Origin of the sequence: Bradyrhizobium sp. CCBAU 051011 (assembly GCF_009930815.1) — a bacterium.
In the GTDB taxonomy this organism is placed as follows: Bacteria; Pseudomonadota; Alphaproteobacteria; order Rhizobiales; family Xanthobacteraceae; genus Bradyrhizobium.
The window spans coordinates 512,800-568,471 of the sequence record NZ_CP022222.1; the positions used below are offsets into that span (position 1 = coordinate 512,800).

The window sequence follows — 55,672 nt, forward strand, 5'->3', positions numbered from 1 at the left end:
TCGCCATGGGTCGGCAGGAACCAGAGGATGTTGGCGCTTTGTTGCGTGCTCACGATCCGGACCTCCGGGCCACGTCAGAAATCTTGATTTGCTTCGGGATCAGCCCAAGCGCCAAGAAGGTGTCCGCGACCTGCTGCTGGTCGGCGACCACGCTCTCCGTGATCGGCTTGATGCCGTAGGATTGCCGCTTGAGCGCGATTTCGACGACCGGAACGGAAAGCCCGATCGCCGGCGCAAGTTGTTCGGCGACAGCATGGATGTCGCCCTTGGCCCAGTCGTCGACCTCGCTGAGCTGCGCCAATACAACATCGACGATCTTCGGGTCGCTCTCCAGGAACTTCTTTGACGAGAAATAGAACTGATAGTTCGAGACGATGCCGCTGCCGTCTGCGAGCGTACGCGCGCCGGTGGCCGCTTCGGCGGCAGCCTGGAACGGGTCCCAAATCACCCAGGCATCGACCGCGCCGCGCTCGAACGCCGCGCGGGCGTCGGCTGGCGCCAGAAACACCGGCTCGATCTCGGAATATTTGACGCCGGCCTTCTCCAGCGCCTTGACGAGCAGATAGTGAACGTTGGAGCCCTTGTTTAGCGCGATCTTCTTGCCTTTCAGATCGGCGACCGAACTCAGCATGCTGTCCTTCGGCACCAGGATCGCCTCGCCTTTCGGCGCCGGCGGCTCATAGGCGACGTACTGGATCGGCGCGCCGGCCGCCTGCGCGAAGATCGGCGGCGCTTCGCCGGTGTTGCCGAAATCGATCGCGCCGACATTGAGCGCCTCGAGCAGCGGCGGGCCGGACGGAAACTCCGTCCACACCACCTTGTAACCGGCGGACTTCAGCTTCTCCTCCAGCGTGCCCTTGCTCTTGAGCAGCACCAGCTTGCCGTACTTCTGGAAGCCGATGCGGACCACCTTGTCCTGGCCGTAGGAAGCGCCGACGGTCGCGGCGACCATGCTGATCGACAGCACGGCGCTCGCGAGCAAGCGTTGAAACAAACGCGTCATTTGTTGCGTCCTCTTGTTTGGAATTCAGCTCTGCGTATGACGCCAGACGATGTCGCGCACGGCGATCGGCTTCGGAATCAGGCCGAGCTTGTGAAAGCGATCGGCGGCCGCCTGCTGCGTCGTGACAATCTCGTCGGTCACGGGGCCGATCAGGAATGAAGCGCGGTTGGCCGCGACGGTCTGGACCTCGAGCGGCACGCCGGTGACCGCCGCGAGCGCGCTGGCGACCTCGGCGCGATTGGCCTCGGCCCAGCGCGCGGCCTCCGCCAGGCCATCGATCACCTCGCGGGTTTCCCGCACATGGGCATTCGCGAAATCGCGGTTGGCCAGATAGAACGAGTTGGTCTTGGCGACTTCATAGGCGTTGATCAGGATCCGGCCGTTCTGGCGCTTCTCGCCGATCGCGAAATACGGATCCCAGATCGCCCAGGCCTCGATGCTGCCGTTGGCGAAGGCCGGTCCGGCGTCGGGCGGCGTCAGATAGACCGGCGTGATGTCCTCATAGGTCAGTCCAGCCTTTTCCAGCGTGGCGATCACCACGTTGTGCGCGCTGCTACCCTTGGTAAATCCGACGCGCTTGCCCTTCAGGTCGGCTATGGTGCGAATGCCGGAATTGGCGGGCACGAGAATGCCCTGCCCGTTGGTGATCCGCGATCCCGCGACATAAACAATATTGGCGTTCGCAGCCTGCGCGAAGATCGGCGGCGTATCGCCGACGGCGCCGAGGTCGACGCTGCCGATGCTCATGGCTTCCAGCAACGGCGGCCCCGACGTGAACTCGATCCATTTGATGCCGATTTGCCTGCCGGCAAACCGCTTCTCGAGCACGGCCTGCTGCCGCGCGATCACCAGCACGCCGGTCTTCTGGTAGCCAATCCTGATTTCCTTGACGGTTGTTTGCGCCTCTGCTCGCGACAGCGCAGCAATTGCGCCTCCAACCGACAATCCGAGAAACTCCCGACGCTTCATTCCAAAACTCCTGACGATCATGCGCGCAATGTCGCGCGATCATGCGATGTCTGGATGATGGGATCGTCGGCTTAGACTGTCGAGCACCTGCAAAAAATAACGACGCACGTTCTGTCATTCGACAATGACACAACGCATTTATTGTTGGATGGTTGATTGCGACGGTAATTTTTCCCGCAGCACGCTCAATCGGAACCGCATCCAGCGCTTCACGGCGCTGTGACTTTGTCTATCGATCGCTACGCTGAGCGAAAGTTCGACGACACGATTCCAACACCTATCGCGGCTACTTGCTGCACAGTATTTAAGCGCCAACTACACTGCATGCGATTTCGTTTCACGACAATGAATTCGAACGAATGATTCATTGCGACGTCACAACGCAATTCAGTCAGCCATTTCATTGACTGCGCTTCGGTCGCTCGTAGGCTTTGTGCATCGCTGATTGCGCCCACGCGATGCAGCGGATGAAATGAGAAAGATCAAAACATGAGTGCAACCACACTTGAATCGCGCGCCCGTACGCGCCTTCGTCGCATCGGTGCGACCTTGTTCAGTGCGGCAATCGGCGTGGCGATTGCCGCATCCGCACTGGCCGCGGAAACAGTGACGCTCCGCGTCGGCGACCAGAAGGGCGGCAACCGTTCCCTGCTCGTAATCTCGGGCTATGCGAAGGATTTGCCCTACAAGATCGAATGGTCGGAGTTTCCTGCTGCCGCTCCGATCCTGGAAGCGTTGAACGCAGGTGCGCTCGATGTCGGCTACACCGGCGACCTCTCGTTCCTGACGGTGTACGCGGCCGGCGCCCCGATCAAGGCCATCGGCGGCACCCGCTCCGATGCCAGGACGCAGGCGATCCTCGTCCGCCAGGACTCGCCGGTCAAGTCTGTCGCCGACCTCAAAGGCAAGCGCCTCGCCGGAACGCGCGGCGGCTGGGGCCAATTCCTGATCAATGCGACGCTGGAGAAGGCCGGACACAAGGTTGAGGAAGCGACCTTCGCGCCGCTAGGGCCGGTGGACGCAAAGATCGCGCTGGTCGCCGGCTCGATCGATGCATGGGCGGTCTGGGAGCCTTACGTGTCCTATGCCACGCTCAAGGACAATGCGCGGGTTATTGCCAACGGTGAAGGCCTGACGCCGACCGTCACCTTCATCGTCGCATCCGATAGCGCCATCGCCACCAAGCGAGCGGCAGTGCAGGATCTCGTGCAGCGTCTCAACAAGGCGCGGCTATGGTCGTTGGATCATCTGCCTGAATACGCGAAGAATACCGCCGAGCTCACCAAGCTTCCCGAAGACGTGCTGTTGAGCGCCTACAAGGCGCAACGCACCAGCCCGATCGCGATCGACGAAAACATCGTCAAGGAAGTTCAGGAAGCATCCGACCGCGCCACCCGCTACGGAATTCTTGCGAAGAAGCTCGACGTCAACAAGGCGGTCGATCGCAGCTTTACGGCAGCCGCAAACTCGAATTGACAGCCCGCGCCAAGGGCGCGGCGCGATCCCTCCCATCGCGCCGCCCCAGCTCTATATCCGCCGAAGCCACTATCCCGCCGCGACCTTCTGCGTTGGCGCGACATTGATCGCGAGCTTGCCGTAACGGTCCTTGAAGGCTTCGGTATCGATCTCTTCAAGCTGGATCGCGCCGCTCATCACCCCCTTCTTCCAGGCGTCATGCTCGGGATCGTTCTGGAATTCGGGCATCACCTCTTTGGCGAACAGTTCGAGCGACTCGCAAATATGCTCATGGGTGTTCTTGCCGGCCTGGTTGAGGAGGATCACCTGGTCGATGTGGGAGGTGCGGAAGCGCCGCAACTTCTTACGGATGGTTTCCGGCGATCCGATCAGGCCGCCGCGCAGTGCCGCCTCCTGCGCCTCGGGATTGTCGCGTTTCCACTTGTTGTACTCGTCCCACATGTTGACCGTGCCGGGATCCGGCCGCTGCCGGTTCTGCGACGCACCGTAATAGCGCAACGCGAACTGGAAGAAGGTGGCGCCGTCGGCGCGGGCCCGCGCCTCCTCGTCGGTCTTGGCGCACATGAAGAACGACACCAGCGCCATGTTCGGATTGATCTCGTAGTCCGCCAGCTTCTTCAGCCGCTTGGTGATCGCGTTGTAATAGGCATGCACCCAGGCATGCGCCGCGTCCGCGCTGACAAACTGAAAGCCGAGTGCGCCAAAGCCGTTCTCGCCGGCGCGTTCGATGGTCGGCAGTTGCGAGCACGCCATCCACAGCGGCGGATGCGGCTTCTGGACCGGTTTCGGCACCACGTTGCGCAGGGGGATATCAAAATATTTGCCGTGATGCTCGGTGCCCACTTTCGTGAACATCGGGAAGATCGCCTGGACCGCTTCCTCGAACACCTCGCGCTTGGTTTCCATGTCACGGCCGAACGGCGTCAGTTCGGTGATCGAGGCGCTCTCGCCCATGCCGAATTCGCAGCGGCCATTGCTGAGGAGATCGAGCACCGCGACGCGTTCGGCGACGCGCGCGGGATGATTTGTCGTAAGCTGGAAGATGCCGTGGCCGAGCCGGATCTGTTTGGTCCGCTGGCTGGCGGCGGCGAGGAAGGACTCGGGAGCGGGCGAATGCGAGTATTCTTCGAGGAAATGATGCTCCACAACCCAGGCGTAGTCATAGCCGAGCCGGTCGGCGGTCTCGAGCTGCGTCAGCGCATTCTGGTAGAGCCGGAGTTCGTCGCCCTCCTGCCATGGGCGCGGCAGTTGCAGCTCGTAAAAGATGCCGAATTTCATGACGCCTCCCAAAACGCTTGTTGTTTTCGGGCAGTGTATTCTCGGCAAATCGCAAGTCCAGCCTTGGTAGCGAAATGGCAATTCCGCACCACGGAAGTTGTCTTGCATGGAACGCGCGAATGGTTAGCTTACGCCTATGTTGAGTCGCGGCCTTCCGCCCTTCTCTCCATCCGGACCCCATGACCACGTTCACGCCGCATCAGGATTCCGCGCTGAAGGCCGTTGCCGACTGGCTGAAGGCAAAGCCCGGCCGCAACGGCACGCCGCCCGTCTTCCGCCTGTTCGGCTATGCCGGCACCGGCAAGACCACGCTGGCGCGCCACATCGCCGAAGGCGTCGACGGCGGGGTGAAGTATGCGGCCTTTACCGGCAAGGCGGCGCTGGTGATGCGCAACAAGGGCTGCGACAACGCCTCCACCATCCATTCGCTGATCTACCGCGCCAAGGAATCCGGCGTCGAGCAGCCGAGTTTTGAGCTGTGGGACGACGCGCCGGCCTCCAAGGCCAAGCTGATCGTGATCGACGAATGTTCGATGGTCGACGCCGAGCTTGGCCGCGATCTGATGTCGTTCGATTGTCCGCTGCTCGTGCTCGGCGATCCCGCGCAGTTGCCGCCGATCCAGGGCGGCGGATTCTTCACCAATTGCGAGCCCGATGCGATGCTGACGGAAGTGCATCGCCAGGCGCAGGACGACCCGATCGTGCGGATGTCGATGGATATCCGCGAGGGCCGCGAACTCGAAATCGGCCGCCATGGCGAGAGCGAGGTGGTGCCGCGCAGCGAGCTCGACCCCGACCGCGTGATGAGCGCCGACCAGGTGCTGGTCGGCCGCAACAACACCCGCCGCGCCTACAACATGCGCGTGCGCCAGAAGCAGCACATCGAGGACCCCTTGCCGGTCGCGGGCGACAAGCTGGTGTGTCTGCGCAACAACCGCAAGAAGGGTCTGTTCAACGGCGGGCTGTGGCGCGTGAAGTCGCGCACCCAGCCGCGGTCGAAATCACAGATCTTGAGCATGCGGCTCTCGCCCGACGAAGAGTTCGGCCACAAGGTCACCAAGGTCTCGGTGCGCCAGGATTGCTTCGAAGGCGGCATTGAGGCGATGCCGTGGGAGCAACGCAAGCCTTATGACGAGTTCGACTACGGCTATGTACTGACGGTGCACAAGTCGCAGGGCTCGCAATGGGACGATGTCGTGCTGTTCGACGAGAGCTTTGCGTTTCAGGACAGCCGGGCGCGGTGGCTCTATACGGGGATTACGCGCGCGGCGAAAAGGCTGAGCGTGGTGGTGTAGACGGTATAGCCGCGTCATTGCGAGCCAACGGGTCGCGCGAACGCGCGCCCGATGACAGGCTCCGCGAAGCAATCATCCCTCCGCGCATGAGGAGAGATGGATTGCTTCGTCGCTTACGCTCCCTTGCGCAAACGCTTCGCGTTTGTCGCTCGCAATGACGCCATCAACTATCTGCCCGCCACGAAGTAAAAATCCTCCCGCCCTGGCAGCGAGCCGTACGTGAAGGGCTGCTGCGTGCGGTTGGTGGCCTTCCAGACGTCATCGCGGACGATGTCGAACAGTTTTCGCACCTCGATCCTCGGTTCCTTGATGACGCGCGCGAGCACCGTCGCGAACGGGCTGTTGGCGGCATCGCCGTCGAGCGCGGTCTCGCCGTGCTTGGCGGCGTAGACGACCATGAAGCCGGCTTCCGGCTCGATATTGGAGAAGCCGCGATTGACCAGTTTTAGCGCAATCGTGCGCTGCATGGTCTTTTCAAAGGGATTGTCGCGGCAGGCGTCGAGCATCACGAGCCGCAATTTTTTCGCACCCGCAACCGCTGCGATCACCTGTTCAAGCGCGACCGCCTGAGTTTCCGCATCACTATCGGCCTTCAGCCGGGCGTCGACCGGGATCAGGTAATTCACCCCGCCGATCTCCATGCCGTGGCCGGCATAATAGACGACGGCCCAATCCGCCTTTTCGGCCTCCTGGCCGAATTCGTGCAGCGAGGCGAAGAATTTGTCCCGGCCGAGATCGGACGCCAGCGTCACGGTGGCAAAGCCGAGTTCGCGAAAGGTCGACGCGATCAGCTTGGCATCTCGCGCCGGATTATCCAGCGGCGCCACGTTCTTGTAGGCGCCGTTGCCGACGATCAGCGCGACCTTTCGCGGCCCGGCCGGCGATGGCGGCAACGGCGAGGCCTTGCCCGCAGACGACGGCGCAGCCGTGCCCAGCAAGGCTTCCAGCCGCTCCTTGGCAATGCCGCGCGCCAGCGTGGTGTCGATGTCTTCGCGCCTTGCCGCCACGGCATTGGCGGCTGAACGATAGTCGGCACGTGCGGCAGCGAGGTTGCGGCGTTTCTCGAAAAGCTGGCCGCGGCCGACATAGGCGCGGACATAGTTCGGATTGATCTTGAGAACCTGGTTGTAATCGTTGAGCGCGGCATCGAGATTGCCCTTGCCGAGATAGGCATTGCCGCGGCTGGTCAGCGCGTAGACGTTGTTCGGTGATTTCGCCAACGCGGCGTCGCAATCGGTGAGCGCGTCGTCGAACCTGCCCATGCCGGTGTAGGTAATGCACCGGTAGGCTGGAACCTGCGAGCCGTCGGGATTGATCCTTTGGGCCTCGGCGAAATCGGCGAGCGAGGCATCGTACTGTTTCATCAATCCTTGCAGGCGGCCGCGGTTGTAATGGTGCAGGTAGCGGCTCTGATCGTTGAAGATATGCTTGACCGCCAGATTGAACTCGTCGAGCGCCCGCTGCAGCTCTCCCTTGCGCATGAAGATCAGGCCGCGGTTGTTGTAGGCACTGCCGAACGTCGGACGAAGCTGCAGGCAGAGATCGTAGTCGGCGAGCGCACGCTCGTCGTCACCCTTGTAGCTGTAGGCAATGCCGCGCGCGTTGATAATGTTGATATTCTGCGGCGCGATCTCATGCGCGGCGGTGAACGCCGCGATCGCGCCATCGTAATCGCGCTTCTTCATGAGGGAGTCGCCACGGTAGCCGAAAGCGGCTGCGCGGGAAGGACCGGTGATCTTGTCGTCGGCGATCACGCTCTCGCAGGCGGCGAGGCGCGCCACCGGTTCCGCTGTGGAATTCCGGCAGGTGTCGATATCGCCCGCCGCCCACGTAGGGCCGGCAGCGGCGAGCATGACAAGACCCAGCAACAAGGCCTGCAACATCGGCAAAACGCTCCGGCGCATTGGTCGCGGCTCGCGACCACCGGTTCATAGTGGGAAAAGGGGGCCGCAGCGGTCAAGCGCGACCAATCGCCCTGCTTAAGGCCTTGCGCAGGCATCGCTTTATTCACGAACTCGTGTGACGCGCGCCGTAACAATATCGGCCCGGAGCCGTATCTTGGGCGTCGGCGAGAATCTGAGCCGATTTGCGAAATGCCGGTCCCGCTCTAGACTGTCCCCAACCAATGCCGAAAGAGGAAACCATGTCCCCTCGCCATTTCAGCCGCCTCTCGCTGTGCGCCGCCGCCATCGGCGCGCTGGCTGTCGCAGCCTTCGCCATCGGACCGTCGCGCGCCGCGGAGGAAGCCGTGGTCATTCCGCCCCCCGCCGTCGACGTTCAGGCGACCGACGGCATCCAGACCGCGGTGATCGCCGGCGGCTGCTTCTGGGGCGTGCAGGGCGTGTATCAGCACACCGCCGGCGTGCTCAACGCGGTTTCAGGCTATTCCGGCGGCAGCAAGATGACCGCGAACTACACCATGATCGGCACCGGCACCACGGGCCATGCCGAGGCCGTCGAGATCAAGTACGACCCGAAGAAGATCAGCTATGGCAAGATCCTGCAGATCTTTTTCTCCGTCGTGCACGATCCGACCCAGTTGAACCGCCAGGGCCCCGACGTCGGCACGCAATATCGCTCGGCGATCTTCACCGCCAATGACGAGCAGAAGAAGGTGGCCGAGGCCTATATCGCCCAGCTCAACGCAGCCAAGGTCTACAAGAAGCCGATCGTGACCAAGGTCGGCCCGCTGCAGGCGTTCTATGCGGCGGAAGACTATCACCAGGATTACCTGACGCTGCACCCGAACCAGCCCTATATTGTCTTCAACGATATTCCGAAGATCGAGAACCTGAAGAAGATCTTTGCGGAGAACTACATCGAGAAGCCGACGCTGGTGAGCAGCGCGAAGGCTACCAACTGACGCCTCGTCATTGCCTGCGACAACGCGAAGCGTTTGCGCAAGGGAGCGAAGCGACGAAGCAATCCATCTTTCCCCGAGTGGGTGATGTGGGTTGCTTCGCTTTGCTCGCAATGACGATTAACCTGAAGGAGACTCCATGTCCGACACCAAAACATCCGGCAAGGTCGTCAAGAGCGAGGCCGAGTGGCGCAAGGAATTGACGCCGATGCAGTACGCCGTGCTGCGCGAGAAGGCGACCGAGCGGCCGTTCTCGGGCGAATATGAGCACGAGCACCGCAAGGGCACGTACACCTGCGCCGGCTGCGGCCAGACGCTATTCGAATCCGATGCCAAGTTCGATTCCGGCTGCGGCTGGCCGAGCTTCACCGCGCCTGCCGTGGAAAGCCATGTCGACGAGGAGCGCGATGTCAGCCACGGCATGATCCGCACTGAAGTGTTATGCTCGAAATGCGACGGCCATCTCGGCCACGTCTTCCCCGATGGCCCCGGCCCGACCGGCCTGCGTTACTGCATCAATTCGGCGGCGCTGAAGCTGCAGCCGAAATAGTTCAAGTAACGCTCGAACCTGTGTTTAGCCCCGTGCGACCAAGGACTTGTCGCGCGGGGTTTTTATTTGGTGGGACGCTTTCCGGCCTGCCCGGCGCGCAGACAAGGATGAATTTCTACATGCTCATTTCCAAACGTCTGCTGCTCGGTCTCGGGCTTGCCACCTTCATCATGGACAGCGTTGTGATCCAGCCTGCCCTCGCCGCCGACAAGGTCTCCCTGTTCAAGGTCATCACCACCAAGGACGAGATCGTGATCGGGATCAGCGAGGGCGATCTCGCCCAGATGGAGAGCCAGAATGCCGGCGGCGTTGCCAAGATGCTGGTGGCCAAGGGCTCAATGAGCGTGTGGCGATACGCGGTACGCAAGTCCGCCGGCGGTGATCTCGAACAGTCGCCGCTGCACAAGATCGGCCTGATCGCCAGCGACAGCCTTCGCGTCGAGCCCTATGCGACGCCGCTGCAGGTGCTGCCGATCGACGAGACGAAGAAGTGACTTCTTCTCTTCGCCCCTTGTGGGAGAAGGGAGGCCCCCTTTTTCGGCGGATCGGCCAACGACTCGCGGCCCGGAATATGCTTTGATCCGTGCCGCGGGAGCGTTTTTCTCGCCACCCGCGGGCCTTCGGAGCGCGCGTCATGACGCTTGGCACGATCCTCGTCATCATCCTGATCATCATCCTCCTGGGCGGCTTCTCCGGCCGCTTCAGGGGCTATGGCTATGGTTATGGCCATTCCGGCATGGGCCTCGTTGGCGTGATTTTGATCGTGCTGCTGATCCTGCTGCTGCTCGACAAAATCTGATTCCATTAAGCCATTGAAAAAACTTGATTAAATTTGTGTTCCCCGCAGCCATGCGCGGATTCATCATCACCCCCGATGGCGGACTTCAGGGGTCGCATTTTTGTCAAAGAAGCTTATATTGGGCTCTGAAATGACGTGCACGGCGCGGCCCGCCACTGTGGCCCCACCGTCATCCAATCCCCATTGCTCACACGCAAGAGCCGAAAAAGATTGAGGTCACCGTCCATGCGTCCCTTCAGCTACAACACCGCCGCCGAACTCTTTCCCGCCGCGATCCGCAAGAAGAAGCGCGCCGGGTTTGCCTATCGGCGTTTCGGCACCGCGGCGGAAGCGGTTCGCTTCGCGATCGAGGAGTTGCCGGCGGATTCGCTGAATGGCGCCTATCTGCAGGTCGAGGAAGCCCGCTTCGACCAGAGCGGCATCCGCTCGCTCTATGAAAGCGAAGCCTTCCCGCTGCCGCGCCGCCCGCGCCCGGCCGCGACCGAAGACAAGGCCGACGCGGCCTGAGTTTTTGGAAATTCAAACAGCGCGCCCTTGGAAATCAATTCCGGGGGCGTTTTTTATTGGCGCGGCTGCTTGTCGAGCCAGCGCCTGAGCATCCGCACATTGCGGACGTTGGCGCGGAACATGACGTCGAAGGCGTCGCCCGCCACCGGCACCAAGCCGACCGCGCCGTCGACCGCGACATTGGCGAGCATCCGCGCTGTAATGTGCCAGGGCGCCCCGAGCGCCCGCGCCTCGCGGACGATCCACAGCGAAATCGCCGTCGTGATGATATCGCCGACCACCGGGATCAGGCCAATCAGCCCGTCGATGCCGTAGCGGAAATTGGTGCCGGGCACGATGAAGGCGACGTCCAGAAGCTTTGCGATGGCGTCGAGCCGCGCGATCCGCTGCTCGCGCGTCAGTTCGCCGAACGGATTGGCGGCGGAATGACCGAAATCGAACCGCAATCCCTCGAACTGCGTGTGCAGGTTCGCTTCGGGAAGTTCGCGTCCCTCCTGGTCGATGACCGGGCCACGCCCGGCCGCACGCGTCCGGGAGGATGGCCCGGAGCGTGATCGCGGCGGCGTATAGATATCGTCGTTCGACATGGTCATCAGATGGTAACGCGTATGCGAGGTACAAGTTGCGTCAAATTATCGCTTGTCACATCGCTGATGCGCGTTCCGCCGACAACGACTGATCTCTTCGTCCCTTCGCTCGGCTCCCTACGTCGAATGCACCGGCTGCGGCGCGTCCGCGTATTTGTGCGCTAGCCAGGACGACAGCACCGCTGGCACCATGCCGACGAGCCCATAGAGCAAAAACTGCACCACGCCGGTGTCCGGCCCGCGCGAGCCATAGAGCAGCGACGATGCGGCAAAGCCGATGATGGCGACGAACAGCAGCCGCGCCACGAAAGAAATGCGCCTGACGTGATAGAGAATGTCGTCGATGGCGCCGACCATCAGCGCCGGCACGAGGCCGAACAGATAGCTGTACTGCAGCGTCTTGACGAAGGCGCCGAGAAACTTGCCGAGCTCCGACCAACTGGTGTCGGTCCAGTAACCCGATGCTACCGTGGTCGCGACCAGCATCAAGAACCCGCCGACGAGCGGGCCGATAGCCCCGAAGATCAGATAGCGTTTCATGGCGACCTCTGCGTCGAGTCGATGTGTCGAAGAAGCAAGGCTCTCCATCGGACCAACCGTGCACGTTCGAAAAACCGGACATGATCCGATGTCTCACCCGCGCTTGGCCGCGGGCAATTTCAAATCCGGTCAGGGGAGAGTCAAGGGCCGTCAGCCGGATGGAGCCAACCGTCGCGCGCCCGATAACAGGCTCCGCAAAATCCGGGACCCGTGCTCGCAGGATGAACGGATCGCTAAGCCGGTTGCTTCACTTTGCCCTTGGCGGCCGGGGCTTCCGCGGCAGTCTCGCCGCTCTTCCCAAGGATCCGGTCGGAGCCGAACCGGATCGTCCATTGCGCCACCGAGAGCAGCAGTGTCTCGTACACCGCGACGCATTGTTCGAGTTCCCGGTCCGTGGATGGCGGACAGTTGGGGCGGTTGCGGACGATCATCGTCGTGGTCGACCAGGTCAGCCGGGCGGCCTTGCACGCGACGATCAATCCGTACACCCGGTCGGGCTCGAGGAAGGGTTCGATGGCCTCGACCTTGACGTCCGCCTTCAGCGCCAGCGCAGCGACCACGTGGGTGTATTCGCCCCTCACCGCAAACCGGTTCACGATGGAATCGTTGAGCTTGCCGGTGCGATTGAGTGCAACGACCTCGTTCTGCGCCTGTGTATAGTCGATCGCCTTGCGGGCCGGACTGGCCTGTCCGGCGGTCGCTGCGGCAGAACCTTTCCGTGCGACAGGCCGCGACGCCGTCAGGAACCGGGCGCGGACCACGTCGGCCACCCGGCCAAGCAGCTCCCGCAGCAGGTTGCCGGGAATGTCCAGGCGAACGCCGAGTTTCTCCGCGAGGTTTTCATCCTTCTCCGCCCGCCCGACCAGCGTCGCATAACCGCATTCGGAAAAGCGGGCGCCCGCGTTCCGCGCCAGCGCGTTGGAGACGTTAACGTCGCCAAATCGCATCAAGGCGTCCGTCAGCGCCTCATTGAGAGTCTTCCGGTCAGAGATCGCCAGCAAATGCTGCTGGCTGCGGGTCTGGATGATCTCGAGGAGATCCTTTTCCGACAGACAGATGGAATGTCTCAGAACGGGCGCGGCGACCAGAGCGTTGTCATGAAAGGCCAGGTTGCGGATCGTCTGGCGTGGCGCCTGCTCGATGGTGCAGAGGGCCTCGCTGAGCTGTTGCAAGGTCGCGGCTTCCACCCGCCCGACCAGTTGAGCGAGGACACCATCGACGGCCCCGATCTGTGATTCACTCAGCCGATCGACACTGGACAGGAAGAGGTCGGTCACCTCCTCCAGCATTTGGGCGTCGTGCTCGGGTCCACCCTTTTCGGCGCCATTCAATTCCGCGCGCAGGTCAGACGATGCGGCAGGCATGGTTATCCCGGCTCCATCCGGATCGCCTCAGCGCACCGCAATGCTTGCTGCAGTGGCCATTCCACCGCACGGATGGCCGGCAGCTTTATGGACATATCGGCAGCGGAACGAACGAGCATGTGAGTGCCACCCGAGGCTGATTTCGGCAGCCCTTTAACCCCAACGAAAGCAATGCGGCGCGCGCGAGCAATAGCCGCTGATCGTAACTCAGTCTTCCCTAACGGGTGGTTGTTCCGAACGGCGGATTCTCCGCATTTGTACGGACTTTTGCGAAGCGGAAGGGGCTGGCCGGTCCGGCTGCTGGCAGCCGGACCGGCCAGCGCCCGCGAAGGCAAGGGGACGCGGAGATCAGGGATGGCGCGCGGCCGATCGCGCCGGTGCCCGCCTGAAGCGCCGTTCGATGAAGATGAGAACGACGAAGCAGAGAGACCCCGCGCCCGTTCCGTCTTCGGAACTCGTCGACCCGGCGAAGGCGTGGCGTCAAACGCCTCCTCGACTCACCTCCGCGCTTCGCTCGACGTGGCGCGCTCGCAACAGTCTAGAGAAGTGTTGACGCAAGCATTGCAGCTTCGCCGCATTGGCGCATAATTCGTGGTGGAGCGGCGCAGCACTTTTCGATTCGGACATTGGCAGAAATCGAGCAACCACACACGGGGCTATTCCCGTGTGAAGGATGACGTGTGCGGCAGTGCAAACCGCGTGCAGCGCCCCCAATCAACAGCGGCCAGCACCGCGCGCAACCCTTGGGGATCGGCTCAAATGACTTTCCATCATACAAGCAGAATCGCACTTCTCTTTGCCATCGCCTGCGCGGCGACGGCGCTATCCGCAGGCCCAGGCCTCGCCTTCTCGGAGGCGCAGCAGATGTGCACCGGCGACGCCATGCGGCTATGCGGCCATGAAGTCCCCAACGTCCAGCGAATCACCGCCTGCATGGTCAGGAACCGCGCCCATGTCAGCCCGGGCTGCCGCGCCGTGATGGACCGCGAAGGCGCCGCGCGGAGGCGCGCCGCCGCCGCCGAGTGAGGCGGTCGCCTCGCTCGATCCCGAATGCAAACGGCCTCAGCAGAGCATGCTGAGGCCATTTTTTATTGAACTATTACGTCAAGTCGCGCGGCGATCGATTTCCAGGAGCAACGAGATCAGCTCGGGCTTGATAGCGCCCTCACTGCCCCCAAGTCTACTCCCCCCACGTCGCGAACGCGTCATTGAACGCGCGTTCGCCGGGGGCGCCCTTTTCGATCGCGATGATGGCGCGGCGCTGGTTGACATAGACTAGTGGCACGTCGAACCAGGAACGCTCCTTCAGGAGCTGCAGATTGCGGGCGCGGTCGGAATCGACGTTGGAGAGGCCGACCAAGAAGAACCCGTCCGTGACCTTCACCGCGAGACCGGCGAGCGGCGTGCCGCGGGCCTGCTCGTTGGACTTCATCAGAATACCCGGCACGTTGCCGACGCCGCCGCCCGTAAAATCCTGCGGCAGGATGAAGGTCAGCTCCGCAGTGTGGCTCGCCGGCAGCGAGGAATCGGTGTTGCGGCGGAACGACATCGTCATCTTGAACTTGCGGTCCGGGATTTCGATGTCGGCGCGCACGGCGATATCAGGCTTCTGGTTGCCCGGCGCCTTGATCGGTTCGGTGCGCCAGATCACCGAGCCGACATACTGCTTGCCCTTGGGATCGGAGGGGTCCTCGTCATAGAGCACGACGCGCTGAGCCACCGGCGCCACGTTCTCGCTCGACGACGGCTGGCCGACGCGATCGGGAATCTTCGGGCGCGACTGGGGCGCGGCCGGATCCTTCGGCGCTTCCACCACGGACGTGGATTTGAACAGGCCGCTGACGGTCGAGACGACCTGCTTGCCCCATAGGATGCCGGCGCCCACCAGAATGAGCACGATGCCGACGGCGATTGCGCTCTTGAACGGAAACGCGGCGCCGGTGCGGGCGCGCTTGTTCGGCGGCTCGCGATCCTGCGAGAGCCGCGGGCGCTCGCGCGACGGCGGCATCGGCGGCGGCGGCGCGTAGCGGTCGGCCTCCGGCTGCGATTCGTCGTACGAATAGGGCGCGTCGGGATCGGCGCCGCGGTTTTCCATGCTCGGCTCGAGCCGGTCGAATTCCGGCGAGGGCGACGGCACGTTGGCATAGGTTTTCCGCGCGTTGCGGTTGGCTTGCGCCGCGGCGCGGCCGAGATCGTCGGCGTCCGCCGCGATGTCTCGGAAGCCGCGCATGCCCGGTGGCTGCGGCGGCATCGGCGGCGAGCCGTTATTGTCAGGACCACGGCGCGGACCGCCGCCGCGCTCGCGGGGCGGCGGTGGCGGCAGGCCGGCATCCTGCATCGGAATCTGCGGCGGACGCGGCGCACCGGGCGGCGGCGCATCGGCGCGCAGATTGCGCGGCGGGCGTTGCTCGTCCTGACCAAGCGGCGGACGGGCCTCGCGCGCGGGACCTGGCGGCCGCGGACGCGGCGTACCCGGCGGCGCGGACGAAGGCGCCCCTGCTTCCGGCGGGCGGGCATTGGCGCGGCGGAAGGCATCGCCGCCGCGCGCAGCGCCGCCACCGCCGGGCCGCGAGGCCTCGCGGGCGCGCTGGGCGGCTTCCGATTCGACCTTGCGCACGGCCTCTTCCAGCGACAGCCGCTCGCGGGTGATTTCCGATTCGGAAAGCGGCGGCTGAACGCTGCGCAACTGCGCGATCAGCGCGGTGCGAGCCCGCTCATAGAGCGCACGGCGGCTCTCGCCTGGAGCATTCGGGTCCAGGCCTGCAATAGCGCGTGCGATCAGCGGGTAATAATCAGCCATTTCTCTTCAATACTGCAGGCCCGGAAGTAACATCCCGTTAAGCCTCGAACGGGTTCTGTACCAGGATAGTATCCTCGCGTTCGGGGCTGGTGGAAAGCAATGCAATGGGACAACCCACGAGTTCCTCGACCCGACGGACATATTTGATGGCCTGGGCCGGCAGATCCGCCCAGGACCGGGCATTGGCGGTCGGCTCTTTCCAGCCCTCGATGGTCTCGTAGACCGGGACCACCCGGGCCTGGGCGCCCTCGCCCGCCGGCAGATGGTCGATCTCCTTGCCGTCCAGCATGTAGCCGGTGCAGACCTCGATGGTGTCGAAGCCGTCGAGGATATCGAGTTTGGTCAGCGCCAGACCGGTAATGCCGCAGGTGCGGACAGTCTGTCGCACCAGCGCGGCATCGAACCAGCCGCAGCGGCGCTTGCGCCCGGTGTTGACGCCGAATTCCTTGCCGCGGCGGCCGATCTCCTCGCCGATCTCGTTATTCAGCTCGGTGGGGAATGGTCCCTGGCCGACCCGGGTCGTATAGGCCTTGCAGATGCCGAGCACATAGCCGACCGCGCCCGGGCCCATGCCGGTCCCGGTCGCCGCCTGCGCCGCCACCGTGTTGGACGAGGTGACGTAGGGATAGGTGCCGTGGTCGACGTCGAGCAGCGCGCCTTGCGCGCCTTCGAACAGGATGCGCTTGCCCTCGCGGCGCTTGATGTCGAGCAGCCGCCAGACGGTTTCTGCGTAAGGCAGCAGCTTCGGCGCCAGCGCGGTGAGCTCTTTGAGGATATCGTTGCCGTTGAATTCTTCGAGGTTGAGGCCGCGGCGCAGCGCGTTGTGATGCGCCAGCAGCCGGTCGACCTTGTGCGGCAGCGCGTCGAGATCGGCGAGGTCCATCAGGCGGATGGCGCGGCGGCCGACCTTGTCTTCATAGGCCGGGCCGATGCCGCGGCGCGTGGTGCCTATCGCAGTGCCTGCGTTGGAGGATTCCCGGAGCGCATCGAGCTCACGGTGCAGCGGCAGAATCAGCGTGACGTTTTCGGCGACGCGCAAATTTTCCGGGCTGATGGCGACGCCCTGGCCCTTCAGTTTCGCGACTTCGTCGAGGAAGGCCTGCGGATCGAACACCACGCCATTGCCGATGACCGCGAGCTTGCTTGGCCGCAGTACGCCGGACGGCAGCAGCGCCAGCTTGTAGGTCTCGCCATTGATGACGAGCGTATGGCCGGCATTGTGGCCGCCCTGGAAGCGCACGACGATATCGGCCTGCTCCGACAACCAGTCGACGATCTTGCCCTTCCCTTCGTCGCCCCACTGGGCGCCGACGACGACAACATTGGCCATTTCTAAAGTGTTCCCTGCAAATCTGGTGGTCCCAACATGATCTCTCCGGAAAACCGGTATCCACTTTTCCGGATCATGCGCCCTTTAGTTTTGACGCGTTTTCTTCACGCGAACCGGTATCCACTTCGCTCGAAAACGCTATAGCTTGCCCAGCCAAAATCACGGCCGGGGCCGTTCGCATGCGGGGCACCCACCGGATAAAGGAAGCGGGTGCTCTAGGCAAGCAAGAAGGCGGTTTTAGGGGGTCCTTAGAACGGCTCCAACCCATTGATATCCCCCGAAAATTTGGGGCCGCTTGGCGACGAACGCATTAACATCCGGCAATGACGGAAGGGCCATGTCGAAAACCACCCGCGCAACGCAGGCTTTGGAAAAGCTCGGCGTCAAATTCACCCTCCATGCCTACGACTACGACCCGGATGCGGCGAGCGTCGGACTGCAGGCCGCCGAAGCGCTCGGGGTGCCGCCCTCGCGCGTGCTCAAGACGCTGATGGCCGAGGCCGACGGCAAGCCGGTCTGCGCCGTGGTGCCGTCGGATTGCGAGGTCAGCATGAAGAAGCTCGCGAGCGCCTTTGGCGCCAAGGCCGCGAAGATGATGCGGCCGGCGGATGCCGAACGGCTGACCGGCTACCATGTCGGCGGCATCTCGCCGTTCGGGCAGAAGAAGCGCGTGCCGGTCGCGATCGAAGAGGCCGCGCTCGGTCATCCAAGCGTGTTTCTCAATGGCGGCCAGCGCGGCCTGCAGATCGAGCTCGATCCGAACGACGCCGTGCGGGCGGCGGGCGCGATCGCACGGGCGCTCGTGGCGTGAGCGGCCTCGACGCCGGCCTATCGGGTGAGCTTCGGCTGCGCCTGCGCCCATAGCATCGCCTCGATGATGGCCGCGCGCAGTTTCGGGCGCTGCTCCTCATCGCATTCGATGAAGGCAAGTATGGAGTTGGCGCGAACGGCAAACTGGTGGCGCGTTTCGGCTTCGGCTTCTTCGGCCGGCATCGGCTTGTTCAAGGAATGGCCCATCATCTAGAAATTCGACCTCACGGAGAGAGGAAGCTGCCGACGTCGCAGTCGCCTTCAAAAGCCGTGGTCCCAACGATCGAACGGACGCTCAATACGAAATAACGCCAAATAACTCACTGCATGCGGCCCGAAAAACAAACACAGGTTGGGTCACATGAATCAATCGTCCTTTGATTGCATATTTGCCTGGCGGCTGGCAACCCCAAACAATGGGCAAGGCGCCCTGCATGGTCGCGATGCATCCTGCACCATTGATGAGCGCCACAAATCCGTGTCTGTGACGAGGGCCGGGCCACATTTCCGGCCCGGCGATGCCAGCCGGGCGCGGGCCGCGGCATCATGACCGGGGCACTATTCTCGAATGTCGGCTACCGAACATAGGTCGTCAGCGCCTTCAGCAAACTGGCTCGCCAACCAGCCTTACCTCTTGCTGAGCATCACCGCGCTGTGCTGGGCCGGCAACGCCATCGTCGGGCGGATGGCCGCCGGCCACATCGCGCCGGTGACGCTTTCATTCCTGCGCTGGTCGTTCGCGTTCCTGATCATCCTCCCTTTTGCCTGGAAACATCTGGCGCGCGACTGGAACGCGATCCGCGGCCGGCTCGGTATCATGATCGTACTCTCGATCACCGGCATCGGGGCGTTCAACACGCTGCAATATTGGGCGCTCGAACATACCCAGGCGCTGAACACGCTGCTGTTGCAATCGGCCGGGCCGCTGGTGGTGGCGGTGTGGTCGCTCGCGCTGCTCGGGGTGCGGCTGACGTTGGCGCAGGCCGCAGGCGTTCTGTTGTCGATGGCGGGCGTGGTCATCATCCTGATGCATGGCGACCTCACCAAACTTTCCAATATCGAATTCAACCGCGGCGACCTGATCTTCCTCGTGGCGCTCGCGATTTTCGGACTCTATTCGGTGCTGTCGCTGAAGCGCCCTGATATCCACGGCCTGTCGTTTGTCGCCTTCACCTTCGGCGCCGGCGCGGCCTGCCTGATCCCGCTGTTGATCTGGGAATTGTTTGCGCGGCCGTTGATGCAGATCCATGCGGCGAACCTGTTGACGCTCGCCTACGTCGCGCTGTTTCCCTCCACCCTCGCCTATCTCTGCTTCAATCGCGGCGTACAACTGATCGGCGCCAACCGCGCCGCACCCTTCTTTCACGTGGTGCCGGTGTTCGGAACCATCATGTCGATCATCTTTCTCGGCGAGCATCCTCAGGCGTTCCACTTCATCGGCTTTGCGCTGGTGCTGACCGGCGTGTTTGTGGCATCGCGGAAGCAGGCGGACTAGCGACGACGGACTATCGCTCCCCTCTCCCCGCTCTTCGCGGGGAGAGGTTAAGGAGACCCGCAATGACTTACGGTGGTAAATCCGCTATCTGTTGAGCCGTTTGCAAAGGCATTTTGATGCGCGTTCGCGCCACCAATCTGATGATCGGCACCCTGACCCTGGCCCTGATCGCCGGGTCGCTCAGCGCGTGGCTCGGTTATCAGAAGCTCGCCGGGGCCAAGCAGAAGGTGCCGTTCCGCGTGGTCTTCGAAGGCTCGGCTTCCGGCCTGCGCAACGGCGGCAGCGTGAATTTCGCCGGCATCCGGGTCGGCGAAGTAGTGTCGCTGCAGCTCGACCATCCGCGCCGCGTGGTCGCGCTCGCCATGATCGACGGCAACACGCCGGTAAAGAGCGACACCCAGGTCGGCCTCGAATTCCAGGGCCTGACCGGGATCGCCGCGATTTCGTTCACCGGCGGATCGGACGAGGCGGCGCCGCCGCCCAAGGGCGCGGATGGCATTCCGGAGCTGACCGCCGACCGCGACGGCACGCTCAACACCCAGGAAAAGATCCGCGTCGCGCTGCGCAACGTCGACAAGGTGATCGCCGACAATGAGGTGGCGATCAAGGATACGTTGCGGAGTTTCGAAACGTTCACTGCCTCGCTGTCAGGCGACGGCGCGAAGATCACGTCCATCATCGGCACCGCCGAGTCCAGCATCAACGCCGTCGACGGCGCGCTGACCAAGACCAAGGACTTCCTCGGCGGCCTCGCCAGCGACAAGTATGGCGGCGAGTTGCTGCCAACCGTGATCTCGATGCGCGAATTGATCGAAAGTTTCGACAAGAAATCCGGGCAGGTCCTGTCCGATGCGCGAAAGATGCTCGGCGAGGTCAGTGCCGCCATCAACAAATCGGACCCGAGACCTGCCGCTCCGCCCCGCCGCCGCTAGGCCGCCAACAAGAACCAGAAGATGGAACGCCCGTCGTGCTCGACAAATCCACCAGCTTGACTGCACCGCCCGCGACCGTGACCCGCGCCGACAGCACGGTGCCGCGGCATTTGCAAAAATATCTCGCGCTCGACGATTTCGAGGCGACCGCGCGGCGGCGGATTCCGAAATTCCTTTACGGCTATATTTCCGGCGGCGCCGAGACCGATGCCGCGATGCGCGACAACCGCAAAGCCTTCGACGAATACGGCTTTGTGCCGCGCGTGCTCAACGACGTCTCGGGGCGCGACCAGACCACGACGCTGTTCGGCAAAACCTATGCCTCGCCGTTCGGCATTCCGCCGATGGGCTCTTCGGCGCTATCAGCCTATCGCGGCGATATCGCGCTGACGCAGGCGGCGAAAGCCGAAAACGTGCCGATGATTTTAAGCGCCTCGTCGCTGATCACGCTGGAAGATGTTCGCGCTGCCAACCAGGCGGCGTGGTACCAGGCCTATCTCGCCGGCCTGCCCGAGCGCATCGAGCCGCTGGTCGATCGCGTGGCGGCGGCCGGTTACGACACCTTCGTCGTCACCGCCGACGTGCCGGTGCCGCCGAACCGCGAGAACAACATCCGCAACGGCTTTCAGGTGCCGCTCGCAATCACGCCGCGCGTGTTCTGGGATACCGTCACCCATCCGCACTGGCTGTTCGGCACCTGGGCGCGCACGCTGATCAACCACGGCATGCCGCATTTCGAGAACATGGACGCGCAGCGCGGCCCGCCGGTGCTGGCAAAGAACCTGATGCGCAACATCGGCGCCCGCGATCAGCTCGCCTGGAAGCACGTCGAGCTGATCCGCAGGAAGTGGAAGGGCAAGCTCGTGGTCAAGGGGCTGGTGTCACCGGCGGACGCTAGAATCGCGCGCGAAAGCGGCGTCGACGGCCTGATGCTCTCCAACCATGGCGGCCGCCAGCTCGACTACACGATATCAGGTCTGCGCACGCTGCCGGAAATCGCCGCCGAAGCGAAAGGCATGACCATCATGGTCGACGGCGGCATCCGCCGCGGCACTGACGTAATCAAGGCGCTTGCGCTCGGCGCACATTTCGTCTGGATCGGCCGCCCGTTCCTCTACGCAGCGATCGCCGGCGGCGAGCCCGGCGTACAGCGCGCAATCGCGCTACTGAAAGCCGAGATCGACCGTGACCTCGCGCTGCTTGGCATCCGCAAGCTCAGCGAGATCACACCGGATCTGGTGCGGAAGTTTTAGGGCTCTAATTGCGCCAACCGAAAGATTGCAGGAACGACGGTGCCTGCAACGACGGGGCCGGCAATGGCGATGTCTGGGCATTTTGCACAAGCTGGCCCTGTTGCTGGGCTCGGGCATCTTGTGCGGGCGGCTCCTGTACCCGTGCATTTCGCTCCCGCCGGAGCTTTTTTCGGGAATTGTGCACGGCCCGTATCTCTGCTCGCGCATTATGGACCGCCCGGGCGTTTCGGCGCTTTTGCACCGGCCGGGAAGATGCCCGGGGATTATCCGCAACCTGTGCCAGGGAATTTTGCACAGCCTGTGTCGGGGCATCCTGCACGGGATGCACGGGCGCGACCTGCGCCTGCGCATCTTTCTCGTCCGCCCAAGCCTGGAATTGCTTAAACAGGGCTTCAGTTACCGGCTCACTACTTTCTGTCTGACTTTGACCGGTTTCTGTCTGACTCTGACCGGCGGGTTCAGAGGCGACAGCAACTTCGTCGCGGATTGGCGCGTCCTGTACGGTCGGCAGCAAAGCTTGAGCGTCGGCTGTCGATTGAACTGTTGGCGTCGACTGATCGGTGTCAGGTTTGACCGCCGACTTGTCGATCAGTGAAGCCGTGACGTTTGCAAAAGAAGCCGTGACATCTGCAAAGAGCGTCGACAGATTTCCTACCGATAAAATTGCAATGCCGATAGCTGTCGCCGTTGCAACCAAAATACTCGCCTTGAGGACTAGCGACGAGACAGCAGCTGTGTCCCAGGCTTTCCCGATACCCTGCGCCTCAAGTTCATCGGCGAGAAAGACAGGCAAAGGCTGACCTGGACTAAAACCGTCTTTCGTCGGCATTAGGTGATGCCTCCTCTTGATGTCGTTGTCAGCGAGTACCCTCTATCGAAGTCCAAAACGCGGAGGAATCTTGACTTCACTCGGGCCGGGGAACCTACACCGTCGGTGGAACCCACAATTTACTGTCGGTGCTCGGCTTTCGGGAACTCGCGTTGCTCGCCGCAATAGGCTCCCGCAGGCGGTGCGAGGCATTTCACAAAGCCGAAGTTCCCGATCGACATGCTGGTCGTTCAGAGCGCGCTAAGCGTCGGCATGTCCCTGGTCGGCGGCGAGCTTGAAGAGACGAGCCGCCTCGCGGTCGTCTTTTTGTAGAATGTCAGCCGCGTCTTTGGCAGCGCGTCCTCGCGCTGTCCGCTTTGTCGAGTGAAGGCATCGGTTTGGTGCGAAAGCGCGACGCTCACCTCTGCCCGTCGTGGACTGAAATCTGGTCCACCGATAGGCCACCGAGGCGCGCGTGCGTCCGGCCGCCGGTCGCCATCACGAGGCCAAATACGATCTCGTCGCGCCGCGGCGCGTCCCAGATCGTCATCTCGGCGGTGCCGAAATGGCTGCGCACATAGGCCGCCTCGATATGACCGAGAGGTATCATCAGCCGTGTGCCGATCGCGCCGACGGTCTTGGCCGCGGGCACGATCGCTTTCGCCTGCGAAATCACTTCGCGGATCGCGGCGCCTCCGGCCTCGTGCCAGACCGCGCCATGCTCGAGTTCGCCGTCGCCGCCGACGATCGCGCCCTTGCCATAGGCTTCGATGGCGGCCTTGCCGCCCAGGCGCTCGCACAAGGTCCGGGCCAGTTGCCGGCCGAGATCGCGCAGGCCCGTCTGAAACGGCATCAGGTCCGGCTCATAGCGGCCGGCATAGGGATTGTTGATGACGGCAAGCGCGGTACCGATCAATAGCGGCTGCGTCCGGCGCGGGCCACGCTCGTGCCAGACTTCCTCGATCGAGACCTGCGTCTTCCTGATGTCGTACACCGTCACTGCGCGGCCTCGTCGACCACGGGGTTACGCAGCACGCCGATCTTTTCCACCTCGACCTCGACGACGTCGCCGGGCACCAGGAACATCGGCGGCTTGCGCGTAAAGCCGACGCCGGCCGGCGTGCCGGTGGCGATGACGTCGCCCGGCATGAGGTCGAATATCTCGGACGCGTAATTGATCAGCCGCGGAATCGAGAAGATCAGGAACGACGTGTCCGACTTCTGAACGGTCGTGCCATTGACGCGGGTTTCGAGCTTCAGCTTGGTCGGATCGGGCAATTCGTCCGTCGTGACCATCCAGGGCCCGAACGGCCCGGTGCCGACAAAGTTCTTGCCGGCCGCGATCTGCTGCGCGTGCCGCTGATAGTCGCGCACGCTGACATCGTTGTAGATCGAGTAGCCGGCGACATGGCCCATCGCATCGGCCTCGGAGATATGGCGGCCGGGCTTACCGATGATCACGGCCAGTTCGCCCTCCCAATCCAGATGCGTCGATACTTTGGGGCGGATGACCGGCGCGTCGTGGCCGACCTGCGAGCGCCACACCCGCAGGAAGATCGGCGGAAACGCGGTGATCTCCCGCTGCATGCCGAAGGCGACCGCCTCCTGGTGATGGTCGAGATAGTTGCGCACGGCACAGACGATCTTTTCCGGGCGCGGGATCACCGGAAGGTATGTGACGTCGGACAGTTTCAGGTCCGGCTTGAAGCCGGCCACGATATGATCGCGCTTTTCGAAATCGCCGCTTGCGATGAAGTCCTGCAGCGTGGCGTGGGGCAGCTTGGCCCCGAGGTCGACCACGCCGTCGCCGACGATCGCGCCCCAGGTCTCCCGGCCATGGTTCAGAAATGAGAGCAGCCGCATGCGACGGGTATCCTTCTCAGTTTGTCGGTTTGGATGGCTAGAATTTCGCTGAGACGTACTATTTTCGAAAATTATCCCGAATGCAATCGAAATTCGCCGCTCGAACGGCGTTCGGCTGAAATGCAGGGGGATTAGGAAGCTTTGAGGCCGGCGGCCGATCAGGTCGCGCCGATCGCGCCGGCGGCGTATTTCGCCACGTTATCGGAGGTGGTCTGGATGTGGCTGCAGATCAGGTCGCAGGCCTGATCGGCGTTGCGGCTGATAGCGACCTGCATCAGGGCGCGATGTTCGCCGGCCTTGTCGCGCGGGCGCGGCCTGAACATGGCCGACAGGTTGCGGTAGCGCTCGGCGCGGTCAAACAGCGCGTTTCGCATGGCAAGCAGCGTCGGCGATCCCGAAGCCGAGACCAGCGCCTCATGGAACTGGCGGTGCGCCAACTTCCATTCCGCATTGTTGGCATAGTCTTCCGGCGCCCGCTCCTCGATCTTCGCGAGCCGGTGAAGCGACGAAATAACCCTTATTTCCCAGTCGTCATCGCCCTTTTCGATCGAGCGGCGCAGCAGATCGACCTCAATCAGGATGCGGGCGTGCGTGAGGTCGGCGAGATCCTCCAGCGTCACCGGCGCGACCTTGTAGCCCCGCTGCTCCTCGGTCACGACCAGGCCTTCCGCCGCCAGCGAGGTCAGGGCTTCGCGCAGCGTCGTGAAGCTCGCGCCGAACGCCAGGCGGAGCGCGTCGAACTTCAGCGATTCATTGGGCTTGAGCCGGCAAGTGACGATCTCGTTCCGCAGCCGGTGGGCGATATCGGAAGCGAGCGTCTTGCCGAATTCCTTGCGTGCCTTGAGGGCCGTCGTGCTCATTGATTCTCTCGTGACAAAGCCAGACGATCCTAGACCAACAGAATCCCGTTGCAATAATTTTCGTAATGAGCAATATTTTCGAAAATACTTGCTTGGGATGAAATCGGGGGGGCCGTGCTCGCATGAAGGCTGTATTGGTGCATCGTCCGGGGGGCCCGGAGGCGCTCGACTATGTGGAGGTGCCGGTGCCGGCATTGGGCGCCCGGGACGTCCTGATCCGCGCCCAGGCCTTTGGCGTCGGCCAGCCCGACAAGCTCATCCGCAGCGGCGTCTACAAATGGATGCCGCCGTTGCCGGCCAATCCGGGCAATGACGTCGCCGGCTATGTCGACGCCGTCGGCGCTGATGTGACCGAGGTCTCCGCCGGCCAACGGGTGCTGCTCAGCGCGCGCGACCTCGCCCAGCGCGGCGGCTGCTACGCCGAGTATGTTGCAGCGCCTGCGGACGCCGTACACCTGCTGCCCGAAAACGTCGCGTTCGAGGACGCGGTTTGCCTGGCGAACTACCAGGTGGCCTGGGCGCTGCTGCACCATTGCGGCGCCGCCACGCCGCCCCGCTCCGTCCTCGTCATCGGGGCGGCCGGCGGCGTCGGAACCTCGCTGGTGCAGCTTGCAAAGATCGCCGGGATGAAGGTGATCGGAACGGTCTCGACCCCGGAGAAAGCTGCCTTCGCGCGCCGGATGGGCGCCGACGAAACCATCTTCTATCGCGACGAGGACGTCATCGCCCGCACCCGCGCGCTGACGGACGGACGCGGCGTCAGCCTGGTGCTCGATCACGTCTGCGGCCCCGAATTCTATTCCTATCTCGGCGCGCTCGATAAATGGGGCACCATCGTCTCCTACAACGCGTTTGCCGGCCTGCCGGCGGAGAACGCGATGCGCGAGATGCGAAAATATCTCGATATCTGCCCGGCGATCCGCTGCTTCTCCTTTCACATCTACGATCACGACCGCGAAGGCCGGCGCGAGATCATGCGCAAGGTGATCTCCTATCTCGCAGAGGGCGCGATCCGCCCCTCGATCTTCAAGCGCTTCAAGCTCTCGGACGTGCGCGCCGCACATGAACTGCTCGATTCCGGCGCGGCGTTCGGCAAGATCGTGATGACCCCGGATTGAGAGCAGCGCGATGCCTTCAATCCAGGCCCATACCGTTCACGAGGTCACGAGATGATTAAGGTCAAGCGGCTGCGCCACGCCACCGTTACCAGCCCCGACATCGAGGCGCAGCTCGACTACTACCAGTCGATCATCGGGCTCGGCGTCATTCAGCGCAGCGACGGCCGGATTCTGCTCGGCACCGAGTCCGACGAGTTGACGCTGGCGCTGGAGCGCGGCACAGCCTCGCAACTGACCTCCATCGCCTATGAAGTGGCACCCAATCTCGATCCCGCCGACCTGCAGAAATCGCTCGCAGACCACGGCATCAAATCGGAGATCAGGAGCGACACCGCGCCGGGAATCGCGAAGGCGCTGGTCTTCGACGATCCGGACGGGCACCGGATCGAATTGTTCTCCCGATGGGAGTTCTGCAAGGCCGTCGAACCGATCCGTGGCCTTGCCGTCGCCAAGCTTGGCCACGTCGCGCTCCACACGCCAGATCCCGAGCGGACAGCCGCATTCTTCGGCGACGTTCTCGGCTTCCGCATTTCCGACCGTATCGAGGAAAATTTCGTCTTCATGCGCTGCGGCCCCGAACATCACGCGATGAATTTTGCCCGCGGCACCGACTGCCGGCTTCATCACCTCGCCTTCGAGCTGCGCGACGCCTCGCACATGCACCAGGCCTGCGACCTGCTTGGGCGCAACCGGTTTCAGATTCTCTGGGGGCCGGTCCGGCATGGACCCGGCCACAACGTGGCGGTCTACCACCACAATCCCGATCATCATCTGATCGAGCTTTATTACAGCATGGACGTGATGCTCGACGAAGAGCTCGGCTATTTCGAACCCCGTCCCTGGCACCGCGATCGTCCGCAGCGGCCGAAGACGTGGGTGGGACTGCCGCGCGACGTCTGGGGCGTCGGCCCAGCCAAGGAGGCGACCGAATTTTCTCCGGAGATGCGCGGCGCGAAGTAATCGCGCCGCGCATCACCGGGACCGACGTTCAAAAACAAACATCAGGGATGAAACAGATGGTTCGATCGTTGAACGTCCTGCATGGACGATGGTTTGCCCTGCGCTGCTGCATCGTTGCCGCCGCGCTGAGCCTGGCCTGGCTGGCGCCTTCGATTGCGGCCGCGCAATCCTATCCCAACCGGCCGATCCGGCTGCTGCACGGCTTTGCGGCAGGCGGCGCCGCCGACACCATGGCACGCATCGTCTCCGACGGCCTTTCCAAGCGGCTGGGCCAGCCGGTGATAGTGGAAGCCAAGCCAGGCGCCGGCGGCAATCTCGCGGCAGACGCCGTCGCCAAATCCGCGCCTGATGGTTACACGATCGGCCTCGTCACGGGAGCGCACGCGATATCTGGCGCGCTCTACAAGCAGCTCGCCTATAGCCCTACCGACAGTTTCGAGATGCTGTCGACGATGGTGTATTACGCGCTGGTGATCGCGGTTCGTGCGGACTCTCAGGCCAAGACGCTTTCGGACCTGCTTGCGATGGCGAAAGCCAAGCCCGACGGGCTCAGCTACGGCTCCGTCGGCTTCGGCAGCACGCATCATCTCGCCGGCGAATTGTTGAACGTCACCGCCGGCACCAAGATGGTGCACGTTCCCTATCGCGGCGACTCCCTGACCGTCACCTCCCTGCTCGCCGGAGACGTTCCCGTGATTGTCGGGACCACCGTGCTGCTCGCCGGCCAGATCGACAGCGGCGCCATTCGCGGCCTCGCCGTGACTTCGCCCGCGCGCACCAAATTGCTGCCGAACGTGCCTTCGGTGCAGGAAGCGGGGGTCAAGGATTTCGACGTCAGAACCTGGGCGGGGCTGGTGGCTCCGAAGGGCACGCCGCCCGACATCGTGAAGCGACTGCATGCGGAGATCCAGTCGATGTTGGCCGATCCGGCGGCGAAGACGGCGCTGGAGACGGCAACCGGCGGCGAAGTCCGCGGCAGCACGCCGGAAGAGATGCGAGCGCTGATCAATGCCGAAATCGGCAAATGGACGAAAGTCATCAACGACGCTGGCATTCCGCGTATCTGAGGGGCTCCACCCGTCATTGCCTGCGACAAACGCCAAGCGTTTGCGCAAGGGAGCGAAGCGACGACTTGTCCGCCGAAGAAGAGCGAAGGCGGAAGCAATCCATCTATCCGTTATGCCGCACGATGGATTGCTTCGCGGAAGCCTGTCATCGGGCGGCGCTTCGCGCCGACCCGTTGGCTCGCAATGACGGCCGTGCCAGCAAGTAGCCGGGACGAAGCGCAATGTAATCCGGGAAGGTCGCCCCGCGGTAAAACTGTCCCGGACTGCGCTGAGCCTGTCATCGGGCGCGCATTTCGCGCGACCCGTTGGCTCCATCCGGGCCCGGATTCCCGCCCAAGGACAATCCGCAGGGCATTGTAGCATTGCGTACGCGGGACTTGTCGTGTGGCGGAAAATCCGGCCCTATCGCGCCTCGCGACCATGACCCAGCCCGCACCAGCGCCGCCGTCCTTTCGTCCCGTCCGGTGGCTGACCAACCAGCCCTATCTGCTGCTGACCCTGACTTCGCTGTTCTGGGCCGGCAACATCGTGCTGGCGCGCCACGTCGCCGGCCACGTGCCGCCGCTGACGCTGTCGTGCGTCCGCTGGATCGGCACCTTTCTGATCCTGTTGCCCTTTGCCTGGCCGCATCTGAAGCAAGACTGGCCGGTGCTCCGCGCGCATCTACCGATGATGCTGTTTTTGTCGCTGGTAGGCTTCGCCTACAACAACGCGATCTCCTACTGGGCCCTGCAATATACCGAGGCGCTGAACGCGCTTCTGATCCAGTCGGCGGGACCACTGTTCGTCGCGCTGTGGTCGCTGGCGCTGTTCGGCATCCGCCTGACGGGGGCGCAGCTTGCTGGCATCACCATCTCGCTTGTGGGCGTCCTGACCATCATCCTGCGCGGCGATTTCGGCGCGCTCGCCAATATCAGCTTCAACCGCGGCGATCTGATGTTTGCGAGCTCGCTGGTGTCGTTCGGACTGTATTCGGCGCTGATCCCGCGCCGGCCGGTGACGCATGCGCTGTCGCTGATCTCGTTCACCACCTGTTGCGGCGCGCTGATGCTGGTGCCGTTCTCGATCTGGGAGTTTTCCACCGGCGCCACATTGAAATTCGACTTCGTCTCGATGGCGACGCTGGGCTATGCCGTGATCTTTCCCTCGACGCTAGCGTACCTGTTCTTCAACCGCGGGCTGGCGCTGATCGGACCCAACCGCGCCGCGCCGTTCTTCCACCTGGTGCCGGTGTTCGGCTCGGCGATGGCGATCCTGCTGCTCGGCGAGCAGTTGCGGTTATTCCATCTGGTGGGCTATGCGCTGGTGCTGGCCGGCGTCGTGATCGCGTCTCGGCGGGCCTCGGCGAAGAAGCCCTAGCAGCCGCTGCGGCCTAGCGTCTTACCGGCTTCCACTTTGTCCCACGGCAGGTTAGCTTGCCGGCCAATTCAACATAAGAACAAATGAGGAAACGACTTTATGTTTGCGTTATTGAAACGGTACCGGCACGTCGCCGCTGTGGCTCCCCTCACGCTGGCGATGATCGCCACGGCTGCCGCGCAGGCGCCCTACCCGAACCGCAACATCACACTGGTGCTGCCGTTCGCCGCCGGCAGCGGCACCGACACCACGACGCGCATCATCTCGAAGGAGCTCGGCACCGCGCTCGGCACCGGCATCGTGATTGAAAACAAGCCGGGTGCCAACGGCTCGCTCGCGGCGAGCCAGGTCGCCCGCTCCGCGCCTGATGGCTACACGCTGATGGTGTCGACGAACACGCCGCATTCGGCAAATCCGTATCTGATGAAGAACATGACCTACGACCCGGTCAAGGATTTCACCCCGGTCGCGCGGACCGGCGACCTTCCCTTCATGCTGGTGATCCATCCTGACGTTCCGGCGAACTCGGTGGCCGAACTGATCGCGCTGGCGAAGAAGGAGCCGGGCAAATACTCCTATGCCAGCGGCAGTTCGGCGGCGATCGTCTCCGGCGCGACCTTCGCCCGTCTCGCCGGTATCGATCTGCTTCACGTTCCCTACAAGAGCTCGCCGCCCGCCTTGACCGACCTTATCGCCGGCCGCGTCTCCATGATGTTCATCGACGTTCCGACCGGCCTGCCCCACGTCAACGCCAAGGCGCTGAAGGCGCTCGCGGTCACCACCAAGCAGCGCTCGGCGTTGTTGCCAGATCTCCCGACCATGAACGACACGGTGAAGGGTTTCGACATCACTTCGTGGCAGGGCTATTTCGGCCCGGCCAATTTGCCGAAGGACGTCGTCACCAAACTGAATGCAGAAATCCGCAAGGTGGTCGAACGTCCCGACATCAAGAGCCAGCTCGCCGAGCGCGGCATGGAAGCGTTCTCCGGCACGCCGGAAGAGTTCGACGCCTTCGTGAAGGAGCAGCTCAAGGTATGGGAGAAGCTGATCACTGAAGCGGGAATCGAGAAGCAGTAGGGTGAGGAGGCGCTCTCTCCTCGTCATTGTGAGCGAAGCGAAGCAATCCATACCTCCGCACGGGGAGAGATGGATTGCTTCGTCGCTTGCTCCTCGCAATGACGGGTGAGACCTTACGCCGCCCGGACCTTGCCTAAAAACTCGTCGACCGCGCTGCGCAGCATGCCGGACTGGGTGTCGAGCTCGCGGGCGCTCGCCAGTACTTCCGACGCCGCCTTGCCTGTTGCGGCCGCGGCCGTGGTGACGCCGCCGATATGGGCCGAGATCTCGTTCGATCCGGCCGCCACCGACTGAATGTTGCGGGCGATTTCGCGGGTGGCGCCGCCCTGCTGCTCGACCGCGGTCGAGATCGAGACGGTGATCTCGCTCATCTGCGCGATGGTCTCCGAGATGCCGCCGATCGAAGCCACCGCTTCGCTGGTCGAAGCCTGCATCGCCGCAACCTGCGAGGAGATTTCTTCCGTCGCCTTCGCGGTCTGGTTGGCAAGCGCCTTCACTTCGGATGCGACCACCGCAAAGCCGCGGCCGGAATCGCCGGCGCGCGCCGCTTCGATGGTGGCGTTCAGTGCAAGCAGGTTGGTTTGCGCCGCGATCGAGTGGATCAGCTTGACCACTTCGCCGATCTTCTCCGCGCCGGTCGAGAGCGCGCCGACAGTGGCGTTGGTGCGCTGGGCGTCGTTGACCGCCTTGGTGGCGATCTCGCTGGAGCGCGCCACCTGACGCGAAATTTCCGTGACCGAGCTGGAGAGCTCTTCCGCGGCCGACGCGACCGTGCCGACATTGTCGGATGAACGCTGCGAGGCTGCGTCGACGGTCGCTGCGCGCGCGCTGGCGTCGCTGGCGGTCGCCGTCATCGACTGCGCGGTAGACTGCATGCCCGCTGCCGCTGTCGAAACCGAGCGAACGATGCCGGTGACGCTGCGTTCGAAGTCGCTGGCGATATTCGCCATCGCCGCGCGGCGCTCGGCCTCGGCGCGCGTCTGCACCTCGGCTTCCTTCTGTTCGAGCCCGCGGATGCGCACCGCGTTGTCTTTGAAGATCTGCACGGTCGCGGCCATCGCGCCGATCTCGTCGCCGCGGCCGGTGCCGGGAATTTCACCATCGAGCCGGCCCTCGGCGAGCTCCTGCATGCGGGCGCCGAGCTGGGCCAGCGGCTTCGAAATGCTGCGGCCGATCATCCAGGCGATGCTGCCCGCCACCAGCGCGATGCCGAGAATGGCAAGCCCGAGCACGAGCGCAATCGGCTTCATCTTGGTGTCGAGATCGTCGAGATAGGCGCCGGTGCCGACAAACATGTTCCAACCGGGGATCGGAACCACGTAGGAGAATTTGCGGATCAGCGCTTCCTCTCCGGGTTTGCGGAATTCGTAGCGCAGCATGAATTCGCCGTTCGCCGCGACGCCGTCGCGCAGTTCGCGCACCAGCTTGCGGCCACCGGTGTCGATATCCATGCGGTTCTGGCCGATCTGGCTGGGAACCGGCGCCAGCACGGCGACACCATCCATGGTGTAGGCGAACACGTAGCCATTGCCGTTGTCGAAGGTCAGCGTATTGCCCCGCTTGCTGAACTCGGCGATCGCCGCTTCCTTGGTCATCTGGCCCGCGGCAACCTGCTTCTGCAGGCCGAGCGCCATGTTGCGCGCCATGTCGACGATCGCTTTGGTCTGCTCGACGCGCGCATTGAGCATCTCACGCTGCATCAGATAGCCTGCGAGCACGCCGGCGGCGGAGAGACCGAGCAGGGTCACGCCCACGAGAATACCCAGCTTGGGGGTGATCTTGAGATTGGTCAGCTTCACGGGGATCTCCGGAAATAGGCGCGTGGCACGCGATTGGCCGATTGATTTGGCGCATTCTATCGTGAGACCCTTTAGCGCTTTGTTACGAAGGTCAGCGGAAATCCGCCGGGAAAGCAGTGTTTCCAATGCAAGAGCAACCGGCGATTGTAGCCTGAGCGGGTCAGGTCGCGTAAAAGGTGAAGTTGCGTCAGACAAGAACGTGGCGGCGCCCGCCGCCTCAAACCAACACCGAAGAATAAAATCGGGAGAGCAGGAAATGCCGAAATTCAGGGTGGTAACGCCGAAAGGCGCGAGCTTCACGGTCGCCGGCGGCGGCTATGACTATGAGAAGGAAGCGCTCGATCCGATCGGGGCCGAAATCATCGAGGCGCCGGCCAACGAGGCCGAATTCATCGCCGCGGCCAAGACCGCGGACGCGATCTACGCCAAGGGCATGCCGATCACGAAAGCGATCATCGACGCTCTGGAAAACTGCAAGGTGATCACGCTCGGCAGCGTCGGCGTCGACTCGGTCGACGTCAAGGCCGCCACCGCCCGCGGCATTCCCGTCACCAACATTCCCGACACCTTCATCGAGGAAGTCGCCGACCACGCCATGATGCTGCTGCTGGCAGGGTTCCGCCGGCTGGTCGAGCAGGACAAGATGGTGCGCACCGGCCGCTGGTCGGAGGGCCGGCCCGCGCTGTTGAAGATCCCGCGGCTGATGGGCCAGACGCTCGGCTTCATCTCGTTCGGCCGGGTGGCCCGCGCGGTCGCCAAGCGCGCCGCCCCCTTTGGCTTGCGCATGATGGCCTACGACCCCTTCATCCAGGAAACGCTGATGTACGACCACGGCGTGATCCCCTCGACGCTGTCGGAGGTGCTGTCGCAGTCGGATTTTGTCTCGATGCACGCGCCGGCGCGGCCCGAGGTGCACCACATGCTGACCGAGAAGCATTTCCGTCAGATGAAAAATTCTGCCGTCTTCATCAATACCGGCCGCGGCGCCACCGTGGACGAGGAAGCGCTGATCAAGGCGCTGCAGGAGGGCTGGATCGCGCACGCCGCCCTCGACGTGCTGGAGAAGGAACCGCCGTCTCACAACAACCCGCTACTCTCCATGGAAAACGTCACTCTGACCGCCCATGTGGCGTCGGCATCGGCACGTTTTGACGAGGCGCGCAAGCGGCGCGTGGGCTACGAATTGTCACTGGTCCTGCAGGGGATGTGGCCGGTAAGCTGCGTCAATCCGTCTGTGCTGCAAACGACCTCGCTCCGCCGCTGGCAACCCGTCAGCATGGACCGCGGCCCCAACAGCTAGAGACGGCGGAAAACGTTCCAAACGACGTTCACCGGCGATTCAACGCTGGGAACCAGAACAGGGAGAGACTCCATGAAGAACGACATCACCCGTCGTGAAGCATTGGCTTTGGGCGTTTCCGTCGCAGCGCTCGCCGCGACCGGTGCATCCGCGCAGACCGCATCCACCATCAAGGCCGCCGACGTTCCTGCACCGAAGCTTGCGATCGAAAAAGGCGCGTCCTTGCGCATGCTGCGCCCGGTGCGCTTCGTGCAGGCCGATGAGGACGTGTTCCGCGCCAATGCCGCCAAGTTCAGCAAGGAGACCGGCGTCGAGGTCAAGGTCGACTTCGTCGGCTGGGAAGACATCAATCAGCAGACCGCGGTGACGTCGAATTCCGGTGCCGGCCCCGACATCATCATCGGCTTCTCCGACGCACCGCACATCTACATCGACAAGCTGGTCGAGCTGACAGACGTCGCCGACTATCTCGGCAAGCGCTACGGCGGCTGGCTGCCGCTGGCCCAGAAATACGGCAAGCGCAACAAGAGCGATGCCTGGATTGGATTGCCATTCGGCGCCACTGCCGGCCCCCTGATCTACCGCAAGTCGGTGCTGCAATCGATCGGCTTCGACAAGGTTCCAGAGGACCATGCCGGAATTCTGGATCTGTGCCAGAAGCTGCACAAGGCGGGCAAGCCGGCCGGCTTTGCGCTCGGCAATGCCAAGGGCGACGGCAACGGCTTCGCCAACTGGGCGCTATGGTCGCACAACGCTTCCCTGCTCGATGAAGAGGGTAACGTCGTCATCAACAGCAAGGAGACCATCGCCGCCCTGAAGTGGGTCAAGGATATCTACCCGAGCTTCATTGCCGGCACACCGTCGTGGAACGACGTCAGCAACAACCGCGCCTATTCCTCGCAGGAAATCTCGCTGACCGCCAACGGCGTCTCGCTGTATTTCTCGCTGAAGAACGATCCGGCGACCAAGGCGATCGCCGATGACAGCGAGCATCAGTTGCTGCCGAAGGGCCTGGCCAAGGTTTCACCGATGGCCGGACTGACGCTGAACGCGATGCTGTTCAAGCACAGCCAGTATCCCAACGCCGCCAAGGCATTCCTGCAATTCATGCTGGAAAAAGACCAGTATGAGCCGTGGCTCAACGCCAACTCCGGCTACTGGTCGCAGCCGCTTGCCGCCTACGCCGAGGCCGCAGTTTGGTCCAGCGATCCCAAGGTCAAGATCTTCAAGGACACGATGCAGAGCACCTACTATGACGGCTACAAGGGTCCGATCTCGACAGCGACCGGCGCCGTCAGCGCCGATTACGTGCTGATCCAGATGTGCGCGGCCGTGGCAACCGGCGCATCGACTCCGGAGGCCGCGGCTGCGGAAGCCGAGCAGCGCGCGAAGCGGTATTTCCGGCGGCAGGGGCGCTGATGACTGACGTTGAACCGTAGATCTGGATCAACCGTCATTGCGAGCGAAGCGAAGCAATCCATAGCGCCGCACAGGAGAGATGGATTGCTTCGTCGCTTCGCTCCTCGCAATGACGACCGTGGATGAATTCAATGTCTGTAACCACCCTTCCCTCGCGCGGCATGGCGCTCCGGCAACCGGGCTGGATCGCGCGGCTGCTCGACTACAAGCCGTTCCTGATCGTGATGTGCCTTGCGCCGGCGATCGGACTGTTGACGGTGTTCCTCACCTACCCGCTCGGCCTCGGCGTTTGGCTTGCCTTCACCGACACCACGATCGGCCAGCGCGGCATCTTCATCGGACTTGAGAATTTCCAGTACCTGCTCAAGGATCCCCTGTGGTGGAACGCGGTGTTCTACAGCGTCTTCTATACTGGCGTCGCTACAATAGGGAAATTCGCGCTCGGCTTCTGGCTGGCGCTGCTGCTCAACAACCACTTCCCGCTCAAGAGCCTGTTGCGCGCCATCGTGCTGTTGCCGTGGATCGTGCCGACGGTGCTCTCCGCGCTGGCGTTCTGGTGGATCTACGATCCGCAGTTCTCGATCATCTCCTACCTCCTGGTCGACGTGCTGCATATCCGCTCGACCAACATCGACTTCCTCGGTACGCCTTGGCCGGCGCGATTCTCGCTGATCGCCGCCAATATCTGGCGCGGCATTCCCTTCGTGGCGATCTCGCTGCTGGCGGGGCTGCAAACCATCTCGCCCTCGCTCTATGAAGCGGCGATGCTGGACGGCGCCAGCGCCTGGCAGCGCTTCCGCTACATCACCTTCCCGATGATGATGCCAATCCTCGCGATCGTGATGACGTTCTCGATCATCTTCACCTTCACCGACTTCCAGCTCGTCTACGCCATCACCCGCGGCGGGCCGGTCAACTCCACGCATCTGCTCGCGACACTTGCGTTCCAGCGCGGCATCGCCGGCGGCGAGCTTGGCGAGGGCGCGGCGATCGCGGTGTCGATGATCCCGTTCCTCGTATTCGCGACGTTGTTCAGCTACTTCGGCCTCGCGCGCCGCAAATGGCAGCAGGGAGAAGCCAATGACTGACGTAACCGCCTCACCCGGCAACAGCAACATCGCCAGCGCCACGCCGGACACCATGGCGTGGGATTCCCGCGCGCGGCGGGTGATGATGATTTACCTGCCGCTGGCCTGCTTCGTGCTGATCCTGCTGTTCCCGTTCTACTGGATGGCGATCACCTCCTTCAAACCGAACGCGGAGCTTCTGAACTACAAGGAGCACAATCCGTTCTGGATCTCCTCGCCGACGCTGGCGCATATCAAGCACCTCTTGTTCAACACCGCCTATCCGACCTGGCTCAAAACCACGATGTTCGTGGCGATCGGCTCGACCTTCCTGTCGCTGTTCGCGAGCACGCTCGCGGCCTACGCGATCGAGCGCCTGCGCTTCCGCGGCAGCCCTTACGTGGGCCTCGGCATCTACCTCGCCTATCTGGTACCACCTTCGATCCTGTTCATTCCGCTCGCTACCGTGATCGTGCAGTTCGGCCTGTTCGATAGCCCGATGGCGCTGATCCTGGTGTATCCGACCTTCCTGGTGCCGTTCTGCACCTGGCTCTTGATCGGCTATTTCAAGTCGATCCCCTATGAGCTGGAGGAATGCGCGCTGGTCGACGGCGCGACAAGGCTTCAGATCCTGCGCCGGATCACGCTGCCGCTCGCGGTGCCCGGCCTGATCTCGGCTGGCATCTTCTCCTTCACGCTGTCGTGGAACGAGTTCATCTACGCGCTCGCCTTCATCCAGAGCGGCGCCAACAAGACGGTCCCGGTCGCGATCCTGACCGAACTCGTCACCGGCGACGTCTACCAATGGGGCGCGCTGATGGCGGGCTCGCTGCTCGGCTCGCTGCCGGTCGCGCTGTTCTATTCGCTGTTCGTGGATTACTACGTGTCGTCGCTGACGGGCGCGGTGAAGGAATAGTGATTAGTGGATCCCGAACGACACCGGCATGGTGAAGCTCATCGAGGCCTGCTTCATATCAGGCGGAAAGGATGGGAAGGGTTGTGCGCGGCGAAGCGTCGCGAGACTCTCCGCATCGAGCGCAGCATGGCCGGTTGATCCGACGAGTTTGCTCGCCATCACCTGACCGGTACGGCTCAGGGTGAAATTTACCCGGCCGACGCCCTGTTTGCCGGCGGCTTTGGCTTCCGGCGGATATTGCTTGAAACGCCGCAGATGGGCGAGGACGAGCTGGTTGTAGGACGCAATCGCCGCTGCTGATGCGCCGGCGCTGGCGGCCGACGCGGCCGGCGCCTGACGTTCCGCTTTCGGAGACGCTGTCGTGCGCGGCGCAGGCGGTGCCTCCGTCGGCTTCTTCGCGTCCACACGGACCACCTTTGGCTTCACCGGCGCCGGCTTTTTCTCGGGCTCGACCTTGGCAGGCTCGGGCTTTGGCGGAGTTGGCTCGGTCTTCTGCTCCGGCGGTGCGACGACTTCGGGCTTTTCCTGCGGCGGCGTCGGCGCGATCTGTTCCTGCACGGCTTCCGCCACGGCCGGCTCCGGCGGTGACGCATCCGCCTGCTGCATCACAGGCCCCGGCGCGAGATCCATCGGCGTCGGCTGCGGCGAGGCGGTAACCGGCGCCATGTCGACCATGATCGCCGGCAGCGAGACGCCGGGCACCGGCCGCTGCGTGCTCCAGTTCATCGCCAGTGCGATCAGCGCGGCATGCGCGGCTACAATTGCGAACGCCGATGCTCCCCAGCGCCGGACGGCGGCCTGGTCGGAGAGATCGTGCAGGGCGAACGCGTTCATCGCAGTTCAACTACGGCCGTCGAGGCCGACCAGCGCGATCTTCAGGTAGCCGGCGTTGCGCAACAGGTTCATCACCTCCATCAGGTCGCCATAGCTGACGGTCTTGTCTGCGCGCAGAAAGATGCGCTCGTTCTTCTCGCCCTTGGTGGCGGCATCGAGGGTCGCGGTCAGCGTATCGCGTGCGATCACGTCCTCACCGACGGCGACCGAAAGGTCCGGCTTCACGGTGACGAACACCGGCTTGTCCGGCCGCGGCGACGGCTCGACGGCGCTCGCGGGAAGATCGACGCCGAGATCGACGGTTGCGAGCGGCGCCGCGACCATAAAAATGATCAGGAGCACCAGCATCACGTCGATGAACGGCGTGACGTTGATATCATGGGCCTCGACAAGGTCGTCGCTACCGCCGCGCGCCCGACCACCAACTACGCTACCCAGTTTCGCGCCCATCGTTCACCCTCCTCGCTCACTCGGCAGCGCGCGCGAGACGAAACGAGCCGCGGTCGCCCTCGCGGCTGATCAGCAGCAGCACCATCGCCGAGGCGTCGCCGAGCAGCGCACGATGGGCCGTGATCGTGCGGGTGAGATGATTGTAGATCACGACCGCCGGGATCGCCGCGACGAGACCGAGAGCGGTCGCCAGCAGGGCTTCCGCAATCCCCGGCGCGACCACCGCAAGGTTGGTGGTCTTGGCCTCGGAAATGCCGATGAACGAATTCATGATGCCCCAGACCGTTCCGAACAAGCCGACGAACGGCGCGGTGGCGCCGATGGTCGCGAGCACACCGGTGCCGCGCGCGATCTGCCGCGACATCGCCGCCTCGACCCGCTCCAGCCGCAGCGCCACCCGTTCCTTGAGGCCGTCGTCGAAATGGCCGCCGGAGAGGCTGGCCTCGCGCGCGGCTGATAGGATGATCTGCGCCACGGCATCGCGGCCGCCGCGGCTTTCCTGCTCGGCCTTGGTGAGCACGGTGTCGGTTTCCAACATGCTGAGGCGCCGCCTGGCAGTCGACGTCTTGCGGCGGATCTCGATGGTTTTTGCCAGCCAGATCGTCCATGTCACGAGCGAGGCGAAGGCGAGCCCGACCATCACCGCCTGCACCACGACGTCCGCATTCACGAACATGTTCCAGGGCGACAGATTGCGCGGCAGCAGCGCGACGTCGGTGGCGGCGTACGCCGCGCCCGGCAAGGCGGCCACGCCGGCCGCACCACACCAACGGATCATAATTTCCAGCACGCTTCGCTGCATGATCGCCTCCCGGGCTGACAATGTGGGAATCGGCTACGCCGCGCGGGCGGGCGCGATCCTCTCGCTAAGCGCGTGAAAGCGCTCCAACTGGTCGCCGCGCAGCGCCCGCGTCTCGTCACGGCCGACGAACACCTTGAACATGATGCCGCCGTCCACATTGACGAACGCTATGAAGGCCGACGACTTGCCCATGAACGGTCGCTCGACAAAGGCGATCGCCGCGCAACGCCCGTGGCGGAGATGGCCGTGCAGCCCCTTCGGCTGCATCAGGTTGAAATAACCGCGGCCAACCTCGCCCACCGGAATGGCGCCGGTGAACTCGAAGATCGCGTCGTCGGTGTGGACGATCAGCGTCACCTCGCCCCATTGCGCGACATCGTTCATCGCGGCGCCAAATTCGCTGCCGCCGCCAATACGCACCATCGTTTCCGGCATCGCCTCGAGCACGGCACGCGCGGTAACTTTCCGCTCCCGCGCCACGTCCTCGATCACCGCGCCCGGATTCTCCGCCATATGTGCCTTGAGGTCGGCAAGCTCCGTGCTCAACATCGCACCCTCCCCGTTACGCGGCGGCGCTGGACTTGCGCTCGCTCAGGATCACCTCGAAACCTTCGAACTTGGGATGGCCGAGGTAGAGGCTTTCGCCGGTCTTGTTGTCGGCGCGGGCATGGGCGCGGCGGAACTCTTCCGATTTGGTCCAGGCTTCGAACGCGGCCTTGTCGACCCAGACCGTGTGCGACGAGTACAGCGTGTGATCCTCGGCGACGGGTCCCTTGAGCAGATGAAACTCGACGAAGCCGGCCATGTTGCTGAGATAGGACTCGCGCGTGCGCCAGACGGTCTCGAACGCCGCTTCGGAGCCGATCTTCACCTGGAACCGGTTCATTGCGATAAACATTTCAAATCTCCTTGCTGGGTTGCTGGGGTGCGCCTGGCGTACCGTTTGAGTTGGTTGGAAACATGGATGCACCGAAGCCGCGCTGGAGCATCAGCGCGGCCCGGTGCAACTTTGTTGGCTTGTCAGCTCGTCGAACTACACTCCGCCAAAATGGATCTTCAATCCGGCCTTGTAGACCCTGCCCGGTCCGGGGCTCGACCACAACACGTCGTTCTGCGTGGTGCCATCAACCGAACTGCCGGGGATGGCGTAAGGCCGATAGTATTGGTTCAAGAGATTGTCGATGGAAGCCGAGAACACAATGTCCTTGGTCGCCTTCCAGGTCAGGTACAGATTGACCAGTTCATACCCCGTCGAGGGCAGATAGCCGGCGGGCACGTCGTTGTTGGCGCCGAACGAGGACCATTGCGCGGCCAAGATCAGCCTGCGGTCGAGCAGCCGCACGCCGCCGGTGGTGGTGATCTTGCGCGGCGTGATGGTCGAAAGCCCGATATTGGTCGCGACGTTCTTGCCGCGGATCAGATGGCCGGCAACGCCGACATACCACAGCCCGGCGTCGTACATTGTCTCCGCCTCGATGCCTTCGATTCGGGCCTGCGCAATGTTCTGGTACTGATAGAACCGGTTGAACGTGCCGAAGGGCGGAACCGGAACAGGGCCAAAGGCGACGGCGTCGATGTAGTCGCTGACGTCATTGCGGAATACGTTGACCTTGCCACGGAAGCTGTCATCGGCGGTAAAGATACCGTTATATTTCAGATTGACGCCGGCCTCCTTGTTCTTGCCGACCTCCGGCCGCAGGTTCGGATTGGGCAGGAAGCAGAACAGGCCAACCGTGCCGTCCGCGCAAGTGAAGAACGCCGGACCGCCGCCCGTGGGGTGCGCACCCGAAACCAGGGTCTCCGTGATCGATGGCGCGCGATAGCCTTCAGCATAACTGACATAGGGCGTGAAACCCGCCACCGGTGTCACGCCGATGGTGATCTTCGGCGAGAACCTGTCACCACCGCCACCGGTCGCCACCGTCGGCGAATGCAGGTCGTAGCGGTCGTAACGGATCGCGCTGACGGCCTCGAACCAGGTCGAATAATTCTGCTTCAACTGCGCGAAACCGCCGGAAACGGTGCGCAGGCCACTGGGGGTGGTGATGTTGGAGTTGCCGCGGCGATCGAAGGTGCTCACGTCATCCTGAAAAGCATCGACGCCGAACGTGACCGCGTTGCGCCAATCGCCGACGTTGAACCTCGTCGTATTGTTGACGTCGATCCCGAGCGTATCGAGCACGTACCCCCGCCTGTCGCCGACGCAGCCCGAGATGTTGTTGCCGAACGTGCCGCCACAAAAGACCGTACCGGCGGTGCTGTTATGATAGGTCTTGACCTGGTCGTTGTCGGTACGATTGCCGTACAGCGACATATTCCAGTCCCATAGATTGTCGCTGGGCTTGCTGTACTTCCAGGTCAGCGTTCCCGTGTAGTTCTTGACATCGGAGGCATAGACCGACGAGCCCTGGAACAGCGCGCGCTGCGCCGGGGTCAGCACCGGCCCGCGATTGAACTGGCCGATGCTGTATTGGTAATCTTGGAAGATGCCGCCGAGCTTGATCTCGTGGCCGTCAGCGGGGCGAACGGTGACCTTCATCAGGCCGGCCGCGAGTTCGTTGCCGGAATTACCGATCTCGGTGCCGTTGCCGTCCTTGTAGTTGCCCTGGGTGCGGTACACCGCGCCGCCGAACACATCGACATCGGGAGTGGCACGGACGCCGCCGAAGATCGAGCCGAGGCCGCGAGCATCGTTGGTACCGCCGGAGCCGGTCATGTCGACACCCCAGCGCTCACCCGGGCGCACGACGTCGTCGATGTCCTTGGTGCGGAACGAGACCACGCCGCCGATCGCGCCGGAGCCGTAGATGTTCGCGGTCGGCCCGCGCACGATATCGACGCCGCCGACCAGCTCGGGCTCAAGGAAGAACGAGCCGTTGGCATTGTGGCCGGTGCGCTGATAGTTCTGCCGCGCGCCGTCGACGACGACCGCGACGCGGCCGAAATCCTGCAGGCCGCGGATATTGATGACGGTCGAAGGATCGTCGCCGCGCTCCTGGAACGAAACACCTGGTACGTTGTAGAAGATATCGGACAGACGGTTCGGCTGCAGGCCCTGGATCTGCTCCAGCGTCACCACGCTGACCGGCGCCAGCGCGTCGATCGCACGCTCCTCCGTCTTCGACGCCACGATCGTGAGGGTATCGAGCGATTGCACCGGCCCGGTCCCAATCTGCGCGCGCGCGTTCATCACGGGCGCCGCCACCTGCTGGCCCTGCAAGGGTTTCGCCGGTTTGCGTTTCGCCTGCTTCTTCTGCTCGGAGCCGCGCGCGACCGTCTCCGCTTCGAGCACCTGAGTGAACGCCGAGGTTGTTGATAACAACGCAAACGAAAATGCCGACGCGCCCAAAACCAAGGCGCGCGAATGCCTAGCCCCGAAAGCCATACTGCCCCAACCTGTTATTTGTCTCTTGGATCTGGCTGGCGGGCGTCGCGGTGATGCGCGGCTGCTTGCTGGCTACCAATTTTCGCGACCGGGCACCCCCGCACGTATCGCATTCATCTTGGTTACGCCGCGTTGCGGGAACGGTCAATAATGCCACCGGGCACTTTATATCGATTGTAAAGTGCAGCGGTTGGATTGCAGCCCCGCCCAACTGTACAAGCTTAGATCGATTGAATTTTTCGGGGCACCAAACGCGAAATGTCGACAGCAGGGGGAAGCAAGCTCGGAGAAGCCCGAACACAATCGGCAAATGCCGCTGCCGCGACGAGAACTCTCGTTGTCAACGGCAACCGGATCGATAGCCGCGAGCTGTTCGCCGCCGAGCGCGAGATCATCATCGCACATGGTGCGGAGAACTATCGCCTGCGGCTGACGTCGCAGAACAAGCTGATCCTGACCAAGTGACCGACCAGGTAAACCCGAAATGACAATTTGTCGCACACTCGCGGTGTCGGCTGCGGCGGGCTGCTTCCTGCTCGGCGGCGTGGCGCTCGCTGCCGGCATCACCGTGCATGATGCCCGCGACCGCGACGTCACCATCGGCGACTCCGGGCGGATCGTCTCGATCGGCGGCGCAATCACCGAAATTCTCTATGCGCTCGGTTTCGAGGACCGTCTCGCCGGCGTCGACTCGACCAGCCTCTATCCGGCCGCGGCGCTGCGCGACAAGCCGAATGTCGGCTACATGCGCCAGCTTTCCGCCGAGGGCGTGCTCGGTCTTAATCCTTCGCTGGTGCTTGCCGTACAGGGGTCCGGGCCGAAGGAAACCATGGATGTGCTGGACGCCGCCAAGGTGCCGCTGGTGCTGGTGCCCGAGACCTTCTCCGAACAGGGCCTGATCGAGAAGATCAAACTGGTCGGCCACGCCATGGGCGCGGACAAGCAGGCCGAATGCCTAACCGCAGCCGTCTCCGGCGACCTGGCGCAATTGCGCGAGCTGCGCGCCAAGGTGACGAAGCCCGTGCGCGTGATGTTCGTGATGTCGCTTTTGAACGGTCGCGCCATGGCCGCCGGCAAAAACACCGCGGCGAACGAGATCATCGCGCTTGCCGGCGGCGTGAACGCCATCGACGGCTATGAGGGCTACAAGCCCATCAACGACGAGGCGATCGTCGCAGCCAAGCCGGACGTCGTTCTCTCGATCCAGCGCGGCAAGGACTCGCTGAACGCCGAAGCCGTATACGTCCATCCGGGCTTTGCGCTGACCCCGGCTGCGGCCAACAAGGCCTTCATCTCGATGGAAGGCCTCTATCTGCTCGGCTTCGGGCCGCGCACGGCGGCTGCCGCGCGCGATCTCTCGATCAAGCTCTATCCGGCACTGGCGCCGCAGGCGGAGAAGTTTGCGCCGGCGGCGCTGACGGCCAACTGCCGGTCATGACGGTGTTAGCCGGAGCCAGCACGGGGCGGCGCGTCGGATATGCGTTTCGCCCTCCCGCCTCCCTTACCATCGTGTGTCTGCTCGTTGCGCTCGTCGGCACGGCACTGATCGCGCTCACCATGGGCGCTGCCGGAATTCCGCTGGCGCGACTGCCCGCCTCACTCGGCCTGTGGACGGACGCCGCGCCGGCGCCAACGCTGGCGCGCGACCAGCTTGTCGTGTGGTCGATCCGGATTCCGCGGATCGCCGCGGCGGCGATGATCGGCGCGCTGCTCGCGGCATCCGGTGCGATCATGCAAGGGCTGTTTCGAAACCCGCTCGCCGATCCCGCGCTGGTCGGCGTTTCCTCCGGCGGCGCACTGGCGGCAGCGGCGGCGATCGTGTTCACCGACAGCCAGATGGGGCAGAGCCTGCGCTTCATGCAGCATCAACTGCTGCCGATCGCGGCGTTTGTGGGTTCGCTGGCGACGACAATCATCCTCTATTCGATCGCCAGCCGCTCGGGACGGACGTCGATCGCGATTTTCCTGCTGGCAGGCATCGCGATTGCTGCCACCGCCAATGCGGGCATCGGGCTTCTGGTATTCATCGCCGACGATCGCCAGTTGCGCGATATCACCTTCTGGATGCTGGGGTCGCTGAGCGGGGCGACCTGGCCCAAGGCCGCCACGCTGGCGCCGGTGCTGGGGTGTGCGGCCATTGCCTGCTTCTGGATCGCGCGCGGGCTCGACGTGCTGGTGCTCGGCGAGGCCGAAGCGTTTCACAGCGGCGTCGACGTCGAGCGCCTGAAGCGGATCTCGATCGTGCTGGTGTCGGCGATGACCGGCGTTGCCGTCTCCGTCTGCGGCGTCATCGGCTTTGTCGGCATCGTGGTGCCGCATCTGCTGCGGCTCGTCATCGGGCCCGCGCACCGCCTGCTGCTGCCAGCTTCGATGCTGCTTGGCGCGGTGCTGCTGGTCGGCGCGGATACGATGGCCCGCACCATCGTGGCGCCCGCGGAAATGCCGATCGGTATCCTCACCGCGGCGGTCGGCGCGCCGTTCTTCTTAGGAATGCTGCTGCGTCAGCGCGGACTTGTTTCGCTGTGACCGCCCTTCTCGAAGCGCAGTCGGTCTCGATGGTGGTCGGTGGCGCCACGCTGGTCGACGGTATCGACCTTTGCATCAAGGCGGGCGAGATGGTTGCCATCGTCGGCCCCAACGGCGCCGGCAAATCGACGCTGCTCCGGATGCTGTCCGGCGACCTCTGCCCGACGCGCGGAAAGGTCAGGCTGAAGCAGCGCGACATCCGCCTCTATCCGCCGCGCCTTCTCGCGTTTCACCGCGCGATGTTGTCGCAGCACGTCAACGTCACTTTCCCGTTCACGGTCGAGGAAATCGTCCATATGGGCGCGGGCGATGCCGGCCGCGCCACCGCCCAGCCATTGGTCGACGCGGCGCTCGGCGAGGTCGGGCTAGCGCATTTCAGCCAGCGGCAATTGCCGACGCTTTCCGGCGGCGAGCAGCAGCGCGCGCATTTTGCCCGCGTCCTGGTGCAACTCGCCAGCGGCGAGGCAAAGCATGGCCCTGGCCTTCTCTTGCTGGATGAGCCGACCTCCAGCCTCGACATGCGCCACCAGGTCGATCTGGTGGAAACAGCGCGGCGGCGAGCGCAGAATGGCACGGCGGTCATCGCCGTGCTGCATGATCTCAATCTCGCCATGCGCTTCGCCGACCGGATCGTGCTGCTGCATCGCGGCCGGCTCGCCGTCGACGGCGGCCGCAGTGAAGCAATCACAGCCGAGACCATCCGCCGGATTTTTGAGGTGGACGTCACGATCGACTATACCGATCAGGGCGTGCCGTTCCTGCTGCCGCAGACGATGCGGCCGGCGGCATCGCCGTGACGACGGCATAACGCCGCAGCCTTATCCAACAGCGTCACACGCTGTTCATAAAACTGTCAGCCGGCTGTTACAGCCGCTCCGCAAGACACGGCGCATCGTCATCACAAGGAGATCCGCCATGCGCGTGTCATTGCTCTGCTCCGTCGCATCAGTCTTTCTGGCCAGTGCTGCATTCGCGCAAGGCGAAGGCGAATTTCCTGCCACGCTGAAGGGGCACACCGTGCTGCCGGCCCAATCCTTCATCGACGCACCTACCGATGCGCCCGACGATCTCAAGACCGCGGGCAAATACACCACCGGCAAGCGCGTCGATGCTGCCGGCACCGTGATGGGCAAGTCCTATGAGCGGCCGACCGGCGTCTCGCTGCCGTTCAAGGGCCAGCCGCTGCAGGGCCACTCCGGCATCAAGGTGCTGGCAGACGGCTCGTTCTGGGTGCTCACCGACAACGGCATGGGCTCGCGCTACAACTCGGCCGACTCGATGCTCTATCTCAACCGCCACAAGATCGACTGGGCCAGCGGCAAGATCGAGCGGCAGGAAACCATCTTCCTGCACGATCCCGACAAGAAGGTGCCGTTCCGCATCCTGCATGAGGACACCGCCAAGCGTTACCTCACCGGCGCCGATTTCGACACCGAAGGCTTTCAGATCGTCGGCGACACCTTCTGGATCGGCGACGAGTTCGGCCCCTACGTGCTGAAGGCCGACAAGACCGGCAAGATCCTGGCGGTGTTCGAGACCACCGCCGACGGCAAGCCGGTGCGCTCGCCGGATCACTGGTCGGTGCAGTCGCCGGCGGCGCCTGGCGCGAGCTACACCACGGTCAACCTGCGCCGCTCCAAGGGCTATGAAGGTTTTGCCGCTTCGAAGGACGGCAAATTCCTCTATGGCCTGCTCGAAGGCCCGCTGTGGGACGCCGAGAAAAAGGACGTCGAAAAGATCGATGGCAAGGAAGCCGCACGTATTCTCGAATTCGACGTCGCGGCGGAAAAATTCACCGGCCGCTTTTGGCAATATGTGTTCGAGCAGAACGGCAACGCCATCGGCGACTTCAACATGATCGACGCGTCAAGCGGCCTGATTATCGAGCGCGACAATGGCGAAGGCACCGCCGACAAGGCCTGCCCGGCCGGCCAGCGCGGCGAGAACTGCTTTCCCGATCTCGCCAAATTCAAGCGCGTCTACAAGGTCGAGCTTTCCGACGCCAATGTCGGCAAGCCGGTGCGCAAGATCGCTTATGTCGACCTGATGAAGATCCGGGATCCCGACAAGAAGGCACGCAAGCCGCTCAATGACGGCGTGCTGACGTTCCCGTTCTTCACCATCGAGAACGTCGATCGCGTCGACGAGACGCATATCATCGTCGGCAACGACAACAATCTGCCGTTCTCCTCCAGCCGCGATCCCAACAAGGCCGACGACAACGAGTTCGTGCTGCTGGAAGTGGCGGAGTTCCTGAAGGCGAAGTGAGCGCCGTCGCCGCCTCACTCCCTCTCCCCGTGAGGAACGGGGAGAGGGAGACAACCCGTTCTGCGCTACGGCAGCACTGTCCTTCGCCGGCTGAGCGCATTCGACCGCTCGATCCATTCCGGCAGTGGCGCACCATCCCGGTGCCGCCCGCCGGCGCAGGCGGCCGCCCAGGCCGCGACAGCACCGAGCAATATCGCGGTCGCTACCGAGAAGGCGAGGATGATGGTGCTGCGCCGCGACCTCGCGATCGCCGTCTTGGCGTTGGCGATCACGCTATCGACCCGCTTTTCCGCATCGGGTGCAGAAAGCCCAGTCAGCGCGCCAACCTGCTGAATGAGATAGGTACGGTCGTCGGCGCTCAAGCCGCTGTGGCTCGAGGTGGTGAGCAGGATGCGGCCGGCTTCGGCGCGCTCGGCGCTGAGATCGGTATTGGGCGCGCGACGGCCGGCGCGAAACAGCCGGTCCAGCTCATAGCTCAACAGCGGTTCGGCCGCGCTCGCCTGCGCGGAGGTGCGCATCGAGGGCGTCCGGCTGATCGTGGCCGCGCCGATCAGGGCGGCGAGAATGGCGCCCATGACGACAGCGAGCGCCCAGGAGCCGAGGCCATGCGCGCCGTCGACGTGCTCGGTTTCCTCCACCGTGGCCGCGCCGACCGGGACACGGCTATGTCCAGCGATGTAGCCGCCGAGGCCGAAGCTGAGCACGGCCTGAATGATCAGGTAAAGCCCGGACAGGATTGCCAGTGCTGCAGAAGCATCGCGCCACGTTGGCGCCGTCGACGTGACGCCGAGGCCAATGGTGACGGCGAACGTCAGCAGCACCGACGAGAGCGCCGTCGCCGCGAACGCCCCCAGCACAATCGGCGACCACTGCAGGAATCGCGGCGCGATGTCGGTGCGCGCCGCGGGCGTGACGTTTTCCATCGGTTTCTCCATGGCGCTAGCGAAGGCCGAAGAACGACAGAATCGCCAGGATCACGACAATGAGGCCGACGAGATAGATGAGACCGTGCATGGTTTCCTCCGTATGCCCTGCCTCCATTTCTCAATCGACAATCTGCCGGAATCGGCAAAGTTCCTCACGCTGACAGGAAAAAGAAGCAATCCACCGCGCGCGATTGCGGTTCAGAACCACGGAGTCCGTTCTTTTATGGGGGCGGCTCAATCCCCATATCTGGTCCATGCGAACATTTCCGAGAATACTGGCATGACAGGGCAGCTCGCCCTCTTTGCCGACGAACAGAGCTCGCCGGCAGGCCTGCAATATGTCGCCGAATTCATCGCGCCGGATCTCGAGCGCGAACTCATTGACCGCGTCGCGGCCCTGCCGCTGCAGCCGTTCCAGTTCGGCTCGTTCGAGGGCAAACGGCGGGTGGCGTCGTTCGGATTCCGTTACGATTACACGCTGCAGCGGCTGCAGCCGGCCGAGCCGATCCCAGCCTGGCTTGCACCCCTGATCGAGAAGGTCGAGGCACATGGCGGACCATCGACCCGCATCGGCCAGGTTCTCTGCACCGAATATGACACCGGCGTCGGGATCGCCTGGCATCGGGACAAGCCGCATTTTGATTGGATCTTCGGCCTGTCGCTCGGCGCCTCGTGCAAATTCCGCTTCCGCCGGCCTGCTGGGGAGAAGTGGCAGCGCTACACGCTCGAGGCAGCGCCGCGCTCGCTCTACATGATATCAGGCGAAGCTCGGCGGGTCTGGGAACACAGCATTCCGGCCGTCGAGGCACCGCGCTATTCGATCACCTTCCGGACGATGGTCGATCGAAAGACCTGACGGCCCGGGCCTGATAAACTACCGCTCGATTGAGATCTCGCAGGAGCCGATGGCAAGACGTACCGGCAGCGCCGACCTACCCCTGCATGACGGACGCGTTCCCGCCTGGCTCGGCGTGCGCATGTCCTCGCTCGGCGCCATCATCACGCAAGGCATCGTGCATCATTACGGACGCGATGAATTCCTGCGGCGGCTGTCGCATCCGTTCTGGTTTCAGTCATTCGGCGCGGTCATGGGCATGGACTGGCACTCGTCCGGCATCACCACCAGCGTCATCGGCGCGCTGAAGCGCGGACTGAAGCCGCTGGAGGGCGAGCTTGGCATCCACGTCTGCGGCGGCCGGGGACAACATTCGCGCAAGACGCCCGACGAGCTTCGCCTGCTCGGCGAACGCATTGGCTTCGATGCGCCGCAATTGGTCCGGACCAGCCGACTCGTCGCCAAGGTCGACAGCGCCGCCGTGCAGGACGGTTTCGATCTCTATCTCCACGGCTTCTTCGTCACCGACGACGGCAAATGGACCGTGGTGCAGCAGGGCATGAACGGCGACAAGCGGCAGGCGCGCCGCTACCACTGGCACTCCGAACAGCTCGAAAGTTTTGTCGACGAGCCGCACAGCGCTATCGACGGCCCGGCGCAGGGCGAGATCGTCAACCTCACCGACCGCCGGGCGGAGCGCTCGCGCGCGGCGCAGCTTGAATTGCTGGGCGAGATGGGCCCGGACCGCATCGTTAGCGAGCTCGCTGCAATGGAGGGCAAGGCACCGGCGCAGGCCGTGCTGCCTCATCTCGTGATGCCCGCGCACCATGACGTCCGATCAAGTGACGTGTTCAGTCGCCGCCTGCACGGCACGCTGGCAGCGGCGGCCGAGCGCGGGCCGGTCGATTTTCCGGAATTGCTGCTGACGCCCGGCGTCGGGCTGCGCACCGTTCGTTCGCTCGCCATGGTCGCCGAAGTCGTCCATGGCGCACCGTACCGTTTCGCCGATCCCGCCCGCTTCTCGCTGGCGCATGGCGGCAAGGACCGCCATCCCTACCCCGTACCGATCAAGGTCTACGATGAGACCATTCGCGTGCTGAAGTCGGCGGTACAGAATGCAAAACTCGGCCGCGACGAAGAGATGCAGGCCTTGAAGCGGCTCGACGACCAGTCGCGCCGGCTCGAACGTTCGGCGCAGGGGCCGTCGCTCGACACGTTCATTGCGGGCGAACGCGCCGCTTCGCCAGCGCTAGACGGCCGCTCGGTGTTTGGATGGGAAGCGGAGTTGAATGCGGCCAAGCGCAAATGAGCACGGACGCTTCCTCTCCCTCTCCCCGTGAAGAACGGGGAGAGGGAGAGACGCCGCCGCCCTACCCCGCCGGCACCATCACGACGCCCTTGTCCTTGGGCCAGCGTATCCGCCAGGCGAAGTTGATGTCCCTCACCTCGCCTGCCTTGGCCTCAAACGCCCATTCCAGCACGCCGCGCCGATCGCGCACATTGGTCGCGGACGGCGGCGTCGTGGAGGACAGCATCTCGACCTGGATCTCCTCGTTCTCGCTGACCGGCAACTGGTCCTCGATCGCGATCCGGATCGGGAAATCATGGCCGTTGCGCACCGTGGTCTTGAACGCGCGCTCATCGGTCTTCGAGGTCGTCACGATCAGCCCAGCCGATCCCTCGTTGCGCTTGAGAACGGTGCGCTCGATCTTGATCTTGTCGTCGGCGCCGAAGCCGAGCCGCACGGTCTCGTCCTTGCTGGCGGCGGCCATCTGCCCGCGGCCGACGAACACGCCGTCGCGGTAGATCGCGACCCGGCCCGGCGGCAATGGTGCGTCCTCGGTTTGCTTGAAGCTCGCTTCGACGAACGCGGTCGGATCCAGCACCGGCGCCGCGCGCACCGCTAGATCGGGCGCAATGGTCGTGCTGGAGATGCGCAGGCTTTTTGCGCCTTCGCTGGCACCGAGGCTGACGCGCCCCGGAATCTTGAACACCACCTGGAAGCCGCTGACATCGGCCACGGCCTGTTGCTCGGCCGCCCTCTCCATCACGGCCTCATCGCTCTTCCCCGCGCCAAAGCGAAACTGCCTCAGCCTGTCCATGGATGGTGCCGCCGCAGAATCCGATGCAGACGCCGCCGGACGCGGTACTTGCGGGTATTGAACGACAAGCGACTTCAGGTCGGGCGCTTTGCCGCCGCGCGCCGTGCGCACGGTGGAAACGGCGAGCGCGACATTCGACCAATCCTCGCCGGTGTTTTGCGTGATTTCGGCGCGGCGCACCAGTTCGAGCACCGGCTTGCGATCCCTGGCGCCAGTGTCGAGCCGGGCGTCGTAGAGCGGCGTCCAGCGCGCATTGCGCACCGCATAGGTCACCCGCAGCGTCGCCTTGGTGGCGGCGGCGGCCGCAAGTTCGATCCGCACCTCAAGCTTGTTCGGCGGCTTCTGCGCCTTGTCCTGTTCAAGCCGCGCGATTTCACGGTCGAGTTCGCGCTGCTTGCGCTGGGCGTCGCGGATCGCAGCATCGGCGCTGGCGATTTCGTCGCCGACCGCGGCAAAGGCCGTGCGCCATTCGGAGATCGGCCGGGCCTCACCCTTGTCGCCGATGCCGGCCGGCGAAGTATCCGCAAAACGTTCGGCGAATTTGCGCCGGGCGGCCGCCGCATCGATCGCGCCTTGCAGATTGGCGCGCTCGTCCTTCAGCGCCTCGATGCGCTTGTCGAGTTCGGGCAGGTTCACCGGCGGCGCCGCGCGCGGCGGTTTGGCATCGATCGCGCCGATCGTAAGCTTTGCGCCGGCCTCACCCTCGACCCGCAGCGAGGACGGGTCCAGCGTCAGCGGGAAATCCTTCAGAACAGCGGAATTCTCGCCGGCCAGCAGGTCGACCGTGATGAGGCGCGTGACGCTGGCGCCGTCGGGGTAGACAGTCACGGCGTCCACCGCCGAACTGGCGGCCACGTCAGCCGCGCGCGCCCCGCCGACGGCAAACGCCGTCAGCACGGCGACACTCGCCGTCAAAAAACCGTTCGCTTTCAATCTCATGGATTTCTCTCCTGAACCGTTCGCCCGATGGCGACGCGCCAGCAATGCCCATCACCCCCGGTCATGAGACGCGGCAAGCGAGAAACCGGTTCGATTGAGATTTGAGGCTTCCATGCGGCTTCGCCGCGGCAGGACCGCGGCAAAGAGTAACTCCCCCTCCGAGAGGGAAGGACCGACGCGGCCTAGAACACCAGCGCCTTTGCCTGCTTCACCTGCGGCAGCGCCTGCACCTTGCTCAGCACCTCGGCGGGTACAGGACCGTCGATCTCGACCAGCGCGATGGCGTCGCCGCCCTGCTTGGTGCGGCCGAGATGGAAGGTAGCGATGTTGATCTGGGCCGCGCCGAGCAGGCTGGCGAAGCTGCCGATGAAGCCGGGCTTGTCCTCGTTAGTGACGTAGATCATCGATTTGCCGAACTCGGCATCGACGCGGATGCCCTTGATGTCGACCAGCCGCGGCTTGCCGTCGTGATAGACGGTGCCCGACACCGAGCGTTCCTGCCGTTCGGTGGTGACGGTCACGGTGATCAGGCTTTCATAGTCGCTCTGCGCCGCGCGCACGATTTCGTCCACCACCATGCCGCGCTCCTTCGCAACAACAGGCGCGGAGACCACGTTGACCTCGCCCAGCATCGGCCGCAGCAGGCCCGACAGCACCGCCGAGGTGATCGCCTTGATCTTCATCTCGGCGACATGGCCCTCATAGGTGATCTCGGTCTTCAGGATCCCGCTCTCGGTGAGCTGGCCGGCGAACGAGCCGAGCTTTTCGGCGAGCTCGATGAACGGCTTCAGCTTCGGCGCTTCCTCCGCTGTGATCGAGGGGAAGTTCACCGCGTTCGAGATCGCGCCGGTCAAGAGATAGTCAGACATCTGCTCGGCGACCTGCAGCGCGACGTTCTCCTGCGCTTCCGTGGTGGAGGCGCCGAGATGCGGCGTGCAGATCACGTTGGGATGGCCGAACAGCACGTTCTTGGTGGCGGGCTCCTCGACGAACACGTCGAAGGCTGCGCCGGCGACATGCTTGGAATTCAGCGCGTCGAGCAGCGCCTGCTCATCGACCAGACCGCCGCGGGCGCAGTTGATGATGCGAACGCCTTTCTTCATTTTCGCAATCGCCGCCGCGTCGATGATGTTCCTGGTCTTCTCGGTCAGCGGCGTGTGCAGCGTGATGAAATCGGCACGCTTGAGCAGTTCATCGAGTTCGACCTTCTCGACGCCGATGTCCTTGGCGCGCTCGGGCGACAGGAACGGATCGAACGCGACCACCTTCATGCGCAGGCCGAGCGCGCGGTCAGCGGCGATCGTGCCGATATTGCCGCAGCCGATCACGCCCAGCGTCTTGCCGGTGATCTCGACGCCCATGAAGCGGTTCTTCTCCCACTTGCCGGCCTGGGTAGAGGCATCGGCCTGCGGAATTTCGCGCGCCAGCGCCAGCATCAGCGTGATCGCGTGTTCCGCGGTCGTGATCGAATTGCCGAACGGCGTATTCATCACGATGATGCCCTTGGCGGTGGCTGCGGGTATCTCGACATTGTCGACGCCGATGCCGGCGCGGCCGATCACCTTGAGCTTGGTCGCCTTGTCGATGATCTTCGCGGTCGCTTTCGTCGCCGAGCGGATCGCAAGGCCGTCGTAATTGCCGATGATCTCGGCGAGCTTGTCCTTGTCCTTGCCGAGATTGGGCTGGAAGTCGACCTCGACGCCGCGATCCCTGAAGATCTGCACGGCTGCGGGGGAGAGCGCGTCGGAAATGAGAACTTTGGGTTTGGTCATGGGATTTCTGCCTGAAGTGTCCTGAGGAAGCCGCCATTAGACGGCGGTGATCGAAATTCCAGTACGTAGTGTGGAGGCGAGCGAACTGCCCTCGAGTGGCACGGCGTCGAGTATTCTCCCCCCGAGAATATCGTCCGTGAGCGCGCGGCCGATCGCGTCCTGAACGTCCTGCCACGCGCCCGAGTGATCGATGCCGAGCATCCAGCTTTGTTCGTTGTTGCCCGGCAGCATCGCCAGCATCAGCCAGGCGCCCTGCACCGTTTTGACGGCGCTGAGTTCGCGGGCCAGCGCAGCGATCAGGTCGACGGGGATTTCCCTGGGATGACCCAGCAGCACCTGCTCGGATTTCTCCGTAACGATGGTCCGCGGGCGATCGTCGAACTCGCCGGCCAGCAAACGCTTCACTTCAGCCGGCGTGAATTCCTTGCCGTAGTCCGAGCCTGGGTTGAGCAGGAACGGTGCATCGGGATAACGCTCGAACAGATCGCGCGTCCGGTCCGGCGCGGCGATGTGATCGCCGCTGAACCAGATGCGCGCCCGCGACGGCGAAGTGAAGAACGGGATCAGCCTTTCCCCGCCGCGCATCGCGTTCGGCAGCGCCAATTTGGCGCCTTGGGGTATCGTGACCTTGCCGTCGGGCCCCGGAACGATCGGGCGGTCGGGCACCAGCACGACGAAGATCTGTGCATCCATCAGCGCGCGCGCGAAGCCGGGCCGCTCGGCCGGCTCGGCCGATGCACGCATCAGCAAACGCTCGATATCGTTCTCGGGCTCGAACATGGAGTGGCCTGTGGAGATGTTGCCGTGCGGAAAAATCCGCACGGCCGAACTACACGTTGCCTTAACGTCAAGCTGCCTTGGGCAGTGCCGCCTTGGTCTCGGCGAACGCCCAGTCGATCCACTGCGTCAGCAGCGCGACATCGGAGGCTTCCACGGTGGCGCCGCACCAGATCCGCAGGCCTGCCGGCGCATCGCGGTAGTAGGCGAAGTCGTAACCGGCGGCTTCCTTCTCCACCAGCGCGACGAGTTTCTTGGAAAACTCCGCCTGCGCGTCCGCATTGAGCGAGGTGATCGCGGGATCGACGAACTTCAGGCACACCGATGTGTTGGAGCGGATCGACGGATCCTTCGCGAGGAAATCGATCCACGGCGTCTTCGCCTTCCAGTCCGACAGCACCTTGGTGTTGGCGTCGGCGCGCGCGATCAGCGCCTTGAGACCGCCGATCGATTTCGCCCAGTTCAGCGCATCGAGATAATCCTCGACGCACAGCATCGACGGCGTGTTGATGGTCTCGCCCTCGAAGATGCCCTGGTTGAGCTTGCCGCCCTTGGTCAGGCGGAAGATCTTCGGCAGCGGCCAGGCCGGCTTGTA

General features: G+C 63.7%; 55 protein-coding genes (2 of these 55 running past the window's edge). 28 read left to right on the plus strand and 27 right to left on the minus strand.

The annotated features are described in order from the left end of the window. The 3 genes in view from ssuD to ACH79_RS02470 are tightly spaced (at most 24 nt apart) and all read right to left on the minus strand, a layout consistent with a single transcriptional unit that may run on beyond the window. Positions 1-56: the 5' portion of an FMNH2-dependent alkanesulfonate monooxygenase gene (gene ssuD, locus ACH79_RS02460; RefSeq protein ID WP_371419442.1), read on the minus strand. Its footprint begins 1,114 nt before the window's first position; the window shows 56 of its 1,170 coding nt (coding positions 1-56); its start codon is at positions 54-56; its stop codon lies off the left edge, out of view. After that, positions 50-1,003, minus strand: coding sequence for a sulfonate ABC transporter substrate-binding protein (locus tag ACH79_RS02465; RefSeq protein ID WP_161849601.1), 954 nt, complete (start codon positions 1,001-1,003; stop codon positions 50-52). The genes ssuD and ACH79_RS02465 overlap by 7 nt, the downstream gene beginning before the upstream one ends. A 24-nt stretch (positions 1,004-1,027) precedes the next feature. After that, the gene (locus ACH79_RS02470) at positions 1,028-1,972 is read right to left on the minus strand and encodes a sulfonate ABC transporter substrate-binding protein (protein ID WP_161849602.1); all 945 of its coding nucleotides are present in this window, start codon (positions 1,970-1,972) and stop codon (positions 1,028-1,030) included. A 489-nt stretch (positions 1,973-2,461) separates the two neighbouring features. Here ACH79_RS02470 and ACH79_RS02475 point away from each other — a divergent pair, with 489 nt between their 5' ends. Further along, on the plus strand, positions 2,462-3,448 hold the full coding sequence (locus ACH79_RS02475; RefSeq protein ID WP_161849603.1) for an ABC transporter substrate-binding protein: 987 nt from the start codon (positions 2,462-2,464) through the stop codon (positions 3,446-3,448). 69 nt (positions 3,449-3,517) lie between these two features. On the opposite strand, the gene ACH79_RS02480 is transcribed toward ACH79_RS02475, so the two are convergent. Next, positions 3,518-4,726, minus strand: a complete 1,209-nt coding sequence (locus tag ACH79_RS02480; RefSeq protein WP_161849604.1) for an LLM class flavin-dependent oxidoreductase — start codon at positions 4,724-4,726, stop codon at positions 3,518-3,520. Between the two features lie 179 nt (positions 4,727-4,905). On the opposite strand from ACH79_RS02480, the gene ACH79_RS02485 reads away from it, so the two are divergent. After that, complete coding sequence (locus ACH79_RS02485; RefSeq protein WP_161849605.1) at positions 4,906-6,021, plus strand: ATP-dependent RecD-like DNA helicase; 1,116 nt, start codon at positions 4,906-4,908, stop codon at positions 6,019-6,021. A 167-nt stretch (positions 6,022-6,188) separates the two neighbouring features. Here the strand turns inward: ACH79_RS02485 and ACH79_RS02490 are convergent, their stop codons facing one another. Continuing rightward, positions 6,189-7,904, minus strand: coding sequence for a caspase family protein (locus tag ACH79_RS02490; protein ID WP_202639166.1), 1,716 nt, complete (start codon positions 7,902-7,904; stop codon positions 6,189-6,191). A 260-nt stretch (positions 7,905-8,164) separates the two neighbouring features. Between ACH79_RS02490 and msrA the strand changes: the two genes are divergently transcribed. The 5 genes from msrA (at position 8,165) to ACH79_RS02515 (ending at position 10,737) form a co-directional block, all read left to right on the plus strand. Continuing rightward, positions 8,165-8,884, plus strand: coding sequence for a peptide-methionine (S)-S-oxide reductase MsrA (gene msrA, locus ACH79_RS02495; protein ID WP_161849607.1), 720 nt, complete (start codon positions 8,165-8,167; stop codon positions 8,882-8,884). A gap of 136 nt (positions 8,885-9,020) precedes the next feature. Then, on the plus strand, positions 9,021-9,431 hold the full coding sequence (msrB, locus tag ACH79_RS02500; protein ID WP_161849608.1) for a peptide-methionine (R)-S-oxide reductase MsrB: 411 nt from the start codon (positions 9,021-9,023) through the stop codon (positions 9,429-9,431). A 107-nt stretch (positions 9,432-9,538) separates the two neighbouring features. After that, the gene (locus tag ACH79_RS02505) at positions 9,539-9,925 is read left to right on the plus strand and encodes a hypothetical protein (RefSeq protein ID WP_161849609.1); all 387 of its coding nucleotides are present in this window, start codon (positions 9,539-9,541) and stop codon (positions 9,923-9,925) included. 140 nt (positions 9,926-10,065) lie between these two features. Then, positions 10,066-10,230 (plus strand): DUF3309 family protein, encoded by a 165-nt coding sequence (locus ACH79_RS02510; protein WP_161849610.1) that lies wholly within the window; start codon positions 10,066-10,068, stop codon positions 10,228-10,230. Positions 10,231-10,455: 225 nt separating this feature from the next. Continuing rightward, positions 10,456-10,737: a hypothetical protein gene (locus ACH79_RS02515; protein ID WP_057836034.1), complete on the plus strand. Its 282-nt coding sequence runs from the start codon at positions 10,456-10,458 to the stop codon at positions 10,735-10,737. Between the two features lie 53 nt (positions 10,738-10,790). On the opposite strand, the gene ACH79_RS02520 is transcribed toward ACH79_RS02515, so the two are convergent. The 3 genes from ACH79_RS02520 to ACH79_RS02530 form a co-directional block, all read right to left on the minus strand. Then, positions 10,791-11,330 carry a DUF4112 domain-containing protein gene (locus ACH79_RS02520; RefSeq protein WP_161849611.1) on the minus strand — a complete coding sequence of 180 codons (540 nt, stop codon included), beginning with the start codon at positions 11,328-11,330 and terminating at the stop codon, positions 10,791-10,793. A gap of 111 nt (positions 11,331-11,441) precedes the next feature. Beyond that, complete coding sequence (locus ACH79_RS02525; protein ID WP_161849612.1) at positions 11,442-11,864, minus strand: DUF5413 family protein; 423 nt, start codon at positions 11,862-11,864, stop codon at positions 11,442-11,444. Between the two features lie 233 nt (positions 11,865-12,097). Further along, positions 12,098-13,228 carry a DUF2336 domain-containing protein gene (locus tag ACH79_RS02530; RefSeq protein ID WP_161849613.1) on the minus strand — a complete coding sequence of 377 codons (1,131 nt, stop codon included), beginning with the start codon at positions 13,226-13,228 and terminating at the stop codon, positions 12,098-12,100. A gap of 759 nt (positions 13,229-13,987) precedes the next feature. Here ACH79_RS02530 and ACH79_RS02535 point away from each other — a divergent pair. Beyond that, positions 13,988-14,254 (plus strand): hypothetical protein, encoded by a 267-nt coding sequence (locus tag ACH79_RS02535; protein ID WP_161849614.1) that lies wholly within the window; start codon positions 13,988-13,990, stop codon positions 14,252-14,254. Positions 14,255-14,408: 154 nt separating this feature from the next. Here the strand turns inward: ACH79_RS02535 and ACH79_RS02540 are convergent, their stop codons facing one another. Together ACH79_RS02540 and ACH79_RS02545 are read right to left on the minus strand one after the other, a co-directional pair. After that, on the minus strand, positions 14,409-16,028 hold the full coding sequence (locus tag ACH79_RS02540) for a hypothetical protein (protein WP_161849615.1): 1,620 nt from the start codon (positions 16,026-16,028) through the stop codon (positions 14,409-14,411). 37 nt (positions 16,029-16,065) lie between these two features. After that, positions 16,066-17,358 (minus strand): adenylosuccinate synthase, encoded by a 1,293-nt coding sequence (locus ACH79_RS02545; protein ID WP_161849616.1) that lies wholly within the window; start codon positions 17,356-17,358, stop codon positions 16,066-16,068. A 337-nt stretch (positions 17,359-17,695) separates the two neighbouring features. On the opposite strand from ACH79_RS02545, the gene ybaK reads away from it, so the two are divergent. Then, positions 17,696-18,169 carry a Cys-tRNA(Pro) deacylase gene (gene ybaK, locus ACH79_RS02550; protein ID WP_161849617.1) on the plus strand — a complete coding sequence of 158 codons (474 nt, stop codon included), beginning with the start codon at positions 17,696-17,698 and terminating at the stop codon, positions 18,167-18,169. Positions 18,170-18,186: 17 nt separating this feature from the next. Here ybaK and ACH79_RS02555 read toward each other — a convergent pair whose 3' ends face one another. Beyond that, a complete protein-coding gene (locus ACH79_RS02555; protein ID WP_161849618.1) occupies positions 18,187-18,378 on the minus strand; it encodes a hypothetical protein in 192 nt (63 codons plus the stop codon). Positions 18,379-18,736: 358 nt separating this feature from the next. Between ACH79_RS02555 and ACH79_RS02560 the strand changes: the two genes are divergently transcribed. From ACH79_RS02560 to ACH79_RS02570, 3 genes are all read left to right on the plus strand, one after another. Then, positions 18,737-19,663 (plus strand): DMT family transporter, encoded by a 927-nt coding sequence (locus ACH79_RS02560; protein ID WP_161849619.1) that lies wholly within the window; start codon positions 18,737-18,739, stop codon positions 19,661-19,663. A gap of 116 nt (positions 19,664-19,779) precedes the next feature. Beyond that, positions 19,780-20,595: an MlaD family protein gene (locus ACH79_RS02565; RefSeq protein ID WP_161849620.1), complete on the plus strand. Its 816-nt coding sequence runs from the start codon at positions 19,780-19,782 to the stop codon at positions 20,593-20,595. Between the two features lie 98 nt (positions 20,596-20,693). Further along, positions 20,694-21,848: an alpha-hydroxy acid oxidase gene (locus ACH79_RS02570; protein WP_161856174.1), complete on the plus strand. Its 1,155-nt coding sequence runs from the start codon at positions 20,694-20,696 to the stop codon at positions 21,846-21,848. A gap of 4 nt (positions 21,849-21,852) precedes the next feature. Here ACH79_RS02570 and ACH79_RS02575 read toward each other — a convergent pair whose 3' ends face one another. The 4 genes from ACH79_RS02575 to ACH79_RS02590 form a co-directional block, all read right to left on the minus strand. Then, positions 21,853-22,677, minus strand: coding sequence for a hypothetical protein (locus tag ACH79_RS02575; protein ID WP_161849621.1), 825 nt, complete (start codon positions 22,675-22,677; stop codon positions 21,853-21,855). A 397-nt stretch (positions 22,678-23,074) separates the two neighbouring features. Next, a complete protein-coding gene (locus ACH79_RS02580) occupies positions 23,075-23,656 on the minus strand; it encodes an amino acid synthesis family protein (RefSeq protein WP_161849622.1) in 582 nt (193 codons plus the stop codon). Further along, entirely contained in the window at positions 23,653-24,519 is an 867-nt protein-coding gene (locus ACH79_RS02585) for a fumarylacetoacetate hydrolase family protein (protein ID WP_161849623.1), read from the minus strand. The genes ACH79_RS02580 and ACH79_RS02585 overlap by 4 nt, the downstream gene beginning before the upstream one ends. A 158-nt stretch (positions 24,520-24,677) precedes the next feature. Then, positions 24,678-25,379 (minus strand): GntR family transcriptional regulator, encoded by a 702-nt coding sequence (locus tag ACH79_RS02590; protein ID WP_161849624.1) that lies wholly within the window; start codon positions 25,377-25,379, stop codon positions 24,678-24,680. Between the two features lie 122 nt (positions 25,380-25,501). Between ACH79_RS02590 and ACH79_RS02595 the strand changes: the two genes are divergently transcribed. The 5 genes from ACH79_RS02595 to ACH79_RS02615 all read left to right on the plus strand — a co-directional run bounded on the left by ACH79_RS02595 (position 25,502) and on the right by ACH79_RS02615 (position 30,960). Then, positions 25,502-26,497, plus strand: a complete 996-nt coding sequence (locus ACH79_RS02595) for a zinc-dependent alcohol dehydrogenase family protein (protein ID WP_161849625.1) — start codon at positions 25,502-25,504, stop codon at positions 26,495-26,497. Between the two features lie 51 nt (positions 26,498-26,548). Further along, a complete protein-coding gene (locus ACH79_RS02600) occupies positions 26,549-27,457 on the plus strand; it encodes a VOC family protein (protein ID WP_161849626.1) in 909 nt (302 codons plus the stop codon). A 56-nt stretch (positions 27,458-27,513) separates the two neighbouring features. Next, a complete protein-coding gene (locus ACH79_RS02605; protein ID WP_161849627.1) occupies positions 27,514-28,524 on the plus strand; it encodes a tripartite tricarboxylate transporter substrate binding protein in 1,011 nt (336 codons plus the stop codon). A gap of 420 nt (positions 28,525-28,944) precedes the next feature. Beyond that, positions 28,945-29,883, plus strand: coding sequence for a DMT family transporter (locus ACH79_RS02610; protein WP_161856175.1), 939 nt, complete (start codon positions 28,945-28,947; stop codon positions 29,881-29,883). Between the two features lie 159 nt (positions 29,884-30,042). Beyond that, complete coding sequence (locus ACH79_RS02615; protein ID WP_246738628.1) at positions 30,043-30,960, plus strand: tripartite tricarboxylate transporter substrate binding protein; 918 nt, start codon at positions 30,043-30,045, stop codon at positions 30,958-30,960. A 113-nt stretch (positions 30,961-31,073) separates the two neighbouring features. Here ACH79_RS02615 and ACH79_RS02620 read toward each other — a convergent pair whose 3' ends face one another. Continuing rightward, positions 31,074-32,759 carry a methyl-accepting chemotaxis protein gene (locus tag ACH79_RS02620; protein ID WP_161849629.1) on the minus strand — a complete coding sequence of 562 codons (1,686 nt, stop codon included), beginning with the start codon at positions 32,757-32,759 and terminating at the stop codon, positions 31,074-31,076. Positions 32,760-33,015: 256 nt separating this feature from the next. On the opposite strand from ACH79_RS02620, the gene ACH79_RS02625 reads away from it, so the two are divergent. From ACH79_RS02625 to ACH79_RS02640, 4 genes are all read left to right on the plus strand, one after another. Continuing rightward, the gene (locus tag ACH79_RS02625; protein ID WP_161849630.1) at positions 33,016-34,059 is read left to right on the plus strand and encodes a C-terminal binding protein; all 1,044 of its coding nucleotides are present in this window, start codon (positions 33,016-33,018) and stop codon (positions 34,057-34,059) included. Positions 34,060-34,131: 72 nt separating this feature from the next. After that, positions 34,132-35,478: an ABC transporter substrate-binding protein gene (locus tag ACH79_RS02630; RefSeq protein WP_161849631.1), complete on the plus strand. Its 1,347-nt coding sequence runs from the start codon at positions 34,132-34,134 to the stop codon at positions 35,476-35,478. A 131-nt stretch (positions 35,479-35,609) separates the two neighbouring features. Beyond that, positions 35,610-36,566 carry a carbohydrate ABC transporter permease gene (locus ACH79_RS02635; protein WP_161849632.1) on the plus strand — a complete coding sequence of 319 codons (957 nt, stop codon included), beginning with the start codon at positions 35,610-35,612 and terminating at the stop codon, positions 36,564-36,566. A gap of 52 nt (positions 36,567-36,618) precedes the next feature. Further along, positions 36,619-37,461, plus strand: a complete 843-nt coding sequence (locus ACH79_RS02640) for a carbohydrate ABC transporter permease (protein ID WP_371419443.1) — start codon at positions 36,619-36,621, stop codon at positions 37,459-37,461. A gap of 3 nt (positions 37,462-37,464) precedes the next feature. On the opposite strand, the gene ACH79_RS02645 is transcribed toward ACH79_RS02640, so the two are convergent. From ACH79_RS02645 to ACH79_RS02670, 6 genes are all read right to left on the minus strand, one after another. Beyond that, positions 37,465-38,295: an energy transducer TonB gene (locus tag ACH79_RS02645; RefSeq protein WP_161849634.1), complete on the minus strand. Its 831-nt coding sequence runs from the start codon at positions 38,293-38,295 to the stop codon at positions 37,465-37,467. A 6-nt stretch (positions 38,296-38,301) separates the two neighbouring features. Next, complete coding sequence (gene exbD, locus ACH79_RS02650; RefSeq protein WP_161849635.1) at positions 38,302-38,745, minus strand: TonB system transport protein ExbD; 444 nt, start codon at positions 38,743-38,745, stop codon at positions 38,302-38,304. 16 nt (positions 38,746-38,761) lie between these two features. Further along, positions 38,762-39,523 (minus strand): tonB-system energizer ExbB, encoded by a 762-nt coding sequence (gene exbB / locus ACH79_RS02655; protein WP_161856176.1) that lies wholly within the window; start codon positions 39,521-39,523, stop codon positions 38,762-38,764. A 57-nt stretch (positions 39,524-39,580) separates the two neighbouring features. Then, positions 39,581-40,096, minus strand: a complete 516-nt coding sequence (gene hutX, locus ACH79_RS02660) for a heme utilization cystosolic carrier protein HutX (RefSeq protein ID WP_161849636.1) — start codon at positions 40,094-40,096, stop codon at positions 39,581-39,583. 13 nt (positions 40,097-40,109) lie between these two features. Next, positions 40,110-40,445, minus strand: a complete 336-nt coding sequence (locus tag ACH79_RS02665; RefSeq protein WP_065731347.1) for an antibiotic biosynthesis monooxygenase — start codon at positions 40,443-40,445, stop codon at positions 40,110-40,112. A gap of 135 nt (positions 40,446-40,580) precedes the next feature. Continuing rightward, entirely contained in the window at positions 40,581-42,932 is a 2,352-nt protein-coding gene (locus ACH79_RS02670; RefSeq protein ID WP_161849637.1) for a TonB-dependent hemoglobin/transferrin/lactoferrin family receptor, read from the minus strand. Between the two features lie 258 nt (positions 42,933-43,190). Between ACH79_RS02670 and ACH79_RS02675 the strand changes: the two genes are divergently transcribed. The 5 genes from ACH79_RS02675 (at position 43,191) to ACH79_RS02695 (ending at position 47,726) form a co-directional block, all read left to right on the plus strand. Continuing rightward, positions 43,191-43,397, plus strand: a complete 207-nt coding sequence (locus ACH79_RS02675) for a hemin uptake protein HemP (protein ID WP_161849638.1) — start codon at positions 43,191-43,193, stop codon at positions 43,395-43,397. A 19-nt stretch (positions 43,398-43,416) separates the two neighbouring features. Further along, positions 43,417-44,370, plus strand: coding sequence for a hemin ABC transporter substrate-binding protein (locus ACH79_RS02680; protein WP_161849639.1), 954 nt, complete (start codon positions 43,417-43,419; stop codon positions 44,368-44,370). Then, the gene (locus ACH79_RS02685) at positions 44,367-45,458 is read left to right on the plus strand and encodes an iron ABC transporter permease (protein ID WP_161849640.1); all 1,092 of its coding nucleotides are present in this window, start codon (positions 44,367-44,369) and stop codon (positions 45,456-45,458) included. Before ACH79_RS02680 ends, ACH79_RS02685 begins: the two co-directional genes overlap by 4 nt. Further along, entirely contained in the window at positions 45,455-46,255 is an 801-nt protein-coding gene (locus tag ACH79_RS02690) for a heme ABC transporter ATP-binding protein (RefSeq protein WP_161849641.1), read from the plus strand. Before ACH79_RS02685 ends, ACH79_RS02690 begins: the two co-directional genes overlap by 4 nt. A 118-nt stretch (positions 46,256-46,373) precedes the next feature. Beyond that, positions 46,374-47,726: an esterase-like activity of phytase family protein gene (locus ACH79_RS02695; protein WP_161849642.1), complete on the plus strand. Its 1,353-nt coding sequence runs from the start codon at positions 46,374-46,376 to the stop codon at positions 47,724-47,726. Positions 47,727-47,791: 65 nt separating this feature from the next. On the opposite strand, the gene ACH79_RS02700 is transcribed toward ACH79_RS02695, so the two are convergent. Next, positions 47,792-48,649 (minus strand): hypothetical protein, encoded by an 858-nt coding sequence (locus ACH79_RS02700; protein WP_246738398.1) that lies wholly within the window; start codon positions 48,647-48,649, stop codon positions 47,792-47,794. A gap of 283 nt (positions 48,650-48,932) precedes the next feature. On the opposite strand from ACH79_RS02700, the gene ACH79_RS02705 reads away from it, so the two are divergent. Together ACH79_RS02705 and ACH79_RS02710 are read left to right on the plus strand one after the other, a co-directional pair. Next, positions 48,933-49,508 carry an alpha-ketoglutarate-dependent dioxygenase AlkB gene (locus tag ACH79_RS02705; RefSeq protein WP_161849644.1) on the plus strand — a complete coding sequence of 192 codons (576 nt, stop codon included), beginning with the start codon at positions 48,933-48,935 and terminating at the stop codon, positions 49,506-49,508. Positions 49,509-49,557: 49 nt separating this feature from the next. Further along, the gene (locus ACH79_RS02710; RefSeq protein WP_161849645.1) at positions 49,558-50,796 is read left to right on the plus strand and encodes a DUF763 domain-containing protein; all 1,239 of its coding nucleotides are present in this window, start codon (positions 49,558-49,560) and stop codon (positions 50,794-50,796) included. A 61-nt stretch (positions 50,797-50,857) separates the two neighbouring features. Here the strand turns inward: ACH79_RS02710 and ACH79_RS02715 are convergent, their stop codons facing one another. The 4 genes from ACH79_RS02715 to ACH79_RS02730 all read right to left on the minus strand — a co-directional run. Further along, on the minus strand, positions 50,858-52,528 hold the full coding sequence (locus ACH79_RS02715; RefSeq protein ID WP_161849646.1) for a mucoidy inhibitor MuiA family protein: 1,671 nt from the start codon (positions 52,526-52,528) through the stop codon (positions 50,858-50,860). Positions 52,529-52,710: 182 nt separating this feature from the next. Further along, positions 52,711-54,300: a phosphoglycerate dehydrogenase gene (gene serA / locus ACH79_RS02720; protein ID WP_161849647.1), complete on the minus strand. Its 1,590-nt coding sequence runs from the start codon at positions 54,298-54,300 to the stop codon at positions 52,711-52,713. Between the two features lie 36 nt (positions 54,301-54,336). Continuing rightward, positions 54,337-55,080, minus strand: coding sequence for an enhanced serine sensitivity protein SseB C-terminal domain-containing protein (locus ACH79_RS02725; RefSeq protein WP_161849648.1), 744 nt, complete (start codon positions 55,078-55,080; stop codon positions 54,337-54,339). 67 nt (positions 55,081-55,147) lie between these two features. After that, on the minus strand, positions 55,148-55,672 hold the end of the coding sequence (locus ACH79_RS02730) for a phosphoserine transaminase (RefSeq protein WP_161856177.1). 648 nt of this gene lie beyond the right edge of the window; the window shows 525 of its 1,173 coding nt (coding positions 649-1,173); the start codon falls outside the window, past its right edge; the stop codon is at positions 55,148-55,150.

Coding starts and splice junctions, on each gene's coding strand:
- ACH79_RS02465 (WP_161849601.1), bottom strand. CDS start 1,003: ATGACGCGTTTGTTTCAACGCTTGCTCGCGAGCGCCGTGCTGTCGATC.
- ACH79_RS02470 (WP_161849602.1), bottom strand. CDS start 1,972: ATGAAGCGTCGGGAGTTTCTCGGATTGTCGGTTGGAGGCGCAATTGCT.
- ACH79_RS02475 (WP_161849603.1), top strand. CDS start 2,462: ATGAGTGCAACCACACTTGAATCGCGCGCCCGTACGCGCCTTCGTCGC.
- ACH79_RS02480 (WP_161849604.1), bottom strand. CDS start 4,726: ATGAAATTCGGCATCTTTTACGAGCTGCAACTGCCGCGCCCATGGCAG.
- ACH79_RS02485 (WP_161849605.1), top strand. CDS start 4,906: ATGACCACGTTCACGCCGCATCAGGATTCCGCGCTGAAGGCCGTTGCC.
- ACH79_RS02490 (WP_202639166.1), bottom strand. CDS start 7,904: ATGTTGCAGGCCTTGTTGCTGGGTCTTGTCATGCTCGCCGCTGCCGGC.
- msrA (WP_161849607.1), top strand. CDS start 8,165: ATGTCCCCTCGCCATTTCAGCCGCCTCTCGCTGTGCGCCGCCGCCATC.
- msrB (WP_161849608.1), top strand. CDS start 9,021: ATGTCCGACACCAAAACATCCGGCAAGGTCGTCAAGAGCGAGGCCGAG.
- ACH79_RS02505 (WP_161849609.1), top strand. CDS start 9,539: ATGAATTTCTACATGCTCATTTCCAAACGTCTGCTGCTCGGTCTCGGG.
- ACH79_RS02510 (WP_161849610.1), top strand. CDS start 10,066: ATGACGCTTGGCACGATCCTCGTCATCATCCTGATCATCATCCTCCTG.
- ACH79_RS02515 (WP_057836034.1), top strand. CDS start 10,456: ATGCGTCCCTTCAGCTACAACACCGCCGCCGAACTCTTTCCCGCCGCG.
- ACH79_RS02520 (WP_161849611.1), bottom strand. CDS start 11,330: ATGACCATGTCGAACGACGATATCTATACGCCGCCGCGATCACGCTCC.
- ACH79_RS02525 (WP_161849612.1), bottom strand. CDS start 11,864: ATGAAACGCTATCTGATCTTCGGGGCTATCGGCCCGCTCGTCGGCGGG.
- ACH79_RS02530 (WP_161849613.1), bottom strand. CDS start 13,228: ATGCCTGCCGCATCGTCTGACCTGCGCGCGGAATTGAATGGCGCCGAA.
- ACH79_RS02535 (WP_161849614.1), top strand. CDS start 13,988: ATGACTTTCCATCATACAAGCAGAATCGCACTTCTCTTTGCCATCGCC.
- ACH79_RS02540 (WP_161849615.1), bottom strand. CDS start 16,028: ATGGCTGATTATTACCCGCTGATCGCACGCGCTATTGCAGGCCTGGAC.
- ACH79_RS02545 (WP_161849616.1), bottom strand. CDS start 17,358: ATGGCCAATGTTGTCGTCGTCGGCGCCCAGTGGGGCGACGAAGGGAAG.
- ybaK (WP_161849617.1), top strand. CDS start 17,696: ATGTCGAAAACCACCCGCGCAACGCAGGCTTTGGAAAAGCTCGGCGTC.
- ACH79_RS02555 (WP_161849618.1), bottom strand. CDS start 18,378: ATGATGGGCCATTCCTTGAACAAGCCGATGCCGGCCGAAGAAGCCGAA.
- ACH79_RS02560 (WP_161849619.1), top strand. CDS start 18,737: ATGTCGGCTACCGAACATAGGTCGTCAGCGCCTTCAGCAAACTGGCTC.
- ACH79_RS02565 (WP_161849620.1), top strand. CDS start 19,780: ATGCGCGTTCGCGCCACCAATCTGATGATCGGCACCCTGACCCTGGCC.
- ACH79_RS02575 (WP_161849621.1), bottom strand. CDS start 22,677: ATGCCGACGAAAGACGGTTTTAGTCCAGGTCAGCCTTTGCCTGTCTTT.
- ACH79_RS02585 (WP_161849623.1), bottom strand. CDS start 24,519: ATGCGGCTGCTCTCATTTCTGAACCATGGCCGGGAGACCTGGGGCGCG.
- ACH79_RS02590 (WP_161849624.1), bottom strand. CDS start 25,379: ATGAGCACGACGGCCCTCAAGGCACGCAAGGAATTCGGCAAGACGCTC.
- ACH79_RS02595 (WP_161849625.1), top strand. CDS start 25,502: ATGAAGGCTGTATTGGTGCATCGTCCGGGGGGCCCGGAGGCGCTCGAC.
- ACH79_RS02600 (WP_161849626.1), top strand. CDS start 26,549: ATGATTAAGGTCAAGCGGCTGCGCCACGCCACCGTTACCAGCCCCGAC.
- ACH79_RS02605 (WP_161849627.1), top strand. CDS start 27,514: ATGGTTCGATCGTTGAACGTCCTGCATGGACGATGGTTTGCCCTGCGC.
- ACH79_RS02610 (WP_161856175.1), top strand. CDS start 28,945: ATGACCCAGCCCGCACCAGCGCCGCCGTCCTTTCGTCCCGTCCGGTGG.
- ACH79_RS02615 (WP_246738628.1), top strand. CDS start 30,043: ATGATCGCCACGGCTGCCGCGCAGGCGCCCTACCCGAACCGCAACATC.
- ACH79_RS02625 (WP_161849630.1), top strand. CDS start 33,016: ATGCCGAAATTCAGGGTGGTAACGCCGAAAGGCGCGAGCTTCACGGTC.
- ACH79_RS02630 (WP_161849631.1), top strand. CDS start 34,132: ATGAAGAACGACATCACCCGTCGTGAAGCATTGGCTTTGGGCGTTTCC.
- ACH79_RS02635 (WP_161849632.1), top strand. CDS start 35,610: ATGTCTGTAACCACCCTTCCCTCGCGCGGCATGGCGCTCCGGCAACCG.
- ACH79_RS02640 (WP_371419443.1), top strand. CDS start 36,619: ATGGCGTGGGATTCCCGCGCGCGGCGGGTGATGATGATTTACCTGCCG.
- ACH79_RS02645 (WP_161849634.1), bottom strand. CDS start 38,295: ATGAACGCGTTCGCCCTGCACGATCTCTCCGACCAGGCCGCCGTCCGG.
- exbD (WP_161849635.1), bottom strand. CDS start 38,745: ATGGGCGCGAAACTGGGTAGCGTAGTTGGTGGTCGGGCGCGCGGCGGT.
- exbB (WP_161856176.1), bottom strand. CDS start 39,523: ATGATCCGTTGGTGTGGTGCGGCCGGCGTGGCCGCCTTGCCGGGCGCG.
- hutX (WP_161849636.1), bottom strand. CDS start 40,096: ATGTTGAGCACGGAGCTTGCCGACCTCAAGGCACATATGGCGGAGAAT.
- ACH79_RS02665 (WP_065731347.1), bottom strand. CDS start 40,445: ATGTTTATCGCAATGAACCGGTTCCAGGTGAAGATCGGCTCCGAAGCG.
- ACH79_RS02670 (WP_161849637.1), bottom strand. CDS start 42,932: ATGGCTTTCGGGGCTAGGCATTCGCGCGCCTTGGTTTTGGGCGCGTCG.
- ACH79_RS02675 (WP_161849638.1), top strand. CDS start 43,191: ATGTCGACAGCAGGGGGAAGCAAGCTCGGAGAAGCCCGAACACAATCG.
- ACH79_RS02680 (WP_161849639.1), top strand. CDS start 43,417: ATGACAATTTGTCGCACACTCGCGGTGTCGGCTGCGGCGGGCTGCTTC.
- ACH79_RS02685 (WP_161849640.1), top strand. CDS start 44,367: ATGACGGTGTTAGCCGGAGCCAGCACGGGGCGGCGCGTCGGATATGCG.
- ACH79_RS02695 (WP_161849642.1), top strand. CDS start 46,374: ATGCGCGTGTCATTGCTCTGCTCCGTCGCATCAGTCTTTCTGGCCAGT.
- ACH79_RS02700 (WP_246738398.1), bottom strand. CDS start 48,649: ATGGAAAACGTCACGCCCGCGGCGCGCACCGACATCGCGCCGCGATTC.
- ACH79_RS02705 (WP_161849644.1), top strand. CDS start 48,933: ATGACAGGGCAGCTCGCCCTCTTTGCCGACGAACAGAGCTCGCCGGCA.
- ACH79_RS02710 (WP_161849645.1), top strand. CDS start 49,558: ATGGCAAGACGTACCGGCAGCGCCGACCTACCCCTGCATGACGGACGC.
- ACH79_RS02715 (WP_161849646.1), bottom strand. CDS start 52,528: ATGAGATTGAAAGCGAACGGTTTTTTGACGGCGAGTGTCGCCGTGCTG.
- serA (WP_161849647.1), bottom strand. CDS start 54,300: ATGACCAAACCCAAAGTTCTCATTTCCGACGCGCTCTCCCCCGCAGCC.
- ACH79_RS02725 (WP_161849648.1), bottom strand. CDS start 55,080: ATGTTCGAGCCCGAGAACGATATCGAGCGTTTGCTGATGCGTGCATCG.